Here is a 57,671-nt window from a genome sequence, read left to right as displayed (position 1 = left end):
TCAATGCCGAGCAGCTGGAGGCGCTGGCTGCGCCGTTGATCAAGAATGGCTACGGCCAGTACCTGCACACGCTCGCCCAGCGTGGAGTCGTTCCGTGAAAGTAATTGAAACCAAGTTGCCCGGCTGCGCGGTGATCGAGCCGGCTGTGTTCGGCGATGCCCGCGGTTACTTCTTTGAAACCTGGAATGCCGAGCGTTTCGCCGCGCTGGGCCTGCCGGATCGTTTCGTGCAGAGCAACGTGTCCACCTCGGCGCAGGGCGTGCTGCGTGGCCTGCATTACCAGTGGCCGCGCCCGCAGGGCAAGCTGGTCAGCGTGCTCGAAGGCGAGGTCTATGACGTGGCCGTGGACATCCGCCGCGGCTCGCTGACCTTCGGCCAGTGGGAAGCGGTGGTGCTGAGCGCTGAAAACAGGAAGCAGTTCTGGATTCCGGAAGGCTTCGCGCATGGGTTTGCCGTGCTCTCCGAACGTGCAATGTTCAGCTATCTGTGCACGGACGTCTACGTCAAGGAAGCGGATGCAGGTATCCGCTGGAATGACGCCGATATTGCGGTGGACTGGCCGGTGAGTGCACCGACCTTGTCGGCCAAGGACGAGAACGCGCCGTTCCTGAAGGACATCGCTGAAGATCGCTTGCCGGTCTACGTGCCATGACCGTTCTGGTGTTCGGTGGCAACGGCCAGGTTGGCCAGGAGCTGCTGCGCGCGCTGGCGTCGCTGGGTGAAGTGGTTGCCACCACCCGCAGTGGTCAGCTGCCTGATGGCAGCGCCTGCGAGGTGGCTGATTTCGGCCAGCCCGACAGCCTGCCGGCATTGCTGGATCGCCTGCAGCCATCGGTGGTGGTCAACGCGGCCGCGTACACGGCAGTCGATCGCGCCGAGCAGGATGCCGAGGCGGCCTTCGCCGCCAACGCGCAGGCGCCGGGCGTGATCGCGCGCTGGTGCACGGCCCATGGCGTGCCCTTGGTGCATTACTCCACCGACTATGTGTTCGACGGCCAAGGCAGTGCGCCCTACCGCGAAGACGAGCCGACCGCGCCGCTGGGCGTCTATGGCACCAGCAAGCGCGATGGTGAGGATGCAGTGCGTTTGGCCGGTGGCCGCCACCTGATCTTCCGCACGGCGTGGGTCTATGCCTCACATGGCGCCAATTTCCTGCGCACCATGCTGCGCGTGGGAGCAGAACGCGAACAGTTGCGGGTGGTGGCCGACCAGATCGGCACGCCAACACCGGCAGCGCTGATTGCCGATGTCACTGCGCAGGTGCTGCAGCATCCGGGCCACTTGTCGGGAATCTGGCATCTGACCGCCAGTGGCCAGACCAGCTGGCATGGGTTTGCCGAGGCGATCTTCGCCGAAGCGCTGGCTACCGGCGTGCTGGCGAAGGTGCCGGCCGTCGAGGCGATTCCCAGTTCCGAGTATCCGACGCCGGCCAAGCGCCCGGCCTGGTCGGTGTTGGACAACCGCAAGCTGCAGCAGGATTTCGGCATCGTGCTGCCGACCTGGCAGGACGGGTTGAAGCGGGTGATGGCGGAGATTGCCTGACCGGGTAGGCGACGTGCCGACCAACGGTCGGCACCCACCCCGACCGACGGTCGGCACTCGCTGCAGGGTGTCGGGTCAACTGCGCCCGTACGTGTCCTCGAACCGCACGATGTCATCCTCGCCCAGGTAGCTGCCCGACTGTACTTCGATCAGTTCCAGCGGCAGTTTTCCGGGGTTGCGCAGGCGATGCGTCACGCCCAGCGGGATGTAGGTGCTCTGGTTCTCGCTGAGCAGGATCACTTCGTCGCCGCGGGTCACTTCAGCGGTGCCGCTGACCACGATCCAGTGCTCGGCGCGATGGTGATGCATCTGCAGGCTGAGCGTGCCGCCGGGCTTGACCGTGATGCGCTTGACCTGGAAACGCTCGCCGTTATCGATTGAATCGTAGGCGCCCCACGGGCGGTAGACCTTGCGATGCCAGGTGGCCTCGCTGCGGCCTTCGGCTTTCAGCTGCGCCACCACGGTCTTGACCTCCTGCATGCGATCGGCCTTGCCGACCAGCACTGCATCGTCCGTCTCGACCACGATCACATCGTCCAGGCCGACCAGTGCTACCAGACGCTGTGCATAGGAATAGGTGTTGCGGCAGTCGATGGCGATCACATCACCCTGGTGCGCATTGCCATCACCGTCCTGCTGCGAGACATCGCGCAGGGCGGTCCACGAGCCGACATCGTTCCAGCCGGCGTCCAGCGGAATCACCACGGCGTCTGCGGTTTTTTCCATCACCGCGTAGTCGATGGAGTCGGAAGGAACCGCAGCGAAGGCGTCCTTGTCCAGACGGGTGAAATCCGAATCGCGACGGGCCTGCTGCCAGGCCTGGCGGCTGCCGGCCAGCATGTCGGGCTGGAAGTGCTCCAGTTCCTGCAGGTAGCGCGAGGCCTTGAACAGGAACATGCCGCTGTTCCAGTAATACTGGCCGCTGCTGACGTAACCGGTGGCGGTCTCAAGGTCGGGCTTTTCGACAAAGCGCTCGACCGCACGCAGGCCCTGCCCATCGGCGGCCTTGATATAGCCGTAGCCGGTTTCCGGACCGCTCGGCACGATGCCGAAGGTCACCAGCTTGCCGGCCTCGGCAGCGCTGGCTGCAGCCTGCACGACAGTGCGGAACGCGGCCTCATCGGTGATCACATGGTCCGAGGGCAGCACCAGCAGCAGCGCATCGGCGCCATCGCGGGTGGCCTCCAGGGCTGCGACCGCGATCGCCGGCGCCGTATTGCGGCCAACCGGCTCCAGGATGATGCCAGCCGGCTCGGCGCCGACCTGCTGCAACTGCTCGGCAGCGACGAAGCGGTGCTCCTCGTTGGCGATCACCAGCGGGCCATGCGCGGCGATGGGAGCGACGCGCTGCCAGGTGGCCTGCAGCATCGTCAGCTCGCTGGCCAACGGCAGGAACTGCTTCGGATACGCCTCGCGCGAAAGCGGCCACAGGCGGGTACCGGAACCACCGGAGAGGATGACAGGCTGGATGTTGCTCATGATCTTCCTTGATTACTGCTGGATGAGACGGGAGATTTCGTCGGTGCGGGCCTGCATCAGCGCTGCGTCGCCACGGGCTTCAACGTTCAGGCGCAGTAGCGGCTCGGTGTTGGAGCTGCGCAGGTTGAAGCGCCAGTCGCCGAAGTCGGCACTGATGCCGTCGGTGTGGTCCAGTACCGGCGCTTGCGCCGCGAAGTGCGCCATGACGCGGGCCACAGCGGCCTTGGCATCGGCCACCTTGAAGTTGATCTCGCCACTGCACGGATAGGCCGCCATGCGGTCTTCGACCCAGTCGGCCAGCGAGCGGCCGCTTTCGGAAATCAGCTGGGCGATCAGCAGCCACGGGATCATGCCGGAGTCGGCATAGGCGAATTCGCGGAAGTAGTGGTGGGCGCTCATCTCACCGCCATACACCGCATCCTCGGCGCGCATCTTTTCCTTGATGAAGGCATGGCCGCTCTTGCACAGCACCGGTACGCCGCCCGCCTGCTCCACCATCTCCACGGTGTTCCAGACCAGGCGCGGGTCATGCACGACCTTGCCGCCGGGATTGCGCGCGAGGATGGCCTTGGCCAGCAGGCCGACCAGGTAATAGCCCTCGATGAAGCGGCCGGTGTGATCGAAGAAGAAGCAGCGATCAAAGTCGCCGTCCCAGGCGATGCCGAAGTCAGCACCATGCTCGCGCACGGCGTCGGCAGTGGCGGCACGGTTTTCCGGCAGCAGCGGGTTGGGAATGCCGTTGGGGAAGCTGCCGTCGGGTTCGTGGCAGATGCGGATGAACTCGAACGGCAGGTGCGGGGCCAGCAGGTCGACGATGGCGCCCGCGCCGCCATTGCCGGCATTCACCACCAGCTTCAGCGGCGTGAGCTTGCTGGCATCGACATAGCTGAGCAGGTGCTGGATGTAGGCGCTCTTGTCATGCTGGGCGGTCTGCCCGGCACGCGGCGGCTGGGCCTCGGACATATCGACGGCGACCGCATCGGAGATCGCGAACAGGCCGGTATCGGAGCTGATCGGACGGGCATTCTCCTTGACCAGCTTCATGCCGTTGTAATCCATCGGGTTGTGGCTGGCGGTCACCATCACGCCGCCGGCCGCGCCGAGGTGATCGGTCTGGAAGTAGACCTCTTCGGTACCGCACAGGCCGATGTCGATCACCTCGCGGCCGGTACCACGCAGGCCTGCGGCCAGCGCATCCTGCAGCGCCGGGCTGGTCAGGCGCACATCGTGGCCGAGGACCACCGGACCGGGAGCGAGCTGTGCGGCCAGGGCGACGCCGATGCGGCGGGCCAGGTCTTCGTTCAGTTCTTCCGGCACACGGCCGCGGATATCGTAGGCCTTGAAGGCGGGCAGGGGCATCGATCAGATCCTTTGTGAGCTCAGCCCCCAATTGTAGTCCCAGTCCCGTATGGGAATCGTTTCCATCGGGGAACGCCACCTGACTGGCGTTCGGGGGTCAGGCTCGCGTCGACCGTTTGCCCGCTTTACGGGAACGTTTGCCGGGCAGGCCCGGCAACGGCGCCAGCAGCGCCTGCACGTCTTCCTCGCTGAAGCGTGGCCCCGTAGCACCGCCGCCTTCGAGAATCGAGTCGGCCAGCGTGGCCTTGCGTTCCTGCAGCTCGGCGATCCGTTCTTCAATGCTGCCTGCGGCGATCAGCCGGTAAACGAACACCGGCTGCTGCTGGCCGATGCGATGGGCGCGGTCACTGGCCTGGTTTTCGGCCGCCGGGTTCCACCAGGGGTCGAAGTGGATGACGGTGTCGGCGGCGGTCAGGTTCAACCCGACGCCACCTGCCTTCAGGCTGATCAGGAACACCGGCACCTCGCCCTGCATGAAGCGCTGCACCGGCGTAGCCCGGTCCTGGGTGTCGCCGGTCAGGGTCACATAGGCCAGCCCGAGCTCCTCCAGCGCCTGCGCGATCAGTGCCAGCATGCCGGTGAACTGCGAGAACACCAGGACCCGCCGGCCCTCCTCGACCATCGACGGCAGCATGTCGCGCAGCAGCTCCAGCTTGGCCGAGCCGGCATTGCGTGCCGGGGCGTCGCCCGGCAGCAGGCGCGGATCGCAGCAGACCTGGCGCAGCTTCAGCAGGGCATCCAGCACCACGATATGGCTGCGCGCCAGCCCGCTGCCGCTGATGGCCTCGCGCACCAGTTTTTCCATTGCGGCACGCACGGTTTCATAGAGATCACGCTGGCTGCCCTCCATTTCCACCGCACGGGTAATGAGGGTCTTGGGCGGAAGCTCTGACGCGACCTGTTCCTTGCGCCGGCGCAGGATGAAGGGACGCAGTCGCTGTGCCAGCAGCTGGGCACGGCGGTGGTCGCTCCCGCGCTCGATCGGGTGGCGCCAATGCTGGTTGAACTGCTTCTCGGTGCCGAGCAGGCCGGGCAGCAGGAAATCGAACTGCGTCCACAGTTCGCCCAGATGGTTTTCCAGCGGCGTACCGGTCAAACACAGGCGATGGCGGGCCTGCAGCGTGCGCAGGGTAATGGCCGCACGTGACTTCGGATTCTTCACCTGCTGGGCTTCATCCAGAATCAGCAGATGGTAGGCATGTGCCTGCAGCGCCTGCTCGTCGCGCCACAGCAGGGGATACGTGGTCAGCACAAGATCATGCTTGGGAATCGCCTCGAACATTGCTTCGCGCGTCGGTCCATGCAGGGTCAGCACCCGCAGGCCAGGGGTGAAGCGTGCGGCTTCGCTCTGCCAGTTGTGCAGCAGCGAGGTCGGCACCACCAGCAGCGCCGGCTGGTCCAGGCGGCCACTTTCCTTTTCGACCAGCAGATGCGCCAGCGTCTGCAGGGTCTTGCCCAGCCCCATGTCATCGGCCAACACACCGCCCAGACCCTGTTGGCGCAGGTACTGCAGCCACGACAGGCCTTCACGCTGATAGGGACGCAGCGTTGCCACCAGCCCGGCCGGTGGCGGCACCTCACCCAGCGCGGGTGCCTCTATCAGCCGCTGCACCAGCGCCTGGGTATCCTTGCGGCCCCGGAACTGCAGGCGCGCCGTGCCCTGCAGCGCCTGCAGGCGGCCACGGTCAAGCGCTGACAAGCGCAGCGGTCCGCCGCGCTGGGCGAACAGGTCCGCCAACAGGGCCATGATCGGCTTCAGTCGCGCCGCCCGCACCGCCAGGCGCGTGTTGTCGCCTGTCTTCAACAGGATGTTTTCGTCATCGCCGATGGCGTCCAGCTGGCCACGCATCCAGCGGGGATCGGACTGCAGTACCTGCTGCAGCAACGGAACCATCGACACGTTGCGGCCGTCCACCTGGATGTCCAGGCCCAGGTTGAACCAGCCTGCATCCGCCGGGTCCGCCTGGATGTCCAGGTCGATCTCATCCACCCGGGTGATGCGATGGCGGAAATCGTCGTCCGTCTCCACCTTCCAGCCCAGGGCTTCCAGGCGCGGCACGTCGTCCAGCAGGAACCGTGTCCAGTCATGGGTGCGCAGCTGGAACTGCGGGCCTGCGCCGTCCAATGGCGCCCGTGGTTCCACGTCGCGATGCAGTCCCACCGTGCGCAGCTCGGCCTCGCGCCGTGACTCCTCAACCAGGTCGCGGGGCAGCAGGGCGAGCTGGCCCTCCGGATCGTGTGCGAACAGGCTCGGATCATCCAGGAACCGCACGTGTTCGTCGTATTCGAAGGCCACGGTCGCGATATCGGCCCATTGCGAAGGGTCGCGGGGGCCGAGCCACGGCGGACGGAACTCGACCGTGTGCAGGCGCAGGACGGGCGTCATCGAACGGATCAACAGCGTTGGCAGCGTGCTGCTGTCGTCGGGCATGGGGGGCGTATGGTCGATCTGCTGCAGCATCTGCGCCAGCACAGCCGCCACGTGCATGCAGTCGTGGCCGAGCAGGCAGGAACACCGGTTGCGCAGCAGGCTGCGCGGATGGCGAAGGCTGGCGGCCAGGTCGATCTCCACCCGGTAGGAGTACTTGGCCGGGATCTTTACCTCAGCGACCAGAATGTCACCAAACAGACGCATGCTGTGGACTTCCGACAGGCCATGGTCGCTCATTTCCAGCGTCCGGCCTTCCATCCAGCGGAGCAGGTCTTCTTCGGTGTAGGTATGGGCCATCAACGAGGGTGGGGCGGGCACGGGGCCGGCCATTGGCAGGGGAACCCGGCATTCTACGGAACCCTGTGCGATGCCCGTGCAATGCTGCGGCGCATCCAGGCCCTTCGCCGCCCTCCAGCTAGAATGCGGTCATCCTCAACGTGCAGGGTAGTACAGCAATGCAGCAATCGACTTCCACCGGCAAGCGCAGCAAGCGCTTCGCCAGTGCGGCGGAGGCCCTGCAAGGGGTGGTCGCCGATGGCCAGACGCTGGCCGTGGGCGGCTTCGGCCTGTGTGGCATTCCCGAGGCACTGATCGCCGCGCTGCGCGACAGCGGCGCCAAGGGCCTGACCGTGATCTCCAACAATGCCGGCGTTGATGGTTTCGGCCTGGGCCAGCTGCTGGAAACCCGGCAGATCAGGAAGATGATTTCGTCCTATGTGGGCGAGAACAAGGAATTCGAGCGCCAGTTCCTGGCCGGCGAGCTCGAGCTGGAATTCAACCCGCAGGGCACCCTGGCCGAGCGCCTGCGTGCCGGCGGTGCAGGCATTCCGGCGTTCTTCACCGCCACCGGCTATGGCACCGTGGTGGCTGAAGGAAAGGAAACCCGCGAGTTCGACGGCAAGCACTACGTGATGGAAACCGCGCTGCGCGCCGACGTGGCGCTGGTCAAGGCGTGGAAGGCCGACGAAGCGGGCAACCTGGTGTTCCGCAAGACCGCGCGCAACTTCAATCCGGCTTGCGCGATGGCCGGCAAGATCTGCATCGTGGAAGTGGAGGAGGTGGTGCCGGTGGGTGCCATCGACCCGGACCAGGTGCACCTGCCAGGCATCTATGTACACCGCATCGTGCACAACGCGCATCCTGAAAAGCGTATCGAACAGCGCACCATCCGCGCGGAGGGCAACTGACATGGCGTGGACCCGCGATGAGATGGCGGCACGTGCCGCCCGCGAACTGACCGATGGTGCGTACGTGAACCTGGGCATCGGCCTGCCGACCCTGGTTGCCAACCACATCCCCGAAGGGGTGGACGTGTGGCTGCAGTCGGAAAACGGCCTGCTCGGCATCGGTCCGTTCCCGACCGATGCCGAAGTGGACGCCGACCTGATCAATGCCGGCAAGCAGACCGTCACCGCGCGTGCCGGTGCCAGCTATTTCGGCAGCCACGACAGCTTCGCGATGATCCGCGGTGGCCATGTGAACCTGGCTATCCTCGGCGCCATGCAGGTCACCGACAAGGGCGACCTGGCCAACTGGATGGTGCCCGGCAAGATGGTCAAGGGCATGGGCGGTGCGATGGATCTGGTGGCCGGCGTGCAGCGCGTGGTGGTGCTGATGGAGCACACCGCCAAGAACGGCGAGCACAAGATCCTGACCGAATGCACGCTGCCGTTGACCGGTGTCGGCGTGGTCGACCGCATCATCACCGACCTGGCCGTGTTCGATGTCACCGACAAGGGGTTGCTGCTGGTGGAAGCCGCACCCGGTGTCAGCGATGACGAGTTGAAGGAAAAGACCGGCGTTGCGTTCCAGCGCGCTTGATGTCCCGGGGCGGCTGCAGGCCGCCCCTTTCCGGAAGGCACGCGATGCTGTTCCCCGACGATCTTCCTGATGCTGACGTCCAGCACCTGCGGGGTTGGCTGGCCCCGGCCCACGCGGATGCGCTGATGGCCGTGCTGCAGGCTGATGTGCCTTGGGAGGTCCATCGCATCCGCATGTTCGGCAACTGGGTGGATTCGCCGCGGCTGAGTTGCTGGATCGGCGATCCGCAGGCGCGCTACCGCTATTCCGGGGCTGAATTCGTGCCGCACCCCTGGCCACCCGCGTTGCAGGCCATGCGCGGGCGCCTGCAGGCGGAGGGCATCGGCCGCTTCAACAGCGTGCTGCTGAACCGCTATCGCGGCGGTGGCGACTACATGGGCTGGCACAGCGATGACGAGCCAGAGCTGGGGCCGACCCCGGTGATTGCTTCGCTGAGCCTGGGCGCGGCGCGCCGCTTCCTGCTGCGCCGGCGCGATGACCCGGCGCGGAAGGCCGAGTACCTGCTCGGCCATGGCGATCTGCTGGTGATGGCGGGGCAGACACAGCGGTTCTACCAGCACGCGCTGCCGAAGATGGCACGGGTGCAGGGCGAACGGATCAACCTGACGTTCCGCTGGATTACGCCACGCTGACCGGTCAGCGCGCGACGGTCGGCTGGTCGGCCTGCCCGCTTGTCAGCGTCCAGCCCACCATCTCCTGTGCCAGCTGCTGCAGGCCGCGCTCGAACGCGGCGGCAACCGCCGGCACGTCGGTACTGCCGACCGGCTGTGCCTGGCGGAAGGTACGGTCGGCGACCACGCGCTGGTCGGCCACATGGATCAGCTTGGCGTTGACCTCGATCACCACGGTGGGCGTGGCCTGGCCCAGGTAGTCCGATTCAAAGCGGCGCACGTCGGTGGACAGCTTGTAGTCGGCACGGATGCCGGCACTGCTGCGCGCCACGCCACGGATGCGGCCGGAGTCCTCAAAGCCACGCAGCAGGGTGTCCTCGATCATGTCGGTGGCCGGCTGTACCCAGCTGGCGCCCTTGTAGATCTCCATCTGCGACGGCGTCGGCCGCACGTTGATACGCGGGCTGTCGACCATGCGCGCGGCGCTGGGCTTGGCCAGCACCAGCTGCCAGCCCACCTGTGGCCACGCCGGGTCGGCCTTCACCTGCACGGACGGCGAGTACAGTGTCACTGCGGTTTTCTCGCTGCTGCCAAGGATGGAGCAGCCGCCCAGCAGGGTGACCATCGAAGCGGCCAGCAGCAGGCGCGGAAGGGCGGTCGGGCTCATTTGGGTTCGAACTCCTTCGGTGCGTCGCGGCCCAGCAGGTAGCGCGCGGGGTTGTTCTCGAGGCGGTCGCTGACCCGGCGCAGATCGCGGATCAGGCCGCGCAGTTCGGTCAGCGTCGGGCCGAGCTGGCCGAGGCCATCGTTGGCGAAGCTGTTGATCGCGGCACGGTTCTCGCCAAGGATCGAGTCGGCGTTGCCGGCGGCCGAATCAAGCTTGGCCAGGGTGGCGTCGAGCTTGTCGATGATGCCCGGCAGCTGCTGCACCAGGTTCTTGTCCAGGCGCTCGATGGTGCCATTGGTGGTCTTCAGCGTGGTGTCCAGGCTGCGGGCGGCATCGCGCGCGCTGAGCAGCAGCGCCTGCGTGCCCTGGTCGCGGTCGGCCAGGCCGCCGCTGATCGTTTCCAGGTTGGCCAGCGTCGCGTTGATCGAGGCCACGTTGCGGTCGCTGAGGATCTGGTCCATGCGCTCGACGATGCGGTTGGCAACGTCGGTGATGTTCTGCAGCGCCGACGGCGTGGTTGGAATGATCGGCGCCGGGTCCTTGTTGACCGTGGTCAGTGCCGGCGACTGCGGCGTACCACCGCTGAGCTGGATGATCGACGGGCCGGTCAGGCTGGTGATCGCCAGCTTTGCACGGGTATCGGTCTTGACCGGGGTGGTCGAGTTCAGGCGGATGCGTGCGACCACCTGGCGCGGGTCGTCCGGAACCAGGTTCAGTTCGATGATCGAACCCACCGCGATGCCGTTGTACTGCACCGGGCTGCCCACCGACAGGCCGGTTACTGCCTCGCGGAACACCACGCGGTATTCCTGCCAGGTACGGTCGGAGGAGTACTTGGCCGCCCACAGGCCGAAGGCCAGCAGGGCCAGGCCGGTGATCAGGGTGAACGCGCCGATCAGCACGTAGTTGGCTTTGGTTTCCATGGCTCAGGCACTCTCGATCTGTTCGCCGCGCGCGGCACGCGCACGCGGTCCGTGGAAGTATTCCTGGATCCACGGATGATCCAGTTTCTCGATGTCCGGCAGTGGCGCGTTGGCCACCACTTTGCGGTCGGCGATCACCGCCACCCGGTCGCAGATCGCATACAGCGTGTCCAGGTCGTGGGTGATCAGGAACACGGTCAACCCCAGTGCTTCCTGCAGGGTCTTGATCAGTCGGTCGAAGGCGGCCGCGCCGATCGGGTCGAGTCCGGCGGTCGGTTCATCCAGGAACAGCAGCGGCGGGTCCAGTGCCAACGCGCGGGCCAGGCCGGCGCGCTTGCGCATGCCGCCGGACAGCTGCGAGGGCAGTTTGTTGATCGCATCGGCGGGCAGGCCGGCCAGCTTCACCTTCAGCAGCGCCAGTTCGTAATGCCAGCGCTCGGGCAGTTCGCGGTGGTGCTCCTTCAACGGTACCTGCACGTTCTCGCCTACGGTCAGCGACGAGAACAACGCACCGTCCTGGAACAGCACGCCGGTGTTGCGCTCGATGTGCAGGCGGCTCTCGGCATCGTCGGCACGCGCGTCGCGGCCCAGCACCTCGATCCGGCCTTCGTCGGGCGTGCGCAGGCCGAGGATGGAGCGCATCAGCACCGACTTGCCGGTACCCGAACCACCCACCACGCCGAGAATTTCGCCGCGGCGCACGTCCAGGTCCAGGTCCTCGTGCACGGTCTGGCTGCCGAAGCGGTTGACCAGCCCGCGCACGCGGATGGCCAGGTCGTGGCCATCGTCGTCCTGCATGGGAATGTCGTCGGGCGCCGGATGCGTGCTCATGTCACCAGTCCATGTGCATGAACCACAACGCCGCGAAGGCGTCGATGATGATCACCAGCGAGATGGTCTGCACCACGCTGGAGGTGGTGCGTTCGCCCACCGACTGCGCCGTGCCTTCCACCTTCAGGCCTTCCAGGCAGCCGATCAGGCCGATCACCAGCGCGAACACCGGCGCCTTCGACAGGCCGACCAGCATGTGCCGCACTTCCATCGTCTCGTGCATGCGCGCGATGTACATCTGCGGCGGGATGTCGAGGTCGAACGCACCGACGGTGATGCCGCCAGCCAGGCCGGCCACCATCGCAATGAAGGTCAGCAGCGGCAGGGTGACCAGCAGCGCCAGCAGCCGTGGCAGCACCAGCAGGTCGATCGGATCCAGGCCCAGGGTGCGCATCGCATCGATTTCCTCGCGCGCTTTCATCGCACCGATCTGTGCGGTGAAGGCGCTGGCGGTGCGGCCGGCCAGCACGATGGCGGTCAGCAGCACCGCGAACTCGCGCAGGAAGGCGATGTTGACCAACTCGACCACGTAGATCTCGGCGCCGAAGTCGCGAAGGATGGTCGAGCCGAGGAAGGCGATCACCGCGCCCACCAGGTAGGACAGCAGCGCCACCAGCGGTACCGCGTCCAGCCCGACCTGCTCCATCTGGTGCACGGTGGCGGTCAGGCGGAAGCGACGGGGTTCCTTGACCAGGCGAGCTCCCTTGACCAGGTTCTCGCCGAGGAAACTGCACAGCGCCTTGATGTTGTGGCCGGTGGCATGGACGCTGACACCCAGCCGTTCCAGCGCCGCCAGCACGCCGAAGTCGCGCTTGGGCTTGGGCCGGTCGTCGGCCACTTCCTCGATGGTGCACACCAGTGCCTGGTGATCCGGGCGGAACTTCAGTGCGTCCTCGCCGAGGTCGGCGCGATGGGCTACGCGCAGCACCTGCAGCACGCCGGCCGAATCCATTTTCTCGATGGCGGTGGCATCGATGCCGGTCAGCGTGTCGGGAACGCCGCGCAGGACTTCGGCCGCGGCCAGCGCGGTCTTCAAGGTCCAGGTGCCGGACAGGCGGATCACGCCCGGGTCATGGGCATCCTGTTCGAGCTGGGGGGCGTGGTTCGGGGTCACTTGGGCCATTCGGGTCGCAGCATAACCGTTCTGTATTGGGCTTCGCGTCGAACTCGGATGAATTTCTCCGGTAAGGCCCAGCCTAGGTAATACTACGGCGCATGTCCGCAGACGCTCACACGATCCCCACGCCCCAGGCCAGCTACGCACAGCGCGTGGCCTTCGTTTCCGAGATCGCCGGACGCCTGCACAGCTATGGCACAACGGCCCAGCGCCTGGAAACAGCGGTGGTGGCACTGGCCCGCCAGCTCGATCTGGATTGTGAACCGTGGTCGAATCCCACCGGTATCATCCTCAGCTTCAGCGACCCGGCGCAGGCGATCGGCTCCAGTGACATCACCCGCGTGATCCGCTTGGCGCCCGGCGAGAACGACCTGCACAAGCTCAGCGTCGCCGACCATATCGCCGAGGAAGTGGCCAATGGGCGGATGAGCATCGCCCAGGGCCACACCGCATTGCGCCAGCTGGACAAGGATCCGGGCCGGCGCGGCAAGCTGCGCACCATCCTTTCGTTCACCCTCGGCGCGGCCGGCGTGGCCGGCATGTGGAAGCTGCCGTGGCTGGACATCGCCACCGCCGGTGTCATCGGCCTGATGATCGGCCTGCTCGGCATGGTCACCGACCGTCGCCCGGCCACCCGCGAAGCCGCCGAGGCACTGGCCGCGCTGCTGGCCGGCCTGGTCGCCACGCTGGTCGCGTCCCTCATCGGCGCGCTCAACCTCAACACAGTGATCATCGCCTCGCTGGTGGTGCTGCTGCCGGGCATGTCGCTGACCAATGCGGTCAATGAACTGGCCAGCCAGCACTGGGTGTCGGGGACCGCGCGCTTCGCCGGTGCGCTGACCACCATCATGAAACTCAGTGTGGGCGCGATGATCGCGGTGACCCTGGCCGACGTGCTCGGCCTCGACCCGGTGATCCGCGCGGCGCGGCCGCAGGGGCCCTGGGTGGAGTGGGGCTCGCTGCTGACCGCGGCGTTCGCCTTCGCGATGCTGTTCAAGGCCAACCGCCGCGATTACCCGTGGGTGATCGCCGCCTCGGTGGCCGGCTATGCGATCTCCAAGTTCGGTGGCCACGCCTGGGGCGCGCCGGCCGGCATTTTCCTGTCGGCGATGCTGCTGACCGCCGGTGGCAATCTGTTCGGCCGTCTCGTTGGCCGCCCGGGTGCGATCATCCGCCTGCCTGGCATCATCATGATGGTGCCAGGCAGCACCAGCCTGCGCGGCGTGCTGACCCTGGTCCAGCAGCAGGACGTGGGTGCCGGCCAGAGCGTGTTCCTCACCGTGCTCAACGTGGTGATGGCCCTGGTCGCCGGCCTGCTGTTCGGCAACCTGCTGATGCCCGCTCGCAAAACCCTGTAATGATGTCGGTGGGTGTGGACCGTTGGTCCACACGCCGGGAGGGCTGCTTGCTGTGGGTGTGGACCTCGGTCCACACACCGAAGAATGAAAAACGCCGGCTTTCGCCGGCGTTTTTCATCGCATTCCAATCCGGCCTCAGGCCTTCTTGATCAGGAAATCTTCCGGCTTCTTGTTGCCCTTGGCGGTCAGCTCGGCCATCCAGCGCGGCTGCTTGCCACGACCGGTCCAGGTTTCCTTGGGGTTGGCCGGGTTGCGGTACTTCGGAGCAACCTTGCCCAGCTTGCGGCCAGCGGTCTTCGACGGTGCCTTGGCGGCCTTGGCCACCTTGCGCGCGCGCGGGGCCGGGGCGTCGCCGAACAGTTCCTCGATGGTGTAACCCTCGGTCTTGGCCAGCTTGGTCAGCTGTGCCCGGACCTTGGTGATCGGCCGGCGCTTGGCGACGATGGTCTGCTGTTTCTTGGCGGTACGGATCAGGGCGCCCAGCTCGCGTGCCGACAGGCCGGTCAGGTCAATGCTCATTTACGGTTACTCCGGAAACTAATAAGTGGACGGGACGAGCCAGTCCATGGCGTCGCGGGACAGAATAAAGATGAATTAATCCCAGCACAAATGCAGGCGGGTCATGGCCTGGCAGCATCCCGGCTGCATTGCGTCTATTTTGACCGGATTATGTCCGCTGCAATATTGCTCAAATGGGCGTCAGCTAGTAAAAGACCGGGGCATGCCCCGGTCTTTTCCTGATCAGTCCTGCAGACGCTGCAGCAGGGTGGCCTTGTCCAGGTTCTCGGCTTCGCTGGCGCGGCGCGAGCGGTACTCGTAGGTACCGGCGGCCAGGCCACGTTCGCTGACCACCACGCGGTGCGGGATGCCGATCAGTTCCATGTCGGCGAACATCGCGCCCGGGCGCAGGCCACGGTCGTCCAGCGCGGCATCGAGGCCGGCGTCGCGAAGTTCCTGCAGCAGGTTGGACGCTGCATCGGCGACGGCAGCGTCGCCCTTCGGGTTGATCACGCACACCACCACCTGCCACGGCGCCATCGCGTCCGGCCAGATGATGCCGGCATCGTCATGGTTCTGTTCGATCGCGGCAGCCACCACGCGCGAGATGCCGATGCCATAGCAGCCCATCGCCATCACCGCCCCCTTGCCGTTCTCGTCCAGCACCGTGGCATCCAGCGCTTCGGCGTACTTGCGGCCCAGCTGGAACACGTGGCCGACTTCGATGCCACGGGCGATCTTCAGTTCGCCGCCGTCCAGCGCGCGGTCACCGGCACGCACGTTGCGGATGTCGGCCACTTCCGGTTCCGGCAGGTCGCGGCCCCAGTTGACGCCGGCCAGGTGGAAACCGGCTTCGTTGGCGCCGACGACGAAGTCGGACATCGCCGCCACTTCGCGATCAGCCACCACGCGGATGGCCTTGGCCGGGGCGACCGGGCCGAGGAAGCCCGGCACGGCGCCCAGATGGTCGGCGATTTCCGCTTCGCTGGCGAAGCGCTGTTCGTCCAGGCCGGCAACCTTGGCCAGCTTGATCTCGTTGACCTCATGGTCGCCGCGTACCAGCACCAGTACGAACTGCTGTGCCTTGCCTTCGCCAGCGATCAGCGCCACCGACTTCACCGTGCGCTGCAGGGCGATGCCGAGCAGTGCCGCGACGTCCTCGCAGGTCTTCTGGGTGGGGGTGTCGACCTTGCGCATGGCTTCGCTGGCGGCGGCACGCGGTGCCGGATCGGCGGCGATCGCCGCTTCCATGTTGGCCGCGTAGTCCGAACCGGTGGAGAACACCAGCGCGTCCTCGCCGGAATCGGCGATCACGTGGAATTCCTGCGACGCATCGCCGCCGATCGCACCGGAGTCGGCCTGCACCATGCGGAAGTCCAGGCCGAGGCGGGTGAAGATGCGGCTATAGGCCGACTTCATGTTCTCGTATTCGCGCACCAGGCACTCATCGTGCAGGTGGAACGAATAGGCGTCCTTCATCAGAAACTCGCGCGAACGCATCACGCCGAAGCGCGGACGGATCTCGTCGCGGAACTTGGTCTGCACCTGGTAGAAATTGACCGGCAGCTGCTTGTAGCTGGACAGCTCGCTGCGCGCGAAGTCGCAGGCGGCTTCTTCGGCGGTCGGGCTGTAGCAGAACACCTGGTCCTTGCGGTCCTTGATCTTCAGCAGCTGCGGGCCGAACTTCTGCCAGCGGCCGGTCTGCTCCCATAGTTCCTTCGGCTGGATGGTCGGGATCTGGAATTCCACGGCACCGGCGCGGTCCATTTCCTCGCGCACGATGCGCTCGACCTTGCGCAGCACGCGCAGGCCCAGCGGCGACCAGGTGTACAGGCCCGATGCCAGCTTGCGGATCATGCCCGCGCGCAGCATCAGCCGGTGGCTGGTGAGCTCGGCGTCGCTGGGGGTTTCCTTGGTGGTGTGCAGGTGGAACTGGGAGAGGCGCATCGTCGGCTTCGGATAACGGCAGAGACGCCTATTCTGCCAGCCCGGCCGGGGGGAGGGGTATCGGCAGGGCTGCGCCCTGCACCCGCCTCAAGCAACGTCAACTGCAACTTCCGAAGCGACGGCAAAGGCGAGTTTACTGGGGGATGGCGGGGTGGGCCCGGTGGCAGGGGACGCCGTAAACCCCGCTCCGCGGTCCGGCCCAGCCGCTGGCGGCTGTGCGTTCGGGCGCTTGCGAAGCAGTGCTTCGCGAGCAAAGCGCCCTCACCCATGGGGGCTTGGTCGCGGCATCCATGCCGCTCACACCCCTGCCACCGTACCCACCCCGCCTTCGACAGATTCCTGCGACCTGCCTGCATTTCTGTAGAGTCGAGCCTTGCTCGGCTGCTGTTCGATCAATTCCCGAAATATTCGATTTCCATGGAGATTGATCCACATATGGCGTGGATCAACTGCCCACCGGCCACCGGCCACCGGCCAACTGTCGAAGGCGGGGCACTGTGGGTTTGCGGGGTGTGAGCCGCATGGATGCGGCGACCAAGCCCCCATGGGTGAGGGCGCTTTGCTCGCGAAGCACTGCTTCGCAAGCGCCCGAACGCACAGCCGCCAGCGGCTGGGCCGGACCGCGGAGCGGGGTTTACGGCGTCCCCGCAAACCCACAGTGCCCCGCCATCCCTCAGGAAGCCGCTTTGGCGTTTGACGTTGCCGTTGCTTGAAGCAGGTGCAGGGCTGCAAGCCCTGCCGATACCCTCACTTCGCCGGGCAGTAAGCCTTGATGGCGGCTTCAGCCAATCCCTTCTGCGCACTGCGCTGCTCCGGAGCCAACGGGGTATCGGCCTTGCCATCGCCATCGGTGTCCTGCATCACCTGGCCGCCACCGTCCAGCAGGGCCAGGTTGGCCCGGGCCGTGCTGCACTGCTCAGGCACCGGTGCGGCGGGGGTCTCGGCGCTGGCCGCAGCCTGTGGGCTGCGCGCCTGCGCACGGGTCTCGAATTTCCTGCCCGCCGGAGGGGTCTCCGAATACTGGGTCACGCCATTGGCGTCCTTCCATTTATAGACCGGGCCAGCCACGACGTTGGCACTGGCCAACAGCAGCAGGCATCCAAGGCAGGACAGGGCACGCATGGCAAACTCCACGGAATGGGCGTAGAACGCCGATTGCAGCATTGGCGCCGAGCACTGGCAAGTCGATTAAACTGGATTCCATGGACCCGATCACACCGCCGCCGCGTTCGCGCACGATTTACCTGCTGCCCAACCTGTTCACCACCGCCGGCCTGTTTGCCGGCTTCTACGCGATCATCGCCGCGGCCAACGGGGACTTCGTCAACGCCAGCATCGCCGTGTTCGTGGCAGCGGTGATGGATGGCCTGGATGGGCGCGTGGCGCGCCTGACCGGTACCAGCAGCGAATTCGGCGTGCAGTACGACTCGCTGGCCGACCTGGTCAGCTTCGGCATGGCCCCGGCACTGGTGATGTACCACTGGTCGCTGTCGTGGCTGAAGTTCGATGACCCGCTGCTCGGCCGCGTCGGCTGGGCCGTGGCCTTCCTGTATGCCGCCTGCGCGGCGCTGCGCCTGGCCCGCTTCAACACCCAGGTGGCAGTGGTCGACAAGCGCTGGTTCGTCGGCCTGGCCAGCCCGGCCGCGGCTGGCTTGATGATGTCCTTCGTCTGGGCCTTTGCCGATGGCAACCTGGGCTGGGACGGCAACCAGCTGCGCTACGTGGCGCTGGCGGTGACGATCGTTGCGGCGCTGCTGATGGTCAGCCGCATCCGCTTCTGGAGCTTCAAGGGCGGCGGCGCCAAGGGTACCCGTTCCGACCGCGTGCCGTTCCTGGTGCTGGCGCTGGTACCGGTGGCCATCGCCATCGCGGTCATCGATCTGCCGCGCGTGCTGTTCGCGGTGGGCATCCTGTACGCCTTGTCCGGCCCGGTGATGTGGGCCGTGCAGCGCCTGCGCAAGAAGCCCGAGGCCGCGTGAGCCAGGACCTGCCCGTGCTGTGGTCACCGGCCCAGCAGGCCTGGCTGCAGGCCATGGGCTACACCGTCTATCACGACGGCCAGCTGGCCGCCGAGCTGGATGCCGCGCTGCAGCTGAGCGTGGCCGAAGCCGAGGCGGCTGCCGCGCCAGCGGTGGAGCAGGCGCGGGCACCCACCGCACCCGCGCGCGAGCCTCTGGCTGCGGCCACACCGGTTTCCCGCCAGGAGCGCCCGGCACCGCCGCGTCGCGAGACCCCGGTCAGCGCACCGGACACCGCGCCCGCCGCTGCCCGCCCGCTGCCCGGCGGCAATGCCCGGCAGCCGGTGGTGCGGCTGCCGGATCGCCTGCAGATCGCCTTGCTGCGCGCGTCCGGCTGCAACCCCAACGATCCGGCCACGCAGGCGCTGATGGACAGCTGGCCGCTGGACCAGCTGCGCCAGGACCCGGCCGCCAAGCGCGCGCTGTGGCCGCAGCTGCGCGCCCTGCGCAAGCGGGGCACGCCATGAGTGCGGTCAGCCAGCCGGGTCCGGTCAGCCTGCGTGCGCTGCGCGAGAGCGACCTCAACGCGGTGATGGCGATTGAAGTACGCGGCTATCCGTTTCCCTGGACCCGCGGCATCTTCGTTGACTGCCTGCGTGCGGGTTATCCAGGCCTGGCCATGGAGCGCGATGGCCAGTTGATCGGCTATGGCGTGCTCAGCATCGCGGCCGACGAGGCCCATGTGCTGAACGTCTGCATCGACCCGCTGACGCAGTCGCGTGGGCTCGGACGCCAGCTGTTGCGAGCGCTGGTACAGCTGGCCGGCGACCGGGGTGCGCAGCGGGTGTTCCTGGAAGTGCGTCCGTCCAACACGCCGGCGCTGGCGCTGTACCACAGCGAAGGCTTCAACGAGATCGGCCGCCGCCCGCGTTACTATCCGGCCGCACAGGGCCGCGAGGACGCGGTGGTGATGGCGATCGAACTGGTCGACGGCGACCTGCAGGCGATGCCGCCGCTGTAACCGGGATGGGTTGCCGGCCAGCGGCCGGCACTACCGACGGATCTCCGCTGTCATCGACACATCACCTGCCGTGGTAGGTGCCAATCTTGGTTGGCACGCATTGTTCACGCCAACCGCAGTGCCAATACACCGCCTACGATGAGCGCCGCCGCCAGCCAGCGCGCACGCGGAATGCGCTCGCGCAGCAGGAACACCGAGATCAGCAGCGCGAACAGGATCGAAGACTCACGCAGCGCGGAGACCATCGCCACCGGCGCTTGGGTCATCGCCCACAACGCCATCGCATAGGACGCCGTGGTGCCGACGCCGCCGGCCAGACCGAGAGGCCAATGCTGCCGCGCATAGTCCAGCACCGCGCCGCGCCGGGTGTACAGCGCCCACAATGGCAGGGGAATGCCCGACAGCAGGAACAGCCACAGCGTGTAGCTGAGCGCACTGCCGGACTGGCGCGCACCCTGCGCATCGACCAGGGTGTAGGTGGCGATCATCGCCGCGGTCAGCAGTGGCAAGCGCAGTTGGCCGCCACGCGCACCCAGTGCCATGCACAGGATGCCGGTGCTCACCAGCACCACGCCCAGCCACGCGGCAGCTGGCAATGGTTCGCCCAGCAGGGTGCCGACCAGCGCAACCAGGATCGGCGCGCTGCCACGCATCAGCGGATAGGCCAGGCTCATGTCGACCTGCTGGTAACAGCGTGCGACCAGCCCGTAATAGGTCACCTGCAGCAGCACCGAAGCAGCCAGCCACGGCCAGCTGTGCGCGGCGGGGAATGGCAGGAAGGGCAGGGCGGCGGCGGACAGCAGCGCGGCGCTGCCGGTGACCAGCACGGTACCGAGGAATTTGTCTGGTCCGCGCTTGACGATCGCATTCCAGCTGGCGTGCAGGGCCGCAGCCGCGAGGACCAGCAGGAAAATGGAAAGAGGCATCGGGCGATGATGCCATGTCGGGAAAATGGAAACGCCGGGCATTGCCCGGCGTTTCCGATTCCGCATCGGTAGATGCCAACCTCTCCCGCCGTGGTAGGTGCCAACCTTGGCTGGCACGCACCAGAGCGCGGCGCTTACAGCTTCGCGCGCTGCTCGCGCAGGCCGGCCAGCTGGGTGTTCCAGTCGACCAGGCGCACGCGTTCCTGCTCGACCACCGCCGGTGGCACCTTGTCGGTGAACCTGGCCAGCTTGGTCTCGCTCTTTTCCTTTTCGGCTTCGACGCGGGCGATTTCCTTGTCCAGGCGCACGCGCTCGGCGTCGAGATCGACCAGGCCTTCCAGCGGCACCAGCAGCTTCAGCTCGCCCACGATCGCAGCGGCAGCCGGCGGTGCGCTTTCGCCTTCGGCCAGCCACTGGATGCTGTCCAGCTTCAGCAGGAACGACAGCGAAGCGCTGAAGCGTTCGATGCGCACGCGGTCCTGTTCCAGGCCGGCCTGCAGGCGCAGCGGCACCAGCTTGGACGGGGCGACGTTCAGTTCGCTGCGCACGCGACGCACCGCACTGATCACCGCCTTCAGCCATTCCACGTCGGCCTCGGCCTGGGCAAAATCGCCCTCGAACTCGGCCGCGGTCGGGTACGGGCGCAGCGACAGCGTGGTTTCGGCCAGGCCCAGGCGCGGGGCCAGCTGCTGCCACAGCTGTTCAGTGATGAACGGCGTGAGCGGGTGCAGCAGGCGCAGCAGCGCTTCCAGCACGTACAGCAGGGTGTGGCGGGTGCTTTCGGCATCGGCGCCGTCGGCACCGTTCAGGGCCGGCTTGCTCAGTTCCAGGAACCAGTCGCAGAACGCGTTCCAGGCGAACTCGTACAGGCACTGTGCCAGCAGATCGAAGCGGTAGGCGGCGAAATGGCCCTGCGCTTCGGCAGTGGTGGCGGCCAGGCGCGCGAGGATCCAGCGCTCGGCATCGGTGCGCGGCTTCGGCACGCCGGTGAACGCGGCACCTTCAGTGTTCATCAGCGCGAAGCGGCTGGCATTCCACAGCTTGTTGCAGAAGTTCTTGTAGCCCTCGGCGCGGTTCATGTCGAACTTGATGTCGCGGCCGTGGGTGGCCAGCGCGGCGATGGTGAAGCGCAGCGCATCGGCACCGTGGGCAGCAATGCCGTCCGGGAATTCCTTGCGGGTGGCCTTTTCGATCTTCTCCACCATCTTCGGCTGCATCAGGCCGCCGGTACGCTTGGCGACCAGGTCGTCGATGGTGATGCCGTCGATGATGTCCAGCGGGTCGAGCACGTTGCCCTTGCTCTTGGACATCTTCTGGCCCTGGCCGTCGCGGATCAGGCCGGTGAAGTAGACGTCCTTGAACGGGATCTTCCCGACCAGGTTGTCGGTGGCCATGATCATGCGCGCCACCCAGAAGAAGATGATGTCGAAGCCGGTGATCAGCACCGACGACGGCAGGTAGCGGTCGAAGCCGCGCTCGGCCATCGCCTGTTCGTTCGGCCAGCCCAGGGTGGAGAATGGCCACAGCTGCGAGGAGAACCAGGTCTCCAGCACGTCGCTTTCCTGGTTCAGCACCACGTCGCTGCCGAGGTTGTTCTTCGCGCGCACTTCGTCTTCGCTGCGACCGACGTAGCAGTTGCCGGTGGCGGCGTCGAACCACGCCGGAATGCGGTGGCCCCACCACAGCTGGCGGCTGATGCACCAGTCCTGGATGTTGTTCATCCAGTGGCGGTAAGTGTTGATCCAGTTCGGCGGAACGAAGGCGATGCTTCCGTCCTCGACCAGTTCCAGGCCACGCTTGGCCAGGTCGTCCATCTTCACGAACCACTGGTCGGTCAGGTACGGCTCGATCACCTGGCCGGTGCGATCACCGCGCGGCACCTGCAGCTTGTGCGCCTTGGTCTCGACCAGGATGCCCAGGTCTTCCAGCTCGGCCAGCACGGCCTTGCGCGCGGCGTAGCGGTCCAGGCCCTGGAAGCGTTCGGGTGCGTTTTCATTCAGCGCCGCCACCGGGGTGAACAGGTTGATCATCGGCAGGCTGTGGCGCACGCCCACTTCATAGTCGTTGAAATCGTGCGCCGGGGTGACCTTGACCACGCCGGTGCCGAACGCACGGTCCACGTAATCGTCGGCGATCACCGGCACGCGGCGGCCGGTCAACGGCAGCACCACCTGCTTGCCGATCAGGTGCGCATAGCGCTCGTCTTCCGGATGCACCATCACCGCCGTATCACCCAGCAGGGTTTCCGGGCGCGTGGTGGCGACCACCAGGTAGTCGCGGGTTTCGCGCAGGGTTTCCACGCCGTCGGCATCGCGCTCGACGTGCTCGTAGCTCAGGCCTTCATCCAGCGTGTAGGCGATCGACCACAGGAAGCCGTCTTCCTCGGCGCTCTCCACTTCCAGGTCGGAAATGGCGGTCTTCAGCACCGGGTCCCAGTTGACCAGGCGCTGGCCACGGTAGATCAGGCCCTGCTCGTACCAGCGCACGAAGGCTTCGTTGACGGCGGCCGACGGCTGCGGGTCCATGGTGAAGGTGCTGCGCGACCAGTCGGCGGAGGTGCCGAGGCGGCGCATCTGGCGCTCGATGGTGTCGCCGGACTGCTGCTTCCACTCCCAGACCTTGCCGATGAAGCCCTCGCGGCCCAGCGAATCGCGGGTCTCGCCCTTGCCTTCCAGCGCCAGGTTGCGGCTGACCACCATTTCGGTGGCAATGCCGGCATGGTCGGTACCGACCTGCCACAGCGTGTCGTAGCCACGCATGCGGTGGTAGCGCACCAGCGCATCCATCAGGGTCTGCTGGAACGCGTGGCCCATGTGCAGGGTGCCGGTTACGTTCGGCGGCGGCAGCAGGATGGTGTACGGCTCGCCCGTGCCGGACGGCTTGAAGTGGCCGGCCTTCTCCCAGGCCTCGTAGAGGTCGGTCTCGAAGGACTTCGGGTCGTAGCTGGAGGCGAGTTGGGTCATGCGGGGGAACCAGGAGGTAATCGTTGAAGGATCAGGGCGCGGCGGCGGCCCATCAAGGGGGCCGGGGCGCGCTTACATGTCGTGCTTGTTCAGGTCGTAACCGGCGGCCTTGTACTGGCGCCAGCGTTCGCGCAGCGGTTCGCGCGCTTCCGGGTCGGCCGGAACCACTTCCAGCACGCGCTCGCACTCGCCCAGCCAGGGTTCATCACGCAGGTTGATCACCAGCGGACGCGCCGGTGCCCCGGTGCCGGGTACGGCGATCAGCACCAGCGCTTCTTCCTCGTCCATGTCCTCGCCGGCGATCTGGTGCGGGATGTAAGCGTCGTTGTCGAACGCCCACAGCAGTTCGTCCAGCTCCTCGGCCTGGGCCTGGTCGCGGGCCAGCACCAAGGTGAACAGCCCGGCGTCGTTGGCCTTGCGTGCCAGCTCGCAGACCAGGCGCAACGGCTCGGTCAGGAAGCGGGGCTTGGCGATCAGGTAGAAGTCGGCGCGGGGCATGGCAGGGTCCGGGTCAGGCAGGGTTCCGGCGGTGCCGGGCGAGGCCCCGGCCGGCGGGCGCCGGCCAGGGTCGGGTACGGCATCAGGCGCGGGCGGCCTGGTCCAGCAGCCACTGGCTCAGCAGGCCGACCGGGCGGCCGGTGGCCATGCCACGCTTGCCTTCATCGCTGGCCACGCCGGCGATGTCCAGGTGGGCCCAGCGCTGGCCTTCGGTGAAGCGAGACAGGAAGCAGCCAGCGGTGATCGCGCCGGCCCAGCGGCCGCCGATGTTGTAGACGTCGGCGAAGGTCGAATCCAGCATCGGCTGGTACTCGTCCCACAGCGGCAGGCGCCAGGCGCGGTCGAACACGTGCTCGCCGGCGGCCAGCAGCTCGTTGGCCAGGTCGTCGTGCTTGCTCATCAGGCCGGCGGTCTGGTGGCCGAGGGCGACCATGCAGGCACCGGTCAGGGTGGCGACGTCGACCAGCGCGGCCGGCTCGAAGCGCTGCGCGTAAGTCAGCGCGTCGCACAGGATCAGGCGGCCTTCGGCGTCGGTGTTGCCGACTTCGATGGTCTTGCCCGACATCGAGGTGATCACGTCGGACGGACGGTAGGCGTTGCCGTCGATGGCGTTTTCCACCGCCGGCACCACCACCACCACGTTCAGCGGCAGCTTGGCCTTGACCGCAGCGACGAAGGTGCCGATGACGTTGGCGCCACCGCACATGTCGTACTTCATTTCTTCGATGCCGCCCTGGGTCTTCAGGTTGACGCCACCGGTATCGAAGGTGATGCCCTTGCCGACCAGTACATAGGGCTTGGCGTCGCCAGCACCGGTCCACTTCAGCACCACCAGGCGCGGGCGGTTGGCCGAACCACGGGCCACGGCCAGCAGCGAACCCATGCCCAGCGCTTCCATCTGGTGCTCGTCGAGGATCTCGGCTTCGGCACCGTCATGCTCGCCGGCAAACTTCACGCCCACCTCGGCCAGGTAGGCCGGGGTGCAGTAGTTCGGCGGCAGGTTGCCCAGCTCGCGGGCGAACTCGACACCGGCGGCGATGGCCTGGCCCTGGGCCAGGGCCTGCGCGTCGTCACCGGCGATGGCCAGCTGGGCCAGGCCGGCGTCGTCGGCCTTCTTCTTGCCCAGGGTGGCGGTGTAGCGGTAGGCGGCGTGATCGGCGGCGATCACCGCCTGGCGGATCGCCCAGGCCGCGTCGCGGTCCTTGATGGCCACTTCGGACAGGGTGAACAGTGCGCTGCGGGCAGCACCGGCCTTCAGCGCGCGCACGGCGTCGCCGACGGCCTTCAGGTACTGCGGCACGCCGAAACGGGCGACTTCGCCCAGGCCGACCACCAGCACGCGCGGGGCGGTCACGCCCGGCAGGTCATGCAGCAGGGTGGTGGCGCCGGTCTTGCCGGACAGGTCGCCGCGCTGGGCCAGGGCGGCCAGGCGGCCACCGCTGGCGGCGTCCAGGGCCTGTGCGGCCGGGGTCAGGGTATGGTCGGCATAGGCGCCGACCACCAGGCAATCAACGGCGGCGGCGGCCGGAGCAACGTGGTTCAGGGTGAATTCGAGGGCCATTGAGCAGATTCCATTGGCGAGTCCGTACAATCGCAGGCCGTTTACGCCCAGACAGTAGACTGGGCGGCACCGCGAACGAACCCCAGAGTTTAAACCACCGCCCCATGCTGAAGCTCGACCGATACCTGCTGGGCGATTTCGTCCAGAGTTTCTTGGCTACCCTGATCGTCCTGCTGGTGGTCAGCGTGGGCGGCGTGCTGGTGGACATCCTCGGCAACATCGCCGACGGGCGGCTGCCGGCCAAGCTGCTGTTCTCGCAGCTGGGCCTGCAGTTCATCGCCTACCTGCCGCTGATCCTGCCGCTGGCACTGATGCTGGGCCTGCTGCTGGCCATCGCCCGCCTGTACCGCGATTCGGAAATGGCGGTCATCACCGCCATTGGCGTGGGCCCCAAGCGCCTGCTGCGGCCGCTGTTGATGCTGGTGGTGCCGGTGGTGGTGCTGGTCGGCACCTGCTCGCTGTGGCTGGGCCCCTGGGCCGGCCGGGTGGCCGAGCAGATGATCATCGAGGCCAACCGCAGCGTGCTGATGGCCGGCCTGGAGCCGGGCCGCTTCACCCCGCTGCCCAATGGCGGCGTGGTCTACCTGTCCTCGATCTCGCCCGATGGCACCCAGCTGGGCAAAGTGTTTCTGCAGCGCCAGAAGGATGACCGCCTGGAGGTGGTGTCGGCCAATGGCGGTCGCATGTTCTTCGAGGGTACCCGCCAGCGCTTCCTGGAGCTGGATGACGGCCACCAGGTGGAAGGGCCGGTGGCCGGTGCGCTGGACTACCGCCTGGCGACCTTCGCCCGCAATGACGTGGCCCTGCCCGATGGCGCGCAGACCCGCACCGAGGATGACCCGGAACTGATGCCGACCCTGCAGCTGATCGGCGATGAGCGTCCGCAGGCACAGGCGCAGCTGCACCGCCGCCTGGCCCCGCCGCTGATCGCGCTGGCGTTCGCCCTGCTGACCGTGCCGCTGGGCCGCAGCTCGCCGCGCCAGCAGCGCTACGGCCGCATGATGCTGGCGCTGATGGCCTACATGGTCGGCACCAACCTGATGTTCATCGGCAGCGGCTGGATCGCCAACGGCAAGATCCCCGCTGCGCTCGGCCTGTGGTGGTTGACCCTGCCGCTGCTGGCGCTGGCCATCTGGATGTATGCACGTGATGGCCGCCTGGGCCGCCCGAAGGGAGCCCGCGCATGAGGCTGCGCCCGATGCGTTTCGACCTGTACCTGGGCCGGTCGGTGTTCACCACCGTGTTGCTGACGTGGGCCGTACTGGTCGGTCTGGACGTGGTGATGGCGTTCTCCGGCGAGTTCAAGGACATCGGCAAGAACGGCTACACCCTGGGCCATGCCGCCGCCTGGGTGCTGTATACGGTGCCACGCCGCGCCTACACCATGTTCCCCACCGCCGCGGTGATCGGCGCACTGATGGGCCTGGGCCAGCTGGCGGCGACCTCGGAGCTGACCGCGCTGCGTGCACTGGGGCTGTCGCGCAAGCGCCTGAGCGTTTCAGTGGCGATCGCGCTGTCGCTGCTGACCGCGGTGATGGTGCTCAGCGCCGAGACCCTGGGCCCCTGGGGCCAGGACCGTGCCGATGCGTTGAAGTCCAGTGCCAAGTGGGGGCGGGATATCGCCACCAGCCGTTATTCGGGCCTGTGGGCACGCGAGGGCGATACCTTCCTCAATGCGCAGAGTGGCGAGGAGCAGCTGGTTGGCGACAAGGGCACGCGCCTGATCCTGCGCGACGTGCGCCTGTATCACATCGCTGAAGACGGCCGGATCGCCTCGCTGACCCATGCTGCCACCGTCGAGCATGACAAGGATGGCTGGGTATTGACGGGCGTGCGCCGGGACACCTTTGGTGAACGCTCGGCCACGCGTGAGGAAGTGGCGCGCGAAGCGTGGAATTCTTCGCTGGATCCGGCGGCGCTGGCCACCGGCATCGCCAAGCCGCGCAACCTCAGCGTGGCCGAACTGAGTACCAGCATCGCCTATCGCCAGCGCAACGGGCTGGATGCGCGCGACTTCGAGGATGTGTACTGGAGCCGCTGGTTCTACCCGGTGAACGTGCTGGCGCTATGCCTGGCGGCGGTGCCGTTCGCGTTCGGTTCGCTGCGCAGCGGCGGCATGGGCAAGCGCCTGTTCCTGGGCATCCTGTTCGCGCTGGGCTTCTGGCTGCTGCAGCTGTTCTTCGGGCGCATGGCCGGCGCGTTGAAGTTCGATTACCGCATTGCCTATGCGCTGCCGCCGATCGTGATGCTGGCGGTGTCAGGACTGCTGTTCCGGCGCAAGTCGGGCTGATTCTGGTTGTTGTAGAGCCGAGCCTGTGCTCTCGGCTGTCACGTACAGTGCGGAAAGCAGCCGAGCACGGGCTCGGCTCTACAGACAGCGCCTTACCTTTTCGGCATCCGCACCAGGCGGGTACCGCTGGCGCGGTCATGCCAGGTCAGGCGTCCGCGATCGACCCACGCCCACCAGAATCCCAGTCCACCCAGCAGCAGGGACAGCGTGCCCACGGCGAAGCGCAGCCACAGCTGGCTGCGCCGCAGCGGCGCGCCATCGCTGGCGTGCAGTTTCAGCCGCCACGGCCGCATGCCCAGCGTCTGCCCGCCGCGGCGCCAGCTTGCCGTCGCGTACCACCCCGTGATCGCCCAGCACACCGCCCACAGCAGCCACTGCCAAGCACTGAACGGCGCGATGTTCTCGCGCTGGGCATGGCCGCTGAAGGTGTAGGCAAGGGTGAACAGGGTGCCGGCCAGCATCCACAGCGCCAGCACCGGCAGCGCGTCGTAGACCATCGCCAGCGCGCGCCACAGCAGCAATGCGCGCGGGCGGGGCAGCTCTGTAGCGGCCGCAGGGGCCGTATCAATGACGGGGCGGGACATGCGCCGAGCATACGCAATGCTGGCCGCATCCGCAGTGGCCCTCGTATCCTGCACGCATGGCCTCTGTTTCCACCCCCGCCGAACGCCGCCAGCTGGTGCAGCAACTGCCCGAGCTGCGCGCCGATGACAGCGTGCGCATCCAGCGCTTCCTCGATGCGATCTGGGCCGAGAACGGCCTGGCCCGCGCCACCCTCGACAGCTACCGGCGCGACCTGGAAGGGCTGGCACGCTGGATGGACGGGCGCGATGGTGGCCTGGCCGGCATCGAGCGTCCCGGCCTGTTCGACTATCTGGCTTGGCGTACCCGCCACGGCTGGTCACCGCGCAGCAATGCGCGGTTGCTGTCGGCGCTGCGGGCGTTCTTCGCCGATGGCGTGCGCCGCGGCGAACGCAGCGAGGATCCCAGCGCGCTGCTGGATCCGCCCAAGCTGCCACGATTGCTGCCCAAGGCGCCGGCCGAGAGCCAGATCGACGCGCTGTTGGCAGCACCGGATGTCGACAGCCCGCTGGGCCTGCGCGATCGGGCCATGCTGGAGCTGATGTATGCCGCCGGCCTGCGCGTGAGCGAGCTGGTGCTGCTGCCCGCCACCGCGGTCAACCTGCGCCAGGGCGTGCTGCGGGTGACCGGCAAGGGCAGCAAGGAACGGCTGGTGCCGCTGGGTGAGGAGTCGCAGCACTGGCTGGAGCGTTACCTGCAGCAGTCGCGCCCGCTGCTGGTCGGCAAGGGCAAGGTGCACGCGTTGGCAGACGGGCAGACACCGTTGTTCGTCGAGCCGACGCTGCATGCGCTGACCCGCCAGGCGTTCTGGCATCTGGTCAAGCGCCACGCCCAGGTGGCCGGCATCGATCCGGCGCGGATCAGCCCGCATGGCCTGCGGCACAGCTTTGCCACGCATCTGCTCAACCGCGGTGCCGACCTGCGCGCGCTGCAGATGCTGCTCGGCCACAGCTCGCTGTCGACCACCCAGATCTACACCCTGGTGGCCCGCGAACACCTGCAGAAGCTGCACGCACGCCACCATCCGCGCGGCTGAGCGCAGGCCTGAACCCCGGCCTCAAGCGTCGGGCGGTGTCGCGGCCCGGTCGCGGCAGCTGTGTCAGAATCCGGGGTCTTCTTCTGCCGCGGACCGCTCCATGCTCCGATTTGCCATCGCCGCCGTGTTCGGTGCGCTCAGCCTGACCGCCTGCGCCCAGCCGGCCCCGCCAGCTGCCAAGGCACCCGCCACCGCTGCGGCCAAGGCCAGCCCGGCCGCCAACGCGTCGGCCGATCAGGCCGTGCGCGCCGCGCTGACCGCGCTGAACCCCGGTTTCCAGGTGGACTACATCGGTGCTGCACCGTTCCCCGGCTTCCGTGAGGTCGTCGTGTCCGGCCAGCTGCTGTACGTGTCCGATGATGGCCGCTACCTGTTCCAGTCGCAGCCCTACGACACCCGCGCCAAGGGCCCGGCCAACAGCGAAGGCCTGCTCGGCTACCGCCGCGATCTGCTGGCCAAGGCCAACCATGGCGACCGCATCGTGTTCGCCGCGCCGAATGCCAAGTACACCATCAGCGTGTTCACCGACATCGAGTGTGGCTACTGCCGCAAGCTGCACCAGGACATCGCCGAGCTCAACCGCAACGGCATCACCGTCGAGTACCTGGCGTTCCCGCGCATGGGGCTGGGCAGCAAGGACTACACCGACATGATCTCGGTCTGGTGTGCAGCGGATCGCCGCCAGGCGCTGACCAATGCCAAGCGCGGTGGCAATGTGCCGGCCAAGAACTGCACCAACCCGGTGGCGATGCAGTACGCACTGGGCCAGCAGCTGGGCGTGAACGGGACGCCGGCGATCTTCGCGCCGGACGGTAGCCAGCTGGGCGGTTACCTGCCGCCGGCGCAGCTGCGCGCGGCGCTGGAAAAGCTGTCGGCCAAGCGCTGATCGCCGCCGACGTTGTTTCTGTAGAGCCGAGCCCATGCTCGGCTGCGGAAACATCAGCCGAGCATGGGCTCGGCTCTACAGGTAGGAAGCCGGGGGCGCGCAGCACCCCCGGCTTTTTTCTTACTTCAGGCCGTCACTGACCGCCTTGGTCAGCGTGCCCTGTGCATCGTCACCACTGAACTCCCAGACGAACGCGCCGCCCAGGCCCTGGGTCTTCACGTAGCCCATCTTGCGGGTGATGTTGGCCGGGGTATCGAAGCTCCACAGCGTGCTGCCGTTGTAGATCCAGGTGGCACCGGCGGTGTTGTCGGTGTAGCCCGGCCACGCCAGGTTATTCAGCACCTTCCAGTCTTCGATGCCGGCTTCATACGTGCCCGGAGCGGCGCCAGTGGCGGTCTGGTACAGGCCGTTGTTGGCGTTGGCCACCCCGGTCCAGCCACGCCCGTAATAGCCGATGCCCAGGTTGAGCTTGGCGGCGGGCACGCCGCGGCTGATGAAGGCCTCGATGGCGTCGTTGCTGTTGTACAGCTTCTGGTCGCCGGTGGACGGATCATTCGGCGAATCGAACAGTGCCGACTGGTGATTGGTCTTCGCATCCCACGCGCCGTGGAAGTCGTAGGTCATCACGTTGATGTAGTCCAGGTACGGGTGGTACGCGGCTGGATCGGTGACGCGGATCTTGTCGATGCCGGCACCCACCGCCACCGTCAGCAACAGGCCCGGACGCACCGCATCGAGCTGGCGGCGGAACTCGGCCATCAGTGCGGTGAAGTTGGCGTTGTCTTCCGGCTTGCCGCATTCGATGCCGCAGGCCACCGGGTATTCCCAGTCGATGTCGATGCCGTCGAACACGCCCAGCGCGGCACCGGCGCCACCGGCACCGTCGGTCACCGGCAGGTTGCCCTTGATGTAGGCGTCGATGCACGAGGCGACGAACGCCTGGCGGTTTTCTGGGCGCGCCGCGCTGGAGAAGCCGCGCGACCAGGTCCAGCCACCCAGCGAGATCAGCACCTTCATGCCCGGGTACTTGGCCTTGAGCTGCTTGAGCTGGTTCCAGTTGCCACGCAGCGGCTGGTCCCAGGTATCGGCGCTGCCGCTGACACTCTCGGCAGCGCTGAAGGCCTTGGTGTAGTCGGCGAAGGCATCGCCACCGGCACCGCTGTTCGGATCCGACGGCTGGGTGATGCCCACTTCGCAGCGGTTGTTGCGCACGTTGCCGAACGCGTAGTTGATGTGGGTCAGGCGTGCGGCCGAGCCGCTGCTGTCGATGTTCTTGACCCGGTAATTGCGGCCGTAGATGCCCCACTGGGTGAAGTAGCCGATGACCCGCTTGCCGGTGGTGCCGCCGTCGCCGGCCAGCGTGGTGGCGCTGATCTCGGTGCCCTGTGCCGACGCGTTGCCGGCGTTGTCGCGGGCGCGCACGCGGTAGCGGTAGGTGGTGGAGGCAGTCAGCCCGCCGTCGACATAGCTGGCACTGGACGGTGAACCGACCAGGCTGCCGTTGCGGTACACGTCGTAGCCGGCCACGCCGCTGCCACCGGTGTTGTCGGAGGACGGGCTCCAGCTGAGCGCGATGCTGTTGGCGGTGCGCGTACCGACCGCCAGCCCGCCCGGCACGCTCGGTGCGGTGGTATCGCCACCGGCGGCGTTGACGGTGATGGTGATGGTCGCGGTGCTGCTGGTGGCGTTGTTGTTGTCAGTGGCCACCGCGCGCAGGGTGTGGCTGCCGGCGCTGGCATTGGCCCAGCTGGCCGCGTACGGCGCACTGGTGGCCACGCCCAGCGTGCTGCCATCGCGGAAGAACTCGACCTTGGCGACGCTGCCGTCCGGATCACTGGCGTTGGCAGTCACGTTGACCGTGCTGCCGGCACTGAAGGTGGCGCCGTTGGCCGGCGAGGTCAGGCTGACCACCGGCGGCTGGTTGGCGCCGCTGCCATCGCAGGCGCCGAGGTTGGTGTAGTAGGGCGCACCGGCCGGATGGTCCGGCGGCGCGTTCCAGATGTCCTGGTTCGCCCGATAGAGGACGCCTCCTTTCTGCAGGGTATCGCCGGCCCGGTAGATCCTGGCCTGGTCCCACTGGGCCACCCCGGCACAGCTGGCGGCCTGCGCCAGGCCGGGCAGGGCGGCGGCACCGGCGGCCACGGCAAGCAGCCAGGCCAGGCGGCGGGGACGACAGCTTCGGGTCGCACGTTCGGCACTGCGCACAATCGGGTCGTACATGGGTAAGTCTCCGATCAAAGGGCGCGCGGGCCCCGATGGCGCCGCGCGTGACGCAGGTCCGGGCATCGCCCGGGAAGGCGACGGAGGGGCCGGACGGAGGTACCTGGGAGGCCGGGGAGAGAGTCCGGCGCCAGGTAGGGACAACGTTGTCATCAATCATGTGGTCAATCCGTGAGCAAGCGCATGGTTCCGGGAATCGGGCGGAGAGCGGCGCTGCGCGCGGCCGGCGGCCATCGGCGGAGCCCCTCGTGGCGGGTCGCACTGCGATTTCATGGGTTTGCCCGGGCGGGTGGGCATCGCGGGGGACGCCGTAAACCCGTCCATGGGGGCTTGGCCGCGGCATCCATGCCGCGGACACCCCCGCGATGCCCACCCGCCCGACCCCTGACAGGTTCCTGCGCGGCCCAGCCACGAAAGACAGAACAGAAAATCAAAATCAAAAGCCGGTCGCTTCGCTCTTCAATGCCTGATTTCTGACTTCCTCTGGTTGCCGGCCAGCGGCCGGCACTACCGGGGAGCATCCACGCATGGCGGCAGATCGCGGAAATCTGTCGGGGGCGGGGTGGTGGGGGCCAGCAGGACCGTTGGCGCCATGGATGGCGCCATCGAGCCCCCATGGACGGGTTTACGGCGTGTCCTGCTGGCCCCCACCACCCCGCCATCCCACGGGAACCCCGCTTTTGCTTGGGCCGTTGCCGTTGCTTCGGCCCTGGCCTCGGCGGGTGCCGGGCGCCGCCCGGCCAAAGCCCACCCCCCGCTTCCGGTACAATGTCGGGCCCGTTTCCCAACTACGGTTCCCCGGACATGATGGTCCTCGAGGGCGCGCCCGCCCTGTCGCCGTTCCGCCGCGAACGTCTTGAATCCCGCCTGCAGTCCATCGCTCCCTCCCTGCGCATCAGCGGTGCCTGGCACGTCTACTTCGTGCAGCCCGAAGGCAGCGCCGCCCCCGACCTGACCACGCTGTGCCGCATCCTCGAAGCTGCGCCGCAGGCCGAGGCCCTGGCCGAAGGCGCGGTCAGCCGCATCGTGGTGCCGCGCCTGGGCACGCTGTCGCCGTGGTCGAGCAAGGCCACCGAGCTGGTCCGTGGTGCCGGGCAGCCGGTGAGCCGGGTCGAGCGCGGCCTGCGCATCGACGTGCAGGGCTGGCCGGCCGATGCCGCCGCCCAGCAGGCGCTGGTCAAGGCGCTGCACGACCCGATGACGCAGTCGGTGCTGGAGACCGTGGAGCAGGGCCAGGCGCTGTTCTCGGCGCCGGCCCGTGGCGAACTGGAACGCGTGCCGGTGGACCAGCTGGAGGCCGCCAACCAGCGCCTCGGCCTGGCCATGGCCCAGGACGAGATCGACTACCTGCGCGAACGCTTCACCGCGCTGGGCCGCGCGCCGTCCGACGTCGAACTGATGATGTTCGCGCAGGCCAATTCCGAGCACTGCCGGCACAAGATCTTCAACGCCAGCTGGACCATCGACGGTCAGGAGCAGGACCGCTCGCTGTTCCGGATGATCAAGAACACCCACCAGCAGACCCCGCAGCACACGCTCAGCGCGTACAGCGACAATGCGGCGGTGATTGAAGGCCATCCGGCCTCGCGTTACCGCCCGGACCCGGCCAGTGGCGAATACCGCCGCGAAGCACAGGTGCCCAGCGCGTTCCAGATCAAGGTGGAAACGCACAACCACCCGACCGCGATCGCACCGTTCCCGGGCGCATCGACCGGCAACGGTGGCGAGATCCGCGACGAAGGCGCAACCGGCCGCGGCGGCAAGCCGAAGGCAGGCCTGTCCGGTTTCTCGGTCTCGCACCTGCGCATCCCGGAGCTGCCGCAGCCGTGGGAAGCACCGCGCGCGCTGAACCCGCGCATGGCGCCGGCGCTGGAAATCATGACTGACGGCCCGCTGGGCGGCGCTGCGTTCAACAACGAATTCGGCCGCCCGAACCTGCTCGGCTACTTCCGCAGCTTCGAGCTGCCGGAAGGCGCCGATCTGGTCCGCGCCTACGACAAGCCGATCATGCTGGCCGGTGGCCTCGGCGCGATCGATCGCGTACAGGTTGACAAGATCCCGCTGCAGGCCGGTGATGCGGTCATCGTGCTCGGTGGCCCGGCGATGCTGATCGGCCTGGGCGGCGGCGCCGCCAGTTCGGTGGCCTCCGGTGAAAGCGCCGAGGACCTGGACTTCGCCAGCGTGCAGCGCGACAACCCGGAAATGGAGCGTCGCTGCCAGGAGGTCATCGACCGCTGCGTGGCAATGGGTGCCAACAACCCGATCAAGTTCTTCCATGACGTCGGTGCAGGTGGCCTGTCCAATGCCATCCCCGAACTGCTGCACGACTCGAACGTCGGTGGTGTCATCGACCTGGGCAAGGTGCCCACCGATGACCCGTCGCTGTCGCCGATGCAGCTGTGGTGCAACGAATCGCAGGAACGCTACGTGCTCGGCGTGGCCCAGGAGCGCCTGGCCGAGTTCGCCGCGCTGTGCGCGCGCGAGCGCTGCCCGTTCGCTGCCGTTGGCGTGGCCACCGCTGAAGAGCACCTGGTGGTCGCCTACGGCGCCGTGCCGGGCCACACCCCGGCCGATGCGCCGATCGACCTGCCGATGGACGTGCTGTTCGGCAAGCCGCCGAAGATGCACCGCGCCACCGCGCACCCGCCGGCACCGCGCTGGCCGGCGCTGAAGACCGGCGGCCTGGACCTGCAGGACGCCGGCCTGCGCGTGCTCGCGCACCCGACGGTCGCTTCGAAGAACTTCCTGGTCACCATCGGTGACCGCAGCGTCGGTGGCCTGACCGCGCGCGAACAGATGGTCGGCCCGTGGCAGCTGCCGGTGGCCGACGTGGCGATCACCCTGGCCGACTTCGACGGCGTGGCCGGCGAAGCGATGTCGATCGGCGAGCGCACCCCGCTGGCCCTGCTCGATGCGGCTGCTTCGGCACGCATGGCGGTGGGCGAAGCGCTGACCAACCTGTGCGCGGCCCCGGTCGATGCGCTGGATGAGATCAAGCTGTCGGCGAACTGGATGGCCGCGGCCGGCCACCCCGGCGAAGACGCGCTGCTGTACGACGCGGTGAAGGCGGTGGGCATGGAACTGTGCCCGCAGCTGGACATCAGCATCCCGGTCGGCAAGGACTCGCTGTCGATGCAGGCGCAGTGGCACGACCAGGGCGAAGCGCACAAGAGCGTGTCGCCGGTGTCGCTGGTGATCTCGGCGTTCGCGCCGGTGGCCGACGTGCGCCAGCAGCTGACCCCGCTGCTCGATCGTGATGTGGACAGCGAGCTGTGGTTGATCGGCCTCGGCGCCGGCAAGCAGCGCCTGGGCGGTTCGATCCTGGCGCAGGTGCATGCCGACCACGGCGACCTGCCGGCCTTCGCCGGCGCCGCACCGGACCTGGATGACCCGCAGCGCCTGCGTGGCTTCTTCGAGCTGATCCGCGATGCGCGCCAGGCCGGCCTGCTGCTGGCTTACCACGACCGCAGCGACGGCGGCGCCTTCGCCGCGCTGTGCGAAATGGCCTTCACCTCGCGGCTGGGCCTGGACATCACCCTCGATGCCTGGGGCGACGATCCGTTCCGCAGCCTGTTCAATGAAGAGCTGGGCGCGGTGGTGCAGATCGCCCGCGAAGACCGCGCCGCCTTTGCCGACCTGGTCGAGCGCCATGCACTGATCGAGTGTGCACAGCGCATCGCCAAGCCGACCACCGCACCGGTGGTGCGCGTGTCGCTGGCCGGCGAGAACCTGGCCGAATGGCGCTGGGAAGCGCTGTTCGACGCCTGGTGGTCGGTCACCCACGCGATGCAGAAGCGCCGCGACAACCCGGCCAATGCCGATGCCGAGCGCGAGATCGCCCGTGCCTTCACTGCGCCGGGCCTGAAGCCCAAGCTCAGCTTCGACCTCAATGAAGATGTGGCCGCCCCGTTCATCAGCACCGGCGCGCGTCCGCGCGTGGCGGTACTGCGCGAGCAGGGCGTCAACGGCCAGATCGAAATGGCCAACGCCTTCGAACGTGCCGGCTTCCGCGCCTTCGACGTGCATATGAGCGACCTGATCGAAGGCCGCGTGGCATTGCAGGACTTCACCGGCCTGGTCGCCTGCGGTGGCTTCAGCTACGGCGACGTGCTGGGTGCCGGCCGCGGCTGGGCCACCTCGATCCTGGAGCGCAGTGCGCTGCGTGATGCCTTTGCCGCGTTCTTCGCGCGCGAGGACAGCTTCGCGCTGGGCGTGTGCAACGGTTGCCAGATGATGAGCCAGCTCAAGGGCATCATTCCGGGGGCCGAGCACTGGCCGCAGTTCCGCCGCAACGCCAGTGAGCAGTTCGAAGCCCGTACCGCGCTGCTGGAAGTGGTGGAGTCGCCGTCGATCCTGCTGCGTGGCATGGCTGGTTCGCGCCTGCAGGTGGCGGTGGCGCATGGTGAAGGCCAGGCCGTGTTCGACAATGCCGTCGACCAGGCAGCCGCTCGCGTTTCGCTGCGCTACATCGATGGCAACGGCAACGTGGCCAGCCAGTACCCGCTGAACCCGAACGGTTCGCCGGACGGCATCACCGGCCTGACCAGCAGCGACGGCCGCGTCACCATCATGATGCCGCACCCGGAACGCACGCCGCGCGCGCTCAACATGAGCTGGGCGCCGGCCGAGTGGCAGGGTGACTCGCCGTGGATGCGCATGTTCCGCAACGCGCGGGTATGGTGCGGCTGATCGCATCGTTCTGCGCAGGCCGCAATGCCGCTGCGTACGGAAAAACCCGCCGATGATCGGCGGGTTTTTCTATGCGCGCGTGAAACTCCTGTCCCGACCGCTAGTTACATCGATTTTCATGCGGCGGAACTTCGTCACGCTTGCCTAACAAAACACTTTCATAAACAGGTGAAAGGGTGAACTGCTTCACGGCAATAGGATTTGTCGTGTCAAAGTCTTGACGATTTGGAAAGTTGCCGTTAACACTTGAACCCCGTTTCAGAATCATTCATTTCGCAGTAACCGGTTGGCGCACGCGCTCGGTTTTCTGTCGCTGCGCGCCGTTCGGCAATACCCCGCAGTAAATCACGCGAATAAACGCCCCCAGGGGACGTTGGGCCGGAAAGCCCAGCGGTGGCGTTGCTTTGCCCAAAACCAGTCCAATCAGGAGCCGTACCGATGAATCGGATTTATCGCAAGGTCTGGAACAAAGCATTGGGTCAGTTGGTGGTGGCCTCGGAACTGGCTTCCTCCGACAGCAGCAGTGGTGGGGTCGTCGACCAGCGCCGCGATGCGACGCAGGCCACGCCCGCACTGCTGGCGGTGGCACTGGGCCTGGTATTGGGGTTGGGCATGAGCGGCACCGCCGCAGCACAGTCGGTGCAGATCGGCGGCAGCGCCACCTGCGTGGCATTCAGCGGCAAGCTGCTCGAAAAGTGCCTGATCGAAGGCTCGGCCAGCGCCAAGGGCAGCAACGCGGTGGCGATCGGCAGCAACAGCAGCGCCACTGCCGCCAACAGCGTAGCGCTGGGCGCCGGCTCCAAGGCCACGCGGGCCAACACGGTGTCCGTGGGTGATACCGGCAAGGAACGCCAGATCACCCATGTTGCCGCAGGCACCCAGGCCACCGATGCGGTAAACAAGTCACAGCTGGATGCGCAGGCGCGCGCCACGCAGGCCGCGCTGGCCGATGTCGCCGCAGATGGAAACCGCTATTTCAAGGCCGACGGCGCAGGTGATGACAGCGACGCGGCGAAGATCGACGGCCAGGGCGCGGTTGCGGCGGGTGCGGGTGCACAGTCGCTGGCCAACGCCACCACCGCCATCGGTACCCAGGCCATTGCCGCGGGCCTGGGCGCAAGCGCGTTCGGCCAGGGCGCATTGGCGATCGGTGACGCCAGCGTGGTGGTCGGGCAGAGTGCTGCCGCGTTCGGTCTTGGTGACACCGCCGTCGGCGCCAGTGCCTATGCCGCAAGCGAAAACGGCGCTGCCACCGCACTGGGTGCCTTGTCCGAAGCCACCGCCGATGGCGCGACCGCTGTCGGCGGCGGTGCCGTGGCGATGGGCCCGGGCAGCACCGCATTGGGCCGCGGCGCCACCGCCGCCAACGAAGCGTCGATCGCAGTCGGTGCGTTCAGCACTGCTGTCGGTGAATACAGCACCGCGCTGGGTTCGAATTCCGCTGCGGTTGCCACCGGCAGCGTGGCGCTGGGCGCGGGTTCGCTGGCCGACCGCGTCGATACCGTGTCAGTCGGTGCCGCCGAATACGGCCTGACCCGGCAGATCACCAGCGTTGCCGCAGGCACCGAAGACAACGATGCGGTCAATGTCGGCCAGTTGAAGGACGTGGCCGCCGTGGCCGATGCCACCGCCAAGCGCTTCCAGGCCACCGGCAGCAGCAACAGCGATGCCGGTGCACTGGCCGAAGGTGACGATGCACTGGCGGCCGGCGAGGCCGCCAATGCCCTCGGCAACGGCACCACGGCCGTCGGTGCCGGGGCAACGGCGGTCGCGCAGAACGCGACCGCCGTGGGCAACAACGCACTGGCCTCGGGCCAGAACAGTGCCGCGTTCGGCAACAACGCGCAGGCCAACGGTCCAGGCAGCGTTGCCGTGGGTGGTGCTGCGGTGGATGCCGACGGCAACCCGCTGATCACCAGTGGCGGCGTACCGGTGGAAACCGGCGCGACCAGCGCAGGCGTCGGTGGCACCGCGGTGGGCGCCAGTGCCGAAGCCAGCGGATTTGCGGCGTCGTCCTACGGTGTGGGTGCCTATGCGGCCGGCGCGCAGGCATCCGCGTTCGGTGCGGTGGCCAATGCCATCGGCGACTATTCCACCGCACTGGGTACCCAGAGCAATGCGACCGGCACCAGCAGCGTCGCCATCGGTGGCCCGGCCGACCTGATTCCCGGCCTGGGCTTCTTCGTGCAGACCCAGGCCAGCGGCGAAGCCGCGACCGCCGTCGGTGCCGGCGCCATCGCCAGTGGCGATCGTGCGGTGGCCAACGGCAGCCTGAGCGAAGCCTCCGGTGCTGAAGCCTCCGCTGTTGGCTACTTCGCCTATGCACCGGGTGAGAACGCCAGCGCGCTGGGTGCGCAGACCTGGGCCAGCGGTGCGCAGAGCACGGCCGTGGGTTACTACGCCACCGCACGCGGCGCCAACAGCGTCGCGCTTGGCGCGAACTCCGAAGCGGTGCGTGCCAACAGCGTGGCCGTTGGCAGTGCAGGCAACGAGCGGCAGATCACCAGCGTTGCTGCGGGCAGCGAAGCCACCGATGCAGTGAACAAGGCGCAGCTCGATGCCGTGGCCAGCACCGCCGACAGCACCGCGCGCTTCTTCCAGGCACAGCCGGAAGCCGACAGCGATGCCGGCGCGCTGGCCGAGGGCGAGGGCGCCGTCGCCGCCGGTTCGTCGAGCAATGCGATCGGCGCCGGCGCAGTAGCCCATGGCGCGGCTGCGTCGGCCATCGGCGATGACAGCGTGGCCGTGGGCCGCAACAGCGCAGCCACCGGCAATGGCGGTGTCGCCATCGGTGGCCTCGGCCAAGCCTACGACGAGTTCAACCAGCCGATCATCGGTGCCGATGGCACGGCACAGCAGGTGGGCACCACTGCCGTCGCCGATGCCACTGCGGTGGGCAGTGGCGCGCAGGCCACCGGGGCTGCCAGCAGCGCCTTCGGCAACGCGGCCAAGGCCAGTGGTGACAACAGCTTCGCCGCCGGCGGCAAGTCGCGCGCCACCGGCAGCTATGCGGTCGCGGTCGGCGACAGCGCCTTCGCCAGCAGCGATGACAGCACCGCAGTAGGCGGCTACAGCTGGGCCACTGCCAGTGGTGCAGCAGCATTCGGTTCGGGTGCATGGGCCACCGCCACCAATGCCTCGGCGTTCGGTAATGCGGCGTGGGCCAGTGGCAGCGGCGCCACGTCCATCGGTTACAACAGCTGGGCCAACGGCGCCAGTTCCACGGCGGTCGGCCGCGGTGCCTTCGGCTATGGCGACAACAGCGTGGCACTGGGCTTCCAGGCGCTGGGCAACAGCCTCAACAGCATCGCCATCGGCACCAATACAGTGGCCGGTGGTGAAAGCGCGATCGCGCTTGGCGCCGGCAGTAACGCCAGCGCCAGCAACGCTGTCGCGCTCGGTGCCGGTTCGGTTGCCAGTCGTGCACGTACGGTATCGGTGGGTAGCAGCGGCAACGAACGCCAGGTCACCAACGTCGCCGCGGGCACCCAGGCCACCGACGCAGTGAACAAGGCACAGCTGGATGCGGTTGCGACCACCGCCACCACCACCAGCCGCTTCTTCCAGGCCACCGGCAACGGCGACGACGTAGCCGGTGCACTGGTGGAGGGTGACAACGCACTGGCGGCCGGTGATGCCGCCAACGCCATCGGCAATGGCGCCACCGCACTGGGCAGCGGCGCCAACGCGCTGGCCAGCAACGCACAGGCGCTGGGCTTCAATGCATTGGCGACCGCAGCCAACGCCAGCGCTGTCGGTGCCAACGCACAGGCCACGGGCGAGTACGCCACCGCGCACGGTGCGGAAAGCGAAGCCAGCGGCGAACAGAGCGCGGCATTCGGTGCGGCCAGCATCGCCAGCGGCGCCGGTAGCACTGCCAATGGCGTGCTGTCCGAAGCGTCCGGCGAAGAAGCCGTGGCCGTGGGCTACTTCAGCAATGCCAGCGGCGACGCGGCCACCGCTGTCGGCAGCGAGAGCGTGGCCAGTGGTACGGCGTCGGCGGCCTTTGGTATCGGTGCCGAAGCCAGCGGCGGTTACAGCACTGCCATCGGTGGCTATGCACAGGCCTCGGCCTTCAATGCCACCGCGTTCGGCAACTTCGCCAATGCCTCTGGTTCCAACAGTGTGGCGGTGGGTGGCGATTCGGAAGCCTCCGGCGCCTACAGCACCGCCACCGGCCAGGGCAGCCTGGCGACCGGCACCAACAGCGTCGCCGTCGGTGGTTCGTTGTTCGGCGTGCTGGCCACCGAGGCCTCGGGCAACTACTCCACCGCGGTGGGTGGTGGTGCCTGGTCGGGCGGCATCAACAGCACCGCGCTGGGCAATGCCGCCGAATCGCGCGGTGCCAACAGCGTGGCGCTGGGTGCCGATTCGATCGCCGATCGCGACAACACCGTGTCGGTGGGCGGCGGTGGCAACACCCGCCAGATCACCAATGTGGCCGATGGCACGCAGGGCAATGATGCGGTCAACAAGAACCAGCTCGACGCCGTCGCCGCGGCAGCGGAAAAGACCCGCCGGCAGTTCCAGGCCAGTGGCAACGCCGACGGTGAAACCGGCGCGCTTGTGGAGGGCGATAACGCGCTGGCGGCCGGTGATGCGGCCAACGCGATCGGCAACGGTGCCACCGCGCTCGGCAGCGGTGCCAATGCGCTGGCCGCCAACGCCACCGCGGTGGGCATCGATGCGCTGGCCACCGGCAGCAACGCGGCTGCCCTGGGCAGCACGGCACAGGCCACCGGCGAGGACAGCCTGGCCCTGGGCAGCGGTGCCGGCGCCAGCGAGGTTGGTGCAAGCGCGGTGGGTGCGCGTGCACAGGCCAGCGGCGCCTACAGCACAGCCACAGGTACAGAAGCCAATGCCAGCGGCGGGCAGGCGCTCGCCAGCGGTTTCCGCAGCGCGGCTTCGGCTGATGGCACCACCGCGGTGGGTGGCTACGCCGAAGCCAGCGGTCGCCTCGGCACCGCTCTGGGCTATGGCTCGGCGGCCAGCGCTGCCAACACCACTGCAGTCGGCTTCGGTGCCGCGGCGGCCGGTACCGGTGCCGTTGCCGTGGGTCAGTCCAGCGAAGCCAGTGGCGAGGAGAGCGTGGCCATCGGCGGCAGCACCTTCTTCGGCTTGATCCCGTCGCGTGCCAGTGGGACCGGTGCGGCGGCGTTCGGCGCTGGTGCATGGGCCACCGAAGACTACGCGACCGCGATTGGCTGGAACTCGTGGGCGGCAGGCAGTAGCGCCACCGCGCTGGGTGCCAACGCCACTGCCAATGGCAGCAACAGCGTCGCGCTCGGCGCCGGCTCCAAGGCTGACCGTGACAACACCGTAGCCGTCGGCAAGGCCGGCGGTGAGCGCCAGGTGACCCACGTCGCGGCCGGCACCGAAGCCACCGATGCGGTGAACAAGGGCCAGCTGGATGCGGTCGCCAGCGTCGCCGACAAGACCAGCCGGCAGTTCCAGGCCAGCGGCAATGCCGATGGCGAAGCCGGTGCACTGGTCGACGGCGACAACGCACTGGCAGCCGGCAATGCGGCCAATGCCATCGGCAACGGCGCCACCGCGCTGGGCAGCGGCGCCAATGCCATGGCCGCCAATGCCACTGCCGTGGGCTTCGATGCGCTGGCCACCGGCAACAATGCGGCGGCGCTCGGCAACGCGGCGCAGGCCGGAGGTGTCGACAGCGTAGCCGTGGGCAGTGGCGCCAGCGCCAGCGAACTCGGCGCCAGTGCTACCGGCGCCGGTGCCCAGGCCAAGGGTGCCTACAGTACCGCCAGCGGTGCGCAGGCCACGGCCAGCGGCACCCAGTCGCAGGCCAGTGGTTTCCGCGCCAATGCCTCGGCCGATGGTGCGTCTGCGCTGGGCAGCTATGCCGAGGCCAGCGGTCGCCTGGGTACCGCGGTCGGCTACGGCAGCAAGGCAACCGGCGCCAATGCCACGGCGGTAGGTGTGAGTGCCACCGCCAGTGCCGCAGGCAGCGTGGCGTTGGGCGCGGGCTCGGTCGCCGACCGTGCCAACACTGTGTCGGTCGGCAGCGCGAGCAGTGATCGTCAGATCACCCGTGTCGCTGCCGGTACCGAGCGCACCGATGCGGTCAATCGTGGCCAGCTCGATGCGGTCGCGGCGACCGCCGATGGCACGGCCCGCTACGTCAAGGCCACCGGCGCAGGTACCGCCAGTGCCAACGGCAGCGATGCCGCCGCGATCGGTTCGGCAGCCACTGCCAGCGGCGCACGCAGCAATGCCCTGGGTGCCAATGCGATGGCCATCGGCAACGGTGCCTTGGCACTGGGCACCAGCGCCGGCGCATCGGGCGCGAACTCGGTGGCGCTGGGTGCCGGTTCGCGTGCACTCGATGCCAACGTGGTGTCGGTCGGCGGTGGCAATGGCACCGATGGTCCGGCCACGCGCCGCATCGTCAATGTGGCCGATGGCCGCATCGCCGCCGGCAGCAGCGATGCCATCACCGGTTCGCAGCTCAACGTCACCAACCAGCGGGTGGGCGCGGTGGAAACCCGCGTCGGTGATTTCGATTCGCGCATCGCCACCGTGGAAACCACGGCGGCCAGCGCGGTCAGCTATGACGACGCCAGCCGTGACCGCCTGACCCTGTCCGGTTTCCAGGGCACCACCATCGACAACGTCGGTGCCGGCAGCATCGCTGCGGGCAGTCGCCAGGCGATCAACGGCGGCCAGCTGTTCCAGTCGCTCAGTGATGCCGCCAGCTTCCTCGGCGGTGGTGCCAGCGTTGGCATGCAGGGTGTGTTCGTGGCGCCGAACTATGTGATCCAGGGCGCCACCTACAGCAATGTCGGCGATGCGCTCGGCGCGCTGGACCGCAAGGTCAGCGAGATCGACCGCCGCACCGCCGGTGGCACGCGTGCCGGGACTGCCAGCCTGCGCGCAATGAGTACCCCGCTGGATGACAGCCCGCTGGCCAGCGCCGCCGATGCACCTGCAACGGCCGACGCGGCACCGGCCAGCACCGCGCGCGTGCAGGGCACGCCGACCGCTGCCGCCGCCGGTGCCGGGATTCCGGTTGGCACTCCCGCGACGGGCTTCAATGCCGTCGCCATGGGCGAGGGCGCGGTCGCCAGCGGTGCTTCGTCCACCGCCGTCGGCCAGGGTGCCAGTGCCACGGCTGCCAACGCCGTGGCACTGGGCCAGGGTTCGGTCGCCGATCGTGCCAACACCGTGTCGGTCGGCAGCGAAGGCAACGAACGCCAGGTCACCAACGTCGCCGCCGGCACCACCGTCACCGACGCCGTCAACAAGGGCCAGCTGGACCGTGGCGTGGCCACGGCGAACAGCTACACCGACAGCCGCGTCCAGGCCGTCGCCGACAGCTTCGATGTGTTCAAGGGTGAAATCGATGGACGCCTGCGCCACATGGATCGCCGCATCGACCGCCAGGGGGCGATGAGCGCGGCGATGCTCAACATGGCCACCAGTGCCGCCGGTATCCGCACCCAGAACCGGGTCGGCGTCGGCATTGGCTTCCAGGGCGGCGAGTCGGCGTTGTCGCTGGGCTACCAGCGTGCGATCAGCGATCGCGCCACGGTGACCTTCGGTGGTGCCTTCAGCAGCGACGACAGCTCGGTTGGCGTCGGTGCCGGCTTCGGCTGGTAAGCCACTCCATCGCGCCGGCGGCCACCCACGCCGGCGCAGCACCTGCAGTGAGGGCCTGGGGGGAGGTCACGGCAATCCCGGCTGGGCCGGCCGGGAGTCGTCAAGGAATGATGGCCGCAGTGTTGGTTCGATCCATGACCCAGAAGAGGAATTCGACGTGATCAAGAAGCAGAACCTTCGCATCAATGTGCTTGCCGCCGCCGTGCTGTCGATGACGGCTGTCGGTGCCGTCCACGCCGCTGGACTGCCGACCCGTGAACCGGTGCGCCAGGCCAGCACCGCCCAGCCGGGAACCGAGCGCATCATCGTCAAGTACCGGGCCGGTGCTGCTGCCGCCACTGACCGCTCGGCGAAGCTGTCCACCGTGCAGTCCGCACTGACCCGTGCCAGCCTTTCCGGCGGCACATCCCGCGCCAGCACGCTCGGCCCGCAGGTGGTCCGCAAGCTGTCTACCGGGGCGGACCTCATCCGTGTGCAGGGCCGCCTGGCCCCGGCCGAACTGCAGCGCGTACTGAAGGAGCTGAAGGCCGACCCGTCGGTGCAGTACGCCGAAGCCGACGTGAAGCTGCGCCGCACCGAACTGCGTGCCGGCAACGTACAGCCGGCGCTGGTGCCGAACGATCCCTTCTACCAGCAGAACCAGTGGCATCTGCATAATGCGGTCGGCGGCATCAACGCACCGGCGGCATGGGATGTCTCGCAGGGTGAGGGCATCGTGGTGGCGGTGATCGATACCGGCATCCTGCCGCAGCATCCGGACCTGGTCGGCAACCTGCTGGAGGGTTATGACTTCATCAGCGACGCGGAGACCTCGCGGCGCCCGACCAACGATCGCGTGCCGGGTGCGCAGGACTACGGTGATTGGGTCGAGAACGACAACGAGTGCTATGACGGTTCGCTGGCCGAGGACAGTTCCTGGCACGGCACCCACGTCGCCGGCACCGTGGCCGAGCAGACCAACAACGGCGTCGGCATGGCCGGTGTCGCCTACAAGGCCAAGGTACTGCCGGTGCGCGTGCTCGGTAAGTGCGGTGGCTACCTGTCCGACATCGCCGATGCGGTGGTCTGGGCATCGGGTGGCACGGTGGCCGGCATTCCGGCCAACACCAATCCGGCCGAGATCATCAACATGAGCCTGGGTGGCGGTGGCGCCTGCGCCAGCACCTACCAGGACGCGATCAACGGCGCGATCTCGCGCGGTACCACCGTGGTGGTGGCGGCCGGCAATGAAGCCGACAACGCGTCCAAGTACCAGCCGGCCAGCTGCGAAGGCGTGGTGACCGTGGGTGCCACCCGCATCACCGGTGGCATCACCTACTACTCCAACTACGGCACCCGCGTGGACCTGTCCGGTCCGGGTGGCGGTGGCAGTGTGGACGGCAACCCGGGCGGCTACATCTGGCAGACCGGCTCCAATGCGGCCACCACGCCGGAATCGGGCACGCCGGGCTACATGGGCATGGGCGGTACCTCGATGGCCTCGCCGCATGTGGCCGCCGTTGCCGCACTGGTGCAGAGCGCGCTGATCGCCAAGGGCAAGGATCCGTTGACCCCGGCCGCGATGCGTACCCTGTTGAAGGAAACCGCACGTCCGTTCCCGGTCGCCATTCCGGCGGCGACCCCGATCGGTACCGGTATTCTCGATGCCAAGGCCGCGCTGGCCAAGGCACTGGAAGAACCGTGCACCGAGAACTGCGGGCCGGTGGCCACGCCGCTGACCAACAAGGCCGCCGTGGGTGGCCTGAACGGTGCCGCCGCCAGCAGCCGCCTGTACAGCTTCGAAGCCGTCGCCGGCAAGCAGCTCAGCGTGATCACCTACGGTGGCACCGGCAATGTCTCGGTCTACATCGCGCAGGGGCGTGAACCGAGCGCCAGCGACAACGACGCCAAGTCGACCCGTCCGGGCACGTCCGAGACGGTGCGGGTGAACAAGCCGGTGGCCGGTACCTACTACATCAAGGTAGTCGGCGAAGCGGCCTACAACGGCGTGAGCATCCTTGCCACGCAGTAAGCTGGAACTGTCGTAATTGAATGGCCGAAGCCCGTCATCCCGTGTGACGGGCTTCGTCTTTTTACGAAAGGTGGTGGAGGGGCGGCGGAAATCATGGCTTAACTGTTAAAGTCGAGCCGATTGACAGGAGAGTCATGTGAACGCGCTTGCTGCTACCGCCGCTGCCGACAACGCTGAAGGCCGCATCCTGGATGCGCTGCTGGCGCGCGGCCGGCTGAAGGAAGGCGATCTGGCACGTGCGCGGCCGCTGCACGCAGAGGCCGGCGGCAGCCTGCTGGGCCTGCTGGTGCGGCTGGGGCTGGTGTCCGAGCGTGACCAGGCACAGGCCAGCGCCGAAGTGCTGGGCCTGCCGCTGCTGGAAGGCAAGCAGCTGCCGGAAGCACCGCCACAAGGGCTGGCGGAAGGCCTGCCGTTGTCACTGCGCTTCCTCAAGCAGTTCCACGTCTGCCCGCTGGCCCTGGATGAACAGGGCGTACGGCTGTGGCTGGCCGACGCCCATGATCCCTACCCGCAGCAGGCGGTGCAGCTGGCACTGGGCGTGCCGGTGACGCCGGTTCTGGGCATGCGTGCGGAGATCGATGACCTGGTCGAGCGCTGGTTCGGCCAGGGCCGCAGCGCGATGGGCGCGATCGTCGAAACCGCCGATGGCGAGGGCGGTGCGGTCGATGACATCGAGCACCTGCGCGACCTCGCCTCGGAAGCGCCGGTGATCCGCCTGGTCAACCTGGTGATCCAGCGTGCAGTGGAGCTGCGCGCTTCGGACATCCATGTCGAACCATTCGAGAGCCGGCTGAAGGTGCGCTACCGCGTCGACGGTGTACTGGTGGAGGGCGAAAGCCCGCCGGCCAACCTCACCGCGGCGGTGATCAGCCGCATCAAGATCATGGCCCGGCTCAACATCGCAGAGCGCCGCCTGCCGCAGGATGGCCGCATCATGCTGCGCGTGCAGGGCAAGGAGCTGGACCTGCGCGTGAGCACGGTCCCGACCGCGCATGGCGAAAGCGTGGTGATGCGATTGCTGGACCGCGAAACGGTGGTGTTCGATTTCCACCGCCTCGGCTTCACCGATGCGTTCCTGCCGCAGTTCCGCAAGGTGCTGGAGCAGCCGCATGGCATCCTGCTGGTGACCGGCCCCACCGGCTCGGGCAAGACCACCACGCTGTATACCGCGCTGAGCCAGCTCAATACCGCCGACGTCAAGATCATCACGGTCGAAGACCCGGTGGAATACCAGATCGAGGGCATCAACCAGATCCAGGCCAAGCCGCAGATCGGCCTGGACTTCGCCAACGCCCTGCGCAGCATCGTGCGCCAGGATCCGGACATCATCATGATCGGCGAAATGCGCGACCTGGAAACCGCGCGCATTGCGATCCAGTCGGCGTTGACCGGCCACCTGGTGCTGTCCACCCTGCATACCAACAACGCAGCGGGTGGCATCACCCGCCTGCTCGACATGGGCGTGGAAGACTACCTGCTCACGTCCACCATCAACGGCATCCTTGCCCAGCGCCTGGTGCGCCGGCTGGAACCGACCCACGCCGAGCGCTATGAGGCCTCGCCGGAGGAAATCGAACGATTCGAGCTGCGCCGCCTGCAGCCGGAAGGGCCGATCCACCTGTATCGCCCGAAGCCCTCCGCGCTGGCGCCGACCGGTTATCTCGGCCGCACCACCATCATGGAATTCCTGGTGATGAACGATGCGCTGCGGCGCGCGGTGATGCGCCGCGATGGCATGGGCGAGATCGAACGCATCGCCCGCGAAGCGGGCATGCGCACGATGTACGAAGATGGCCTGTCCAAGGCCCTCAGTGGCCAGACGACCATCGAGGAAGTCCTGCGTGTCACCGAGGAAAGCTGATGCGCGCAGGACGCCGGGGCTGACATGCCGACCTACCGTTACAAGGCACTGAATCCGCACGGCGAGATCTTCGACGGGCAGATGGAAGCGGCCAGCGAGGCCGAACTGGTCGCGCGCCTGCAGGACCAGGGTCATCTGCCGATGGAGACCCAGCTGGCCGATGGCGGTGCGATCGGTGGCAGCAATTGGCGCAACCTGTTCCGCCAACGGCCGCTGCAGGGTGCGGCATTGCTGCAGTTCACCCAGCAGCTGGCGACACTGCTCGGTGCAGGCCAGCCGCTGGATCGCGCGCTGTCGATCCTGCTCGGCCTGCCGGAAGACGAACGCTCGCGCCGCGCGATCACCGACATCCGCGATGTGGTGCGCGGTGGTGCGCCGCTGTCGACCGCACTGGAGCGCCAGCATGGGTTGTTCTCGCGCCTGTACGTGAACATGGTGCGTGCCGGTGAGGCCGGCGGCAGCCTGCACGAAACCCTGCAGCGCCTGGCCGACTACCTCGAACGCAGCCGGGCCCTGCAGGGCAAGGTGATCAACGCGCTGGTGTACCCGGCCATCCTGCTGGTGGTGGTGGGCGGTGCGCTGCTGTTCCTGCTCGGCTACGTGGTGCCGCAGTTCGCGCAGATGTACGAGAGCCTGGATGTTGCGCTGCCGTGGTTCACCAACGCGGTATTGCAGCTGGGCCTGTTCGTGCGTGACTGGTGGGTGTTGCTGCTGGTGGTGCCGGCAGTACTTGCGCTGTTCTTCGAACGCAAGGCACGGCAACCGGCCTTCCGGCTGGCGCTGGATGGCTGGCTGCTGCAGCGTCGCAGCATCGGCCGCCTGCTGGGTGAACTGGAAACCGCGCGGCTGGCCCGCACGCTGGGCACCCTGCTGCGCAATGGGGTGCCGCTGCTGGGTGCCCTGGGCATCGCCCGCAACGTACTGGGCAACCGCGCGCTGGCCGCCGATGTGGAAGCTGCCGCGGATGAAGTGAAGAATGGTACCGGCCTGTCGCTGGCACTGTCGCGCGGCAAGCGTTTCCCGCGCCTGGCACTGCAGATGATCCAGGTCGGCGAGGAATCCGGTGCACTCGATACCATGCTGCTGAAAGCGGCCGATACCTTCGAACAGGACAGCGCCCGGCGCATCGACCGCCTGCTGGCGGCGATGGTGCCGGCGATCACCCTCGTACTGGCCTCGGTGGTCGGCGCGGTGATCGTCGCCGTGCTGGTGCCGCTGTATGACCTGACCAATGCCATCGGTTGACGATGGATCCCTACGCAACCCCGACACTCCGCAACTGAAAGGACCGACCATGATTGCTTCCCGTCGACCGATCCGCCTTTCCTTCACCGCCGCGCGCAACCAGTCGGGCATGAGCCTGCTGGAGATCATCATCGTCATCGTGCTGATCGGCGCGGTGCTGACCCTGGTCGCCAGCCGCGTGCTGGGTGGCGCCGACCGCGGCAAGGCCAACATCGCCAAGGCACAGGTGCAGACCGTCGCATCCAAGGTCGACAACTACCAGATCGATACCGGCAAGCTGCCCGGCTCGCTCAACGATCTGGTGACTGCACCGGCTGGCGTCGGTGGCTGGTTGGGCCCGTATGCCAAGCCGGCCGATCTGAACGATCCGTGGGGCCATGCGCTGGAATACCGCACGCCGGGCGAAGGCCAGCCGTATGAGCTGATCAGCCTGGGCAAGGACGGCAAGGCCGGCGGCAGCAGCGTCGACGCTGACATCCGCTACCAGCCGTAACCGGGCATGTCGCATTTCCTGCCGCGCCGGTTGCCACGCCCGCGCCTGCCCGGCAGGCGCGCAGCGGGCCTGTCGCTGCTGGAAATGCTGCTGGTGATCGCGCTGATCGCCGCGATCGGCCTGATCACCGCTGCCGGCCTGTCGCGCGGTTTCGCCGGCATGCAGCTGCGCAGCGCCGGCAAGGACATCGCCAACCAGCTGCGCGTGGTGCGCGCGCAGGCGATCGCCCGGGGCGAACCGCAGCGCTTTGTCATCGAGCCGGCCAAGCGGCGCTGGGAAGGCGCCAACCAGCGCCACGGCGACGTGCCGGCACAGCTGCAGGTCCAGTTCGAAGGCGCCGCGCAGCTGGCCACCGCGCCAGGGCAGGGCGTGATCGAGTTCCATCCCGACGGCGGCTCCAGCGGCGGCCGCATCCGGCTGCAGCGTGATGATGCCGAATGGCGCATCGACGTGGGCTGGCTGACCGGTGAGGTCCGCTCCGGCCCCTGGCGGGCGCAATGAAGCGGCGCGCCCGCGGCTTCACCCTGCTGGAAGTGATCATCGCCTTTGCCCTGCTCGGGCTGGCGCTGACCCTGCTGCTGGGCAGCCTGTCAGGCGGCGCCAGGCAGGTGCGTGAGGCCGAACTGCGCACGCGCGCAATACTGCATGCGCAGTCGTTGCTGGCCGAAACCGGCGTCGCCACGCCGCTGCAGGTGGGCAGCCAGCAGGGCGACTGGGAGCAGGGACGCTACCACTGGGAACTGCAGGTGCAGCCGTGGGTGGAGCCACGTGCAGGCAGCGTCGTGCAGACACAGTCAGCCGGTGCCCCCTGGCTGGCCGAACTGCAGCTGCAGGTGCGGTGGGGTGACAGCGAACGCGAGCAGCTGCGCTGGCGCAGCCTGCGCCTGCTGCCGCCGGATCTGGAGCGTGCGCGATGACGCGCCGTGCTGCAGGTTTCACGCTGGTTGAAGTGATGCTGGCCACGGTGCTGTTGGCCGGTGGCCTGGCGCTGGCGTTCGCCAGCGTGCGCTCGGCGATGGCGGTCAGCCAGCGTGGCGAGCAGATTGCGGCCGAGAGTGAGCGCATGCGCGCGGTGCAGGCCCTGTTGCGGCGGCAGCTGGCCGGTGCGCTGCGCACGCCGCTGGAAGTCCCCGATCCCACCCGCGAACCGATCTTCTTCCAGGGCGAAGAACAGCGCATGATGTTCGCCGCTGATCTCCCGGGTTACCTCGGCCGTGGCGGAGCCTACCTGCACGCGCTGCAGGTGGACGGCCGCGATGGCCAGCAGCGCCTGCTGCTGGACCTGGTGCTGCTGCAGGAAGGCGAGCGCATCGCCGAGAATCCGCCGCGCCCACCGGAAGTGCTGGTGGAGAACCTGAAGTCGGTGCAGCTGCGCTATCGCGGCATCGATGCCAGTACCGGCCAGATGAGCGACTGGATGCCGCGCTGGGACGATACCCGTCGCCTGCCGATGCTGGTGGAGATCCAGATCGTGCCCGCCAAGGGGGCGCCCTGGCCCACGCTGGTGGTGGCACCGCGCGCTGGTGGCAGCGGAGGCGCGCGATGAACCGGCAACACGGTGCGGCACTGGTCCTGGTGCTGTGGTTGATCGCATTGATGACCGCGCTGGTCGGTGCGTTCGCGCTGAGCGCACGGGTCGAGCATCTGCAGCAGCGGGTGCTGGATGACGACGCACGCGGCCAGGAACGGGCGCGCGCCGGCCTGGAGTACGCGCTGCTGCGGCTGTCCGCCGATCCGCTGCGGGCGCCCTGGCGTGCCGATGGCCGCACCTACCGCTGGCAGTTCGATGACGCCAGCATCGAGATCAAGGTGCTGGACGAGAACGGCAAGATCAACCTGAACCTGGCCGACGTGACCCTGCTGACCGCGTTCCTCAAGGCGCTCGGCGAAGACGAAGGGGCGGCCCGGCAGATGGCCGGCGCCATTGTCGACTGGCGTGATGAAGACAGCCTGCTGCAGCCGGGTGGTGGCGCCGAAGCGCCGGACTATGCGGCGGCCGGGTTGCCGTATGGCCCGCGCAACAAGCGTTTCGAGACGCTCGGCGAACTGCAGCGGGTACTGGGGATGCGCGGTCCGCTGTACAAGGCCATGCTGCCGCACCTGACCCTGTACAGCCGCCAGGCGCGCCCGGATCCCCAGTTCGCCAGCGCGCCGGTGCTGACCGCACTGGGCCTGGATGCGGATACCGTGCTGGCGCAGCGCGCGCAGCAGGAGCGTGACGCAGATGCCGCTGGCGGTGCGACAACGCTTGCCAGCAGCAGCGGCACCTATAGTATCGAGTCTCGTGCAACCGATGGCAGTGGACGCCGGTCGGTGTTGCAGGCAGTGGTACGCAATGGCTCGGGCGGGGTTCCCGGGCGGTCCTACACAGTGCTTCGCTGGGAGCAGGGAATGACAGCAAGATGACGGCATGGCAGGACAGTGTGCGGCAGGTGCAGGGCCGGATCGGCCCTGGCGCCGGCCGTTTCCTGCGCTGGTGGCGGCAATCGCTGCTGGCCTGGGTGCCGGCGCGTTGGCAGTGGGCACTGGGCTGGGCACAGGCGCGCCTGCTGCTGCAGCGCCAGGGTGACCAGCTGCAGGTCTGGCGAGAGGCCGGTGAGCGCCGCGAAGCGGTGGCCAGCGTGCCGTGGCCGCTGTCGCCGGCCGAACTGGACCGCGTGCTGGAACCGCGACTGCGCAGCCTGCCGCGGGCGTGGCTGCTGCCGGCCAGCGAAGTACTGCGTCGTCATCTGCGCCTGCCTGCGGCTGCGGCCGACCGCCTGCGCGCCGTGGTCGGTTTCGAGATCGACCGCCAGACGCCGTTCGAATCCAGCCAGGTCAGCTATGACGTGCGTGAACTCGGGAGCGCGGCCGAAGGCCAGCTGCAGGTCGAACTGGTTGCCTGGCCATTGCGCCAGCTTGAAGCGTGGCGAGCCAGCGTGGGCGAGTGGGCCGATGCGCTGGCCGGTGTCGATGCCATCGACGCCCACGGTGACCCCCTGCAGGTGAATCTGTTGCCGCCGGGGCAGCGCCAGCTGCGGGTGGATCCGACGCGGCGCTGGAATGTGCTGCTGGCCGTGGCCGCGCTGGTGATGCTGGTGCTGGCGGCCCTGCAGCTGCTCGACAACCGCCGTGCCGCCGCCGATGAGCTGCGTGCGCAGGTTGAACGCAGTGCGCGCAGTGCGCGTGGTGTCGCCAGCGAACGCGCGCAGCTGCAGGCACTGATCGATGGTGCCGCATTCCTGGAAAAGCAGCGCAGCCAGCGCGCCGGAACGGTGGAAGTCTGGAATGAACTGACCCGGCGCCTGCCGGAGGGCACCTACCTGGAAAAGCTGGCCATCGAGAACAACAACCTGCAGCTGATCGGCCTGAGCCGCGAGGCCTCGCAGCTGGTGCAGCTGCTGCAGGATGCGCCGCAGTGGCGCAAGGTCAATCTGACCGGCGTACTGCAGGCCGATGGCGCCGCCAGTGGCCGTGACCGCTTCACCATGACCGCCGAACTGCAGCCGTTGCCGGCTGCGGCCCCGACCCGGGAGGCGGCCGATGCCGATGCCAAGCGCACGCCGTGACCGCTGGCTGGCACTGGCGCTGCTGCTGGCAGTGCTGGGCCTGGCCTACCTGCTGCTGGTGCACCCCTGGTTCACCCAGCCGCTGCGCGAAATCGATGCCGACGTGGCCGCCCTGCGCGAGCGCGAACAGCGCGTGCAGGCGCAGCTGCAGCAGCAGCCGCAGATCGAACAACGCCTGCGCGCCACCCGCGAGGCACTGCAGCAGCGGCCGGGCTTCCTGCGTGAAGCCACCGCCGAAGCTGCAGCCGCTGCGCTCGGCGCGAAGCTGCAGGATGCGGTGGCGATGGCCAGCCCGGGCAACCGCAGCTGCACCATCAGCAACCGCACGCCACTGACCGACAACCGTCGTGACGCCGAGTTCGTGCGCGTTGCCATGCAGGTGCGCCTGCGTTGCGGTGTGGCCGAACTGGCCACGGTGCTGCACAGCCTGGAAACCGGCAGCCCGCGCCTGTTCGTCGACAACCTCAACCTGATCGCGCAGCGCTTCCAGCAGTCGCCGAATGAATCCGGGCTGGGCCTGGACGTGTCGTTCGAACTGGCCGGCTACCTGCTGCCCGGTGCCGCTGCCGATGGCGCTGCGCCGGCACCTGCAGCCGAGCCGGGCGCGGCGCCGCAACCGCCTTCGGCTGCACCGGCACCCTCACCGGCTGTGCCGGAAGAGGGGCAGGAGGTGGCCGATGAAGCTTGAGCAGATCAGCCTGCGCACCGGTTTCCTGCTGGCACTGGCCGGCTGGGCGGCAGCGGTCTGGCTGGCCACCGGCTTCGGCCTGGGCAGCCAGCTGCCAGGTGCGGATGGCGATGCCGATGCAGTGCCTTCGTTGCCGGTGCTGCCGCCGTTGGCCGCAGAACGCATGGCCAGCGCCGACAGCTACAGTGCCATCGGCGAGCGACCGCTGTTCGCCGAGGACCGCAGGCCGAAGCCCTACCTGCTCGGTGGCAGCGAGCCTGCCGCCAGCGCCGCGCTGCGCCTGACCGGCGTGCTGCTGACCGGCGACTTCGGCATGGCCACCTTCACCACCGAACAGAACCGTTCGTTGCGCCTGCGCCTCAACGGTGAAGCCGTCGACGGCTGGCAGCTGGTGGCACTGCAGCCGCGCCAGGCCACCGTGATCGGCCCCGGTGGCAACCAGGTGCTGGAACTGGCGGTCTTCAACGGCCAGGGCGGTGAGCCGCCGACCGTGCTGCGCGGCGCCAACGGTGCGCCGCCGGCAGGTGCGATCGTTGTGCCGCCCCCGGCAGGTGCTCCGCCGACACCGCCGCCGGCTGCGGCAACTCCATCGCCGTCGCCTGCTGCCAGTACGCCCGCGCCCTCGGCTGCGGCGGCCGCCACACCGCCTGCCACCAACAACGGCCCCAGCGAAGCGCAGATGCAGGCCATCCGCGAACGCATCCAGGCCCGTCGCCGCCAGCTGCAGCAACAACAACAGCAGCAACAACCGTCGCCGCCCCCGGGCGATGGCACCAACCGATAGAGTGAATGCATGAGCCTGCGTTTCCTTCCCTGGTCCTTTGCCCTCGCGCTGCTGGTCGGCTGCAGCACCGTGTCCGCGCCGCACGTGCAGCGCAAGGGCAATCTGTCGCCCACTGCCGAGGCCGGCCAGGCGGCCAATGTCGCCGCGGATGCTGCCCGTGACGCCCAGGGCGCTCCGCAGGCAGTGATCCGCCGTGGCACCGGCACCATGATCAACCGCGAAGCAGCACGCGCACCGGCACCGGCACTGCATGGCGCCAGCACCGGTGAAGCAACCTTCAATTTCGAAGGCGAATCGGTGCATGCGGTGGTCAAGGCCATCCTCGGTGACATGCTGGGCCAGAACTACGTGATCGCACCGGGGGTGCAGGGCACGGTCACCCTGGCCACGCCCAAGCCGGTGTCGCCGGCGCAGGCGTTGAACCTGCTGGAGATGGTGCTGGGCTGGAACAACGCACGCATGGTCTACAGCGGTGGCCGCTACAACATCGTCGCCGCCGACCAGGCGCTGGCCGGTACGGTCGCGCCGAGCACGGCGCCCGCTGCCAGTGCGCGAGGCTTCGAGGTACGGGTCATCCCGCTGCAGTTCATCTCCGCCACCGAAATGAAGAAGGTACTGGAGCCGTATGCGCGGCCCAATGCCATCGTCAACGTCGACAGCGGCCGCAACGTGATCACCCTGGGTGGTACCCGCGCCGAGCTGGAAAACTACATGCGCACCGTCGAGATCTTCGACGTCGACTGGCTGTCGGGCATGTCGGTGGGCGTGTTCCCGATCCAGTCGGGCAAGGCCGAACAGGTGGCTGCCGACCTGGAGAAAGTGTTCGGCGAGGAGAGCAAGACGCCCAGCGCCGGCATGTTCCGCTTCCTGCCCCTGGAAAACGCCAACGCGGTGCTGGTGATCACCCCGCAGGTGCGCTACCTGGACCAGATCCAGCAGTGGCTGGACCGCATTGATACGGCCGGTGGCAGTGCCCGCCTGTTCTCCTACGAGCTGCGCTACATCAAGGCGCGTGACCTGGCCGAACGGCTCAGTGAAGCCTTCGCCAGCAGCGGCAACCGTGGCGGTTCCAGCCCGGCCTCGCTGGCCCCGGGTGCGATGCCGTCGCAGCTGGGCAGCGACGGCGACCGTGGCATGGACAGCAACAACAACAGCAGTTTCGGCTCGACCCCGGGCAGCGGTTCCAGTGGTGCCGGCAACGGCAGCATGAACCTGCCGCAGCGCCAGTCCGGCAACGTCAGCGTCAGCCTGGAAGTGGAGGGCGATCGCGTGGGCGTGTCGGCGGTGGAGGAAACCAATACCCTGCTGGTGCGCTCGACCCCGCAAGCCTGGCGCTCGATCCGCGAGGTGATCGAGAAGCTGGACGTGATGCCGCTGCAGGTGCACATCGAAGCGCAGGTGGCCGAAGTCTCGCTGGACGGTGACCTGAAGTACGGCGTGAACTGGTTCTTTGACAACGCCGTGGCCGGGCGTGCACTGACGGGAGCCTTGGGCGGCGTGACCCTGCCGGCAGCAGCGGGTGGCTCCTGGAGCAGCTTCGCCGGTGCCGCGACCGGTGGCGAAGGCCTGGGCTGGGCGTTCACCGGCCACAATGGTGCGGCGGTGGTGAGCGCGCTGGACAAGGTCACCGATGTACGCCTGCTGCAGACCCCTTCGGTGTTCGTGCGCAACAACGCCGAGGCCACGCTCAACGTGGGCGACAAGGTGCCGATCAACACCACCACGGTGAACACCGGCCTGGGCACCGGCACCTACAGTTCGGTGCAGTACATCGACACCGGCGTGATCCTGAAGGTGCGCCCGCGCGTGACCCGCGATGGCACGGTGTTCCTCGACATCGTGCAGGAAGTGAGCAGCGCCTCGAACGTACCTGACAACTGCAATCCGACCGAGCGTAACTGCAACCCGAGAATTTCCACCAAGAAGCTCTCGACCGAAGCAGCGGTGCAGAGCGGCGACACCATCATGCTGGCCGGCCTGATCACCGATTCGGCCACTGATGGCAGCAGCGGCATTCCCGGCCTGAGCCGGATTCCGGTGGTGGGCGCGCTGTTCGGGCAGAAGAGCCGCACCAGCCGCCGTTCGGAGGTGATCGTGCTGTTGACCCCGAGCATCGTGCGCAACAGCCAGGAAGCACGCAATCTGACCGACGAGTACAGCCAGCGCTTCCGCGCGATGGAACCGCTGAACCAGCCGCGCGCAAAGAA

44 protein-coding genes (2 of these 44 cut by a window edge) are annotated in these 57,671 nt (G+C 67.8%); 28 read left to right on the top strand and 16 right to left on the bottom strand.

Annotation, left to right across the window (positions count from 1 at the left end; all coding sequences use genetic code 11):
• The 3 genes in view from rfbA to rfbD are tightly spaced (each overlapping or abutting the next) and all read left to right on the top strand, a layout consistent with a single transcriptional unit that may run on beyond the window.
• Nucleotides 1-98 carry the 3' end of a glucose-1-phosphate thymidylyltransferase RfbA gene (rfbA, locus tag AC5QAH_RS19215; protein ID WP_049455365.1) on the top strand. The gene continues 790 nt to the left of window position 1, outside the view, so 98 of the gene's 888 nt are visible here — the last part of the coding sequence; its start codon lies beyond the left edge, outside the window; the stop codon is at nt 96-98.
• A complete protein-coding gene (rfbC, locus tag AC5QAH_RS19210) occupies nt 95-652 on the top strand; it encodes a dTDP-4-dehydrorhamnose 3,5-epimerase (RefSeq protein WP_049455364.1) in 558 nt (185 codons plus the stop codon). Before rfbA ends, rfbC begins: the two co-directional genes overlap by 4 nt.
• Nucleotides 649-1,542, top strand: coding sequence for a dTDP-4-dehydrorhamnose reductase (gene rfbD / locus AC5QAH_RS19205; protein WP_049455363.1), 894 nt, complete (start codon nt 649-651; stop codon nt 1,540-1,542). Before rfbC ends, rfbD begins: the two co-directional genes overlap by 4 nt.
• Before the next feature lie 75 nt (nt 1,543-1,617).
• On the opposite strand, the gene AC5QAH_RS19200 is transcribed toward rfbD, so the two are convergent.
• The 3 genes from AC5QAH_RS19200 to AC5QAH_RS19190 form a co-directional block, all read right to left on the bottom strand.
• Nucleotides 1,618-3,021 carry a mannose-1-phosphate guanylyltransferase/mannose-6-phosphate isomerase gene (locus AC5QAH_RS19200; protein ID WP_049455362.1) on the bottom strand — a complete coding sequence of 468 codons (1,404 nt, stop codon included), beginning with the start codon at nt 3,019-3,021 and terminating at the stop codon, nt 1,618-1,620.
• Between the two features lie 12 nt (nt 3,022-3,033).
• A complete protein-coding gene (locus AC5QAH_RS19195; protein ID WP_049455361.1) occupies nt 3,034-4,380 on the bottom strand; it encodes a phosphohexomutase domain-containing protein in 1,347 nt (448 codons plus the stop codon).
• Between the two features lie 97 nt (nt 4,381-4,477).
• Complete coding sequence (locus tag AC5QAH_RS19190) at nt 4,478-7,108, bottom strand: DEAD/DEAH box helicase (RefSeq protein ID WP_495232520.1); 2,631 nt, start codon at nt 7,106-7,108, stop codon at nt 4,478-4,480.
• 158 nt (nt 7,109-7,266) lie between these two features.
• On the opposite strand from AC5QAH_RS19190, the gene AC5QAH_RS19185 reads away from it, so the two are divergent.
• Genes AC5QAH_RS19185 through AC5QAH_RS19175 form a run of 3 tightly spaced genes read left to right on the top strand, consistent with a single transcriptional unit; the run spans nt 7,267 to nt 9,264 of the window.
• On the top strand, nt 7,267-7,998 hold the full coding sequence (locus tag AC5QAH_RS19185; protein ID WP_235651198.1) for a CoA transferase subunit A: 732 nt from the start codon (nt 7,267-7,269) through the stop codon (nt 7,996-7,998).
• A gap of 1 nt (nt 7,999) precedes the next feature.
• Nucleotides 8,000-8,632, top strand: coding sequence for a CoA transferase subunit B (locus AC5QAH_RS19180; protein ID WP_109814907.1), 633 nt, complete (start codon nt 8,000-8,002; stop codon nt 8,630-8,632).
• Between the two features lie 44 nt (nt 8,633-8,676).
• On the top strand, nt 8,677-9,264 hold the full coding sequence (locus tag AC5QAH_RS19175; RefSeq protein WP_235651197.1) for an alpha-ketoglutarate-dependent dioxygenase AlkB family protein: 588 nt from the start codon (nt 8,677-8,679) through the stop codon (nt 9,262-9,264).
• Nucleotides 9,265-9,268: 4 nt separating this feature from the next.
• Here the strand turns inward: AC5QAH_RS19175 and AC5QAH_RS19170 are convergent, their stop codons facing one another.
• From AC5QAH_RS19170 to AC5QAH_RS19155, 4 genes are read right to left on the bottom strand one after another with little or no spacing between them, the layout of a single operon-like run.
• On the bottom strand, nt 9,269-9,910 hold the full coding sequence (locus tag AC5QAH_RS19170; RefSeq protein ID WP_043398741.1) for an ABC-type transport auxiliary lipoprotein family protein: 642 nt from the start codon (nt 9,908-9,910) through the stop codon (nt 9,269-9,271).
• Nucleotides 9,907-10,833, bottom strand: a complete 927-nt coding sequence (locus AC5QAH_RS19165) for an MlaD family protein (protein WP_010480691.1) — start codon at nt 10,831-10,833, stop codon at nt 9,907-9,909. Before AC5QAH_RS19165 ends, AC5QAH_RS19170 begins: the two co-directional genes overlap by 4 nt.
• Before the next feature lie 3 nt (nt 10,834-10,836).
• Nucleotides 10,837-11,664: an ABC transporter ATP-binding protein gene (locus AC5QAH_RS19160; RefSeq protein ID WP_049455354.1), complete on the bottom strand. Its 828-nt coding sequence runs from the start codon at nt 11,662-11,664 to the stop codon at nt 10,837-10,839.
• Between the two features lies 1 nt (nt 11,665).
• Nucleotides 11,666-12,787 (bottom strand): ABC transporter permease, encoded by a 1,122-nt coding sequence (locus AC5QAH_RS19155; protein WP_010480695.1) that lies wholly within the window; start codon nt 12,785-12,787, stop codon nt 11,666-11,668.
• Nucleotides 12,788-12,879: 92 nt separating this feature from the next.
• On the opposite strand from AC5QAH_RS19155, the gene AC5QAH_RS19150 reads away from it, so the two are divergent.
• Nucleotides 12,880-14,139, top strand: a complete 1,260-nt coding sequence (locus AC5QAH_RS19150; protein WP_495232514.1) for a threonine/serine exporter family protein — start codon at nt 12,880-12,882, stop codon at nt 14,137-14,139.
• A 135-nt stretch (nt 14,140-14,274) separates the two neighbouring features.
• Here AC5QAH_RS19150 and AC5QAH_RS19145 read toward each other — a convergent pair whose 3' ends face one another.
• The 3 genes from AC5QAH_RS19145 to AC5QAH_RS19135 form a co-directional block, all read right to left on the bottom strand.
• Complete coding sequence (locus AC5QAH_RS19145; RefSeq protein ID WP_049398421.1) at nt 14,275-14,658, bottom strand: H-NS histone family protein; 384 nt, start codon at nt 14,656-14,658, stop codon at nt 14,275-14,277.
• Between the two features lie 222 nt (nt 14,659-14,880).
• Nucleotides 14,881-16,584: a proline--tRNA ligase gene (locus AC5QAH_RS19140; RefSeq protein ID WP_495232513.1), complete on the bottom strand. Its 1,704-nt coding sequence runs from the start codon at nt 16,582-16,584 to the stop codon at nt 14,881-14,883.
• 747 nt (nt 16,585-17,331) lie between these two features.
• Entirely contained in the window at nt 17,332-17,706 is a 375-nt protein-coding gene (locus AC5QAH_RS19135; protein ID WP_495232512.1) for a DUF4124 domain-containing protein, read from the bottom strand.
• A gap of 80 nt (nt 17,707-17,786) precedes the next feature.
• Between AC5QAH_RS19135 and pssA the strand changes: the two genes are divergently transcribed.
• From pssA to rimI, 3 genes are read left to right on the top strand one after another with little or no spacing between them, the layout of a single operon-like run.
• Nucleotides 17,787-18,563 carry a CDP-diacylglycerol--serine O-phosphatidyltransferase gene (gene pssA, locus AC5QAH_RS19130; protein WP_005408007.1) on the top strand — a complete coding sequence of 259 codons (777 nt, stop codon included), beginning with the start codon at nt 17,787-17,789 and terminating at the stop codon, nt 18,561-18,563.
• On the top strand, nt 18,560-19,069 hold the full coding sequence (locus tag AC5QAH_RS19125) for a hypothetical protein (RefSeq protein WP_043403295.1): 510 nt from the start codon (nt 18,560-18,562) through the stop codon (nt 19,067-19,069). Before pssA ends, AC5QAH_RS19125 begins: the two co-directional genes overlap by 4 nt.
• Entirely contained in the window at nt 19,066-19,563 is a 498-nt protein-coding gene (gene rimI / locus AC5QAH_RS19120; RefSeq protein ID WP_032128003.1) for a ribosomal protein S18-alanine N-acetyltransferase, read from the top strand. The genes AC5QAH_RS19125 and rimI overlap by 4 nt, the downstream gene beginning before the upstream one ends.
• 104 nt (nt 19,564-19,667) lie before the next feature.
• Here rimI and AC5QAH_RS19115 read toward each other — a convergent pair whose 3' ends face one another.
• The 4 genes from AC5QAH_RS19115 to AC5QAH_RS19100 all read right to left on the bottom strand — a co-directional run bounded on the left by AC5QAH_RS19115 (nt 19,668) and on the right by AC5QAH_RS19100 (nt 25,511).
• On the bottom strand, nt 19,668-20,489 hold the full coding sequence (locus AC5QAH_RS19115) for an EamA family transporter (protein WP_049452672.1): 822 nt from the start codon (nt 20,487-20,489) through the stop codon (nt 19,668-19,670).
• A 134-nt stretch (nt 20,490-20,623) separates the two neighbouring features.
• Nucleotides 20,624-23,452: a valine--tRNA ligase gene (locus tag AC5QAH_RS19110; RefSeq protein ID WP_010480718.1), complete on the bottom strand. Its 2,829-nt coding sequence runs from the start codon at nt 23,450-23,452 to the stop codon at nt 20,624-20,626.
• Nucleotides 23,453-23,524: 72 nt separating this feature from the next.
• Complete coding sequence (locus AC5QAH_RS19105; protein ID WP_010480719.1) at nt 23,525-23,950, bottom strand: DNA polymerase III subunit chi; 426 nt, start codon at nt 23,948-23,950, stop codon at nt 23,525-23,527.
• An 82-nt stretch (nt 23,951-24,032) separates the two neighbouring features.
• Nucleotides 24,033-25,511 carry a leucyl aminopeptidase gene (locus AC5QAH_RS19100; protein WP_100447636.1) on the bottom strand — a complete coding sequence of 493 codons (1,479 nt, stop codon included), beginning with the start codon at nt 25,509-25,511 and terminating at the stop codon, nt 24,033-24,035.
• Nucleotides 25,512-25,615: 104 nt separating this feature from the next.
• Here AC5QAH_RS19100 and lptF point away from each other — a divergent pair, with 104 nt between their 5' ends.
• Together lptF and lptG are read left to right on the top strand one after the other, a co-directional pair.
• Complete coding sequence (lptF, locus tag AC5QAH_RS19095; protein ID WP_019338018.1) at nt 25,616-26,698, top strand: LPS export ABC transporter permease LptF; 1,083 nt, start codon at nt 25,616-25,618, stop codon at nt 26,696-26,698.
• Nucleotides 26,695-27,801: an LPS export ABC transporter permease LptG gene (gene lptG, locus AC5QAH_RS19090; RefSeq protein ID WP_043403322.1), complete on the top strand. Its 1,107-nt coding sequence runs from the start codon at nt 26,695-26,697 to the stop codon at nt 27,799-27,801. The genes lptF and lptG overlap by 4 nt, the downstream gene beginning before the upstream one ends.
• A 92-nt stretch (nt 27,802-27,893) precedes the next feature.
• Here lptG and AC5QAH_RS19085 read toward each other — a convergent pair whose 3' ends face one another.
• On the bottom strand, nt 27,894-28,385 hold the full coding sequence (locus AC5QAH_RS19085) for an RDD family protein (RefSeq protein ID WP_019338020.1): 492 nt from the start codon (nt 28,383-28,385) through the stop codon (nt 27,894-27,896).
• Between the two features lie 56 nt (nt 28,386-28,441).
• Here AC5QAH_RS19085 and xerD point away from each other — a divergent pair, with 56 nt between their 5' ends.
• Nucleotides 28,442-29,419, top strand: a complete 978-nt coding sequence (gene xerD, locus AC5QAH_RS19080; RefSeq protein WP_495232511.1) for a site-specific tyrosine recombinase XerD — start codon at nt 28,442-28,444, stop codon at nt 29,417-29,419.
• Between the two features lie 100 nt (nt 29,420-29,519).
• Nucleotides 29,520-30,305 (top strand): thioredoxin fold domain-containing protein, encoded by a 786-nt coding sequence (locus AC5QAH_RS19075; RefSeq protein ID WP_495232510.1) that lies wholly within the window; start codon nt 29,520-29,522, stop codon nt 30,303-30,305.
• 120 nt (nt 30,306-30,425) lie between these two features.
• Here the strand turns inward: AC5QAH_RS19075 and AC5QAH_RS19070 are convergent, their stop codons facing one another.
• The gene (locus AC5QAH_RS19070; RefSeq protein ID WP_495232509.1) at nt 30,426-32,525 is read right to left on the bottom strand and encodes a glycosyl hydrolase family 18 protein; all 2,100 of its coding nucleotides are present in this window, start codon (nt 32,523-32,525) and stop codon (nt 30,426-30,428) included.
• An 804-nt stretch (nt 32,526-33,329) separates the two neighbouring features.
• Between AC5QAH_RS19070 and purL the strand changes: the two genes are divergently transcribed.
• The 14 genes from purL to gspD form a co-directional block, all read left to right on the top strand.
• Entirely contained in the window at nt 33,330-37,214 is a 3,885-nt protein-coding gene (gene purL, locus AC5QAH_RS19065; protein WP_495232508.1) for a phosphoribosylformylglycinamidine synthase, read from the top strand.
• A 438-nt stretch (nt 37,215-37,652) separates the two neighbouring features.
• Complete coding sequence (locus AC5QAH_RS19060) at nt 37,653-44,834, top strand: ESPR-type extended signal peptide-containing protein (protein ID WP_495232507.1); 7,182 nt, start codon at nt 37,653-37,655, stop codon at nt 44,832-44,834.
• Nucleotides 44,835-44,991: 157 nt separating this feature from the next.
• On the top strand, nt 44,992-46,845 hold the full coding sequence (locus tag AC5QAH_RS19055) for a S8 family peptidase (protein WP_010482036.1): 1,854 nt from the start codon (nt 44,992-44,994) through the stop codon (nt 46,843-46,845).
• 136 nt (nt 46,846-46,981) lie between these two features.
• Nucleotides 46,982-48,706 (top strand): type II secretion system ATPase GspE, encoded by a 1,725-nt coding sequence (gspE, locus tag AC5QAH_RS19050; RefSeq protein WP_043402652.1) that lies wholly within the window; start codon nt 46,982-46,984, stop codon nt 48,704-48,706.
• A 24-nt stretch (nt 48,707-48,730) separates the two neighbouring features.
• Nucleotides 48,731-49,951 carry a type II secretion system protein XpsF gene (gene xpsF, locus AC5QAH_RS19045; protein ID WP_100447644.1) on the top strand — a complete coding sequence of 407 codons (1,221 nt, stop codon included), beginning with the start codon at nt 48,731-48,733 and terminating at the stop codon, nt 49,949-49,951.
• 49 nt (nt 49,952-50,000) lie between these two features.
• On the top strand, nt 50,001-50,444 hold the full coding sequence (gene gspG, locus AC5QAH_RS19040; protein ID WP_010482031.1) for a type II secretion system major pseudopilin GspG: 444 nt from the start codon (nt 50,001-50,003) through the stop codon (nt 50,442-50,444).
• Nucleotides 50,445-50,450: 6 nt separating this feature from the next.
• Nucleotides 50,451-50,945: a type II secretion system protein XpsH gene (xpsH, locus tag AC5QAH_RS19035; RefSeq protein WP_010482028.1), complete on the top strand. Its 495-nt coding sequence runs from the start codon at nt 50,451-50,453 to the stop codon at nt 50,943-50,945.
• A complete protein-coding gene (gene xpsI, locus AC5QAH_RS19030) occupies nt 50,942-51,361 on the top strand; it encodes a type II secretion system protein XpsI (RefSeq protein WP_010482027.1) in 420 nt (139 codons plus the stop codon). Before xpsH ends, xpsI begins: the two co-directional genes overlap by 4 nt.
• Entirely contained in the window at nt 51,358-51,990 is a 633-nt protein-coding gene (locus AC5QAH_RS19025) for a type II secretion system protein J (protein ID WP_010482024.1), read from the top strand. Before xpsI ends, AC5QAH_RS19025 begins: the two co-directional genes overlap by 4 nt.
• Complete coding sequence (locus AC5QAH_RS19020; protein WP_049482108.1) at nt 51,987-52,850, top strand: type II secretion system minor pseudopilin; 864 nt, start codon at nt 51,987-51,989, stop codon at nt 52,848-52,850. Before AC5QAH_RS19025 ends, AC5QAH_RS19020 begins: the two co-directional genes overlap by 4 nt.
• A complete protein-coding gene (locus AC5QAH_RS19015; RefSeq protein WP_495232506.1) occupies nt 52,847-53,992 on the top strand; it encodes a PilN domain-containing protein in 1,146 nt (381 codons plus the stop codon). Before AC5QAH_RS19020 ends, AC5QAH_RS19015 begins: the two co-directional genes overlap by 4 nt.
• Nucleotides 53,967-54,680 (top strand): type II secretion system protein GspM, encoded by a 714-nt coding sequence (gene gspM / locus AC5QAH_RS19010; RefSeq protein ID WP_010482015.1) that lies wholly within the window; start codon nt 53,967-53,969, stop codon nt 54,678-54,680. The genes AC5QAH_RS19015 and gspM overlap by 26 nt, the downstream gene beginning before the upstream one ends.
• Entirely contained in the window at nt 54,670-55,464 is a 795-nt protein-coding gene (locus AC5QAH_RS19005; RefSeq protein WP_010482014.1) for a type II secretion system protein, XpsN-like, read from the top strand. Before gspM ends, AC5QAH_RS19005 begins: the two co-directional genes overlap by 11 nt.
• 9 nt (nt 55,465-55,473) lie before the next feature.
• Nucleotides 55,474-57,671, top strand: the 5' portion of a protein-coding gene (gene gspD / locus AC5QAH_RS19000; RefSeq protein ID WP_313312037.1) for a type II secretion system secretin GspD. Its footprint extends 4 nt past the window's final position; 2,198 of the gene's 2,202 nt are visible here — the first part of the coding sequence; it begins with the start codon at nt 55,474-55,476; its stop codon lies beyond the right edge, outside the window.

Source organism: Stenotrophomonas sp. YJH_SMC_43 (assembly GCF_059372535.1).
The sequence above is the reverse complement of the archived record's forward strand: the minus strand, read 5'-3'. Positions and strand labels throughout refer to the sequence as shown.

Excerpts from the sequence above, each read along its gene's own strand:
- AC5QAH_RS19020 (WP_049482108.1), top strand. The coding sequence starts at position 51,987 with ATGAACCGGCAACACGGTGCGGCACTGGTCCTGGTGCTGTGGTTGATC.
- AC5QAH_RS19015 (WP_495232506.1), top strand. The coding sequence starts at position 52,847 with ATGACGGCATGGCAGGACAGTGTGCGGCAGGTGCAGGGCCGGATCGGC.
- AC5QAH_RS19155 (WP_010480695.1), bottom strand. The coding sequence starts at position 12,787 with ATGGCCCAAGTGACCCCGAACCACGCCCCCCAGCTCGAACAGGATGCC.
- AC5QAH_RS19005 (WP_010482014.1), top strand. The coding sequence starts at position 54,670 with ATGAAGCTTGAGCAGATCAGCCTGCGCACCGGTTTCCTGCTGGCACTG.
- AC5QAH_RS19190 (WP_495232520.1), bottom strand. The coding sequence starts at position 7,108 with ATGGCCCATACCTACACCGAAGAAGACCTGCTCCGCTGGATGGAAGGC.
- AC5QAH_RS19025 (WP_010482024.1), top strand. The coding sequence starts at position 51,358 with ATGACGCGCCGTGCTGCAGGTTTCACGCTGGTTGAAGTGATGCTGGCC.
- AC5QAH_RS19145 (WP_049398421.1), bottom strand. The coding sequence starts at position 14,658 with ATGAGCATTGACCTGACCGGCCTGTCGGCACGCGAGCTGGGCGCCCTG.
- xpsI (WP_010482027.1), top strand. The coding sequence starts at position 50,942 with ATGAAGCGGCGCGCCCGCGGCTTCACCCTGCTGGAAGTGATCATCGCC.
- lptG (WP_043403322.1), top strand. The coding sequence starts at position 26,695 with ATGAGGCTGCGCCCGATGCGTTTCGACCTGTACCTGGGCCGGTCGGTG.
- AC5QAH_RS19150 (WP_495232514.1), top strand. The coding sequence starts at position 12,880 with ATGTCCGCAGACGCTCACACGATCCCCACGCCCCAGGCCAGCTACGCA.
- AC5QAH_RS19175 (WP_235651197.1), top strand. The coding sequence starts at position 8,677 with ATGCTGTTCCCCGACGATCTTCCTGATGCTGACGTCCAGCACCTGCGG.
- AC5QAH_RS19085 (WP_019338020.1), bottom strand. The coding sequence starts at position 28,385 with ATGTCCCGCCCCGTCATTGATACGGCCCCTGCGGCCGCTACAGAGCTG.
- pssA (WP_005408007.1), top strand. The coding sequence starts at position 17,787 with ATGGACCCGATCACACCGCCGCCGCGTTCGCGCACGATTTACCTGCTG.
- xerD (WP_495232511.1), top strand. The coding sequence starts at position 28,442 with ATGGCCTCTGTTTCCACCCCCGCCGAACGCCGCCAGCTGGTGCAGCAA.
- AC5QAH_RS19160 (WP_049455354.1), bottom strand. The coding sequence starts at position 11,664 with ATGAGCACGCATCCGGCGCCCGACGACATTCCCATGCAGGACGACGAT.
- rimI (WP_032128003.1), top strand. The coding sequence starts at position 19,066 with ATGAGTGCGGTCAGCCAGCCGGGTCCGGTCAGCCTGCGTGCGCTGCGC.
- AC5QAH_RS19180 (WP_109814907.1), top strand. The coding sequence starts at position 8,000 with ATGGCGTGGACCCGCGATGAGATGGCGGCACGTGCCGCCCGCGAACTG.
- AC5QAH_RS19195 (WP_049455361.1), bottom strand. The coding sequence starts at position 4,380 with ATGCCCCTGCCCGCCTTCAAGGCCTACGATATCCGCGGCCGTGTGCCG.
- AC5QAH_RS19170 (WP_043398741.1), bottom strand. The coding sequence starts at position 9,910 with ATGAGCCCGACCGCCCTTCCGCGCCTGCTGCTGGCCGCTTCGATGGTC.
- AC5QAH_RS19100 (WP_100447636.1), bottom strand. The coding sequence starts at position 25,511 with ATGGCCCTCGAATTCACCCTGAACCACGTTGCTCCGGCCGCCGCCGCC.
- xpsF (WP_100447644.1), top strand. The coding sequence starts at position 48,731 with ATGCCGACCTACCGTTACAAGGCACTGAATCCGCACGGCGAGATCTTC.
- gspM (WP_010482015.1), top strand. The coding sequence starts at position 53,967 with ATGCCGATGCCAAGCGCACGCCGTGACCGCTGGCTGGCACTGGCGCTG.
- purL (WP_495232508.1), top strand. The coding sequence starts at position 33,330 with ATGATGGTCCTCGAGGGCGCGCCCGCCCTGTCGCCGTTCCGCCGCGAA.
- AC5QAH_RS19140 (WP_495232513.1), bottom strand. The coding sequence starts at position 16,584 with ATGCGCCTCTCCCAGTTCCACCTGCACACCACCAAGGAAACCCCCAGC.
- xpsH (WP_010482028.1), top strand. The coding sequence starts at position 50,451 with ATGTCGCATTTCCTGCCGCGCCGGTTGCCACGCCCGCGCCTGCCCGGC.
- AC5QAH_RS19185 (WP_235651198.1), top strand. The coding sequence starts at position 7,267 with ATGCAGCAATCGACTTCCACCGGCAAGCGCAGCAAGCGCTTCGCCAGT.
- AC5QAH_RS19060 (WP_495232507.1), top strand. The coding sequence starts at position 37,653 with ATGAATCGGATTTATCGCAAGGTCTGGAACAAAGCATTGGGTCAGTTG.
- AC5QAH_RS19115 (WP_049452672.1), bottom strand. The coding sequence starts at position 20,489 with ATGCCTCTTTCCATTTTCCTGCTGGTCCTCGCGGCTGCGGCCCTGCAC.
- rfbD (WP_049455363.1), top strand. The coding sequence starts at position 649 with ATGACCGTTCTGGTGTTCGGTGGCAACGGCCAGGTTGGCCAGGAGCTG.
- AC5QAH_RS19200 (WP_049455362.1), bottom strand. The coding sequence starts at position 3,021 with ATGAGCAACATCCAGCCTGTCATCCTCTCCGGTGGTTCCGGTACCCGC.
- AC5QAH_RS19165 (WP_010480691.1), bottom strand. The coding sequence starts at position 10,833 with ATGGAAACCAAAGCCAACTACGTGCTGATCGGCGCGTTCACCCTGATC.
- AC5QAH_RS19070 (WP_495232509.1), bottom strand. The coding sequence starts at position 32,525 with ATGTACGACCCGATTGTGCGCAGTGCCGAACGTGCGACCCGAAGCTGT.
- AC5QAH_RS19105 (WP_010480719.1), bottom strand. The coding sequence starts at position 23,950 with ATGCCCCGCGCCGACTTCTACCTGATCGCCAAGCCCCGCTTCCTGACC.
- AC5QAH_RS19135 (WP_495232512.1), bottom strand. The coding sequence starts at position 17,706 with ATGCGTGCCCTGTCCTGCCTTGGATGCCTGCTGCTGTTGGCCAGTGCC.
- gspG (WP_010482031.1), top strand. The coding sequence starts at position 50,001 with ATGATTGCTTCCCGTCGACCGATCCGCCTTTCCTTCACCGCCGCGCGC.
- AC5QAH_RS19110 (WP_010480718.1), bottom strand. The coding sequence starts at position 23,452 with ATGACCCAACTCGCCTCCAGCTACGACCCGAAGTCCTTCGAGACCGAC.
- AC5QAH_RS19075 (WP_495232510.1), top strand. The coding sequence starts at position 29,520 with ATGCTCCGATTTGCCATCGCCGCCGTGTTCGGTGCGCTCAGCCTGACC.
- lptF (WP_019338018.1), top strand. The coding sequence starts at position 25,616 with ATGCTGAAGCTCGACCGATACCTGCTGGGCGATTTCGTCCAGAGTTTC.